Annotated in this window: 59 protein-coding genes and 1 riboswitch (2 of these 60 running past the window's edge); of the genes, 30 read left to right on the top strand and 29 right to left on the bottom strand. The window is 62.8% G+C overall.

The genetic code is table 11. The features are described 5' to 3' along the window. Nucleotides 1-186, top strand: the 3' end of a protein-coding gene (gene sepH, locus R4P65_RS26665) for a septation protein SepH (protein WP_230814515.1). 720 nt of this gene lie to the left of the window's left edge; 186 of the gene's 906 nt are visible here — the last part of the coding sequence; its start codon lies beyond the left edge, outside the window; the stop codon is at nt 184-186. Between the two features lie 52 nt (nt 187-238). Then, nucleotides 239-1,024, top strand: a complete 786-nt coding sequence (locus tag R4P65_RS26660; protein ID WP_317828743.1) for a DUF6928 family protein — start codon at nt 239-241, stop codon at nt 1,022-1,024. 22 nt (nt 1,025-1,046) lie between these two features. Here the strand turns inward: R4P65_RS26660 and R4P65_RS26655 are convergent, their stop codons facing one another. Genes R4P65_RS26655 through R4P65_RS26645 form a run of 3 tightly spaced genes read right to left on the bottom strand, consistent with a single transcriptional unit; the run spans nt 1,047 to nt 2,746 of the window. Further along, complete coding sequence (locus tag R4P65_RS26655; protein WP_230814517.1) at nt 1,047-1,307, bottom strand: DUF2537 domain-containing protein; 261 nt, start codon at nt 1,305-1,307, stop codon at nt 1,047-1,049. Further along, nucleotides 1,304-2,110 (bottom strand): RNA methyltransferase, encoded by an 807-nt coding sequence (locus R4P65_RS26650; protein ID WP_317828742.1) that lies wholly within the window; start codon nt 2,108-2,110, stop codon nt 1,304-1,306. Before R4P65_RS26650 ends, R4P65_RS26655 begins: the two co-directional genes overlap by 4 nt. 48 nt (nt 2,111-2,158) lie before the next feature. Continuing rightward, the gene (locus R4P65_RS26645) at nt 2,159-2,746 is read right to left on the bottom strand and encodes a TetR/AcrR family transcriptional regulator (RefSeq protein WP_317828741.1); all 588 of its coding nucleotides are present in this window, start codon (nt 2,744-2,746) and stop codon (nt 2,159-2,161) included. Between the two features lie 73 nt (nt 2,747-2,819). Between R4P65_RS26645 and R4P65_RS26640 the strand changes: the two genes are divergently transcribed. Continuing rightward, a complete protein-coding gene (locus R4P65_RS26640) occupies nt 2,820-3,368 on the top strand; it encodes a hypothetical protein (protein ID WP_317828740.1) in 549 nt (182 codons plus the stop codon). Here R4P65_RS26640 and R4P65_RS26635 read toward each other — a convergent pair. The 3 genes from R4P65_RS26635 to R4P65_RS26625 all read right to left on the bottom strand — a co-directional run bounded on the left by R4P65_RS26635 (nt 3,352) and on the right by R4P65_RS26625 (nt 6,716). Further along, nucleotides 3,352-4,659 carry an MFS transporter gene (locus R4P65_RS26635; RefSeq protein WP_230814745.1) on the bottom strand — a complete coding sequence of 436 codons (1,308 nt, stop codon included), beginning with the start codon at nt 4,657-4,659 and terminating at the stop codon, nt 3,352-3,354. The genes R4P65_RS26640 and R4P65_RS26635 overlap by 17 nt on opposite strands. Before the next feature lie 105 nt (nt 4,660-4,764). Continuing rightward, a complete protein-coding gene (locus tag R4P65_RS26630; RefSeq protein ID WP_230814521.1) occupies nt 4,765-5,196 on the bottom strand; it encodes a MarR family winged helix-turn-helix transcriptional regulator in 432 nt (143 codons plus the stop codon). A 65-nt stretch (nt 5,197-5,261) separates the two neighbouring features. Next, the gene (locus R4P65_RS26625; protein WP_003940242.1) at nt 5,262-6,716 is read right to left on the bottom strand and encodes an NCS2 family permease; all 1,455 of its coding nucleotides are present in this window, start codon (nt 6,714-6,716) and stop codon (nt 5,262-5,264) included. 102 nt (nt 6,717-6,818) lie between these two features. On the opposite strand from R4P65_RS26625, the gene R4P65_RS26620 reads away from it, so the two are divergent. Next, nucleotides 6,819-7,076: a DUF2530 domain-containing protein gene (locus R4P65_RS26620; RefSeq protein WP_151531711.1), complete on the top strand. Its 258-nt coding sequence runs from the start codon at nt 6,819-6,821 to the stop codon at nt 7,074-7,076. 478 nt (nt 7,077-7,554) lie between these two features. Next, nucleotides 7,555-8,052, top strand: a complete 498-nt coding sequence (locus R4P65_RS26615; RefSeq protein ID WP_317828739.1) for an ABC transporter substrate-binding protein — start codon at nt 7,555-7,557, stop codon at nt 8,050-8,052. Here the strand turns inward: R4P65_RS26615 and R4P65_RS26610 are convergent. From R4P65_RS26610 to R4P65_RS26600, 3 genes are all read right to left on the bottom strand, one after another. Then, nucleotides 8,021-8,572: a phosphatase PAP2 family protein gene (locus R4P65_RS26610; protein ID WP_317828738.1), complete on the bottom strand. Its 552-nt coding sequence runs from the start codon at nt 8,570-8,572 to the stop codon at nt 8,021-8,023. The genes R4P65_RS26615 and R4P65_RS26610 overlap by 32 nt on opposite strands. 6 nt (nt 8,573-8,578) lie before the next feature. After that, on the bottom strand, nt 8,579-11,251 hold the full coding sequence (locus R4P65_RS26605) for a sacsin N-terminal ATP-binding-like domain-containing protein (protein WP_317828737.1): 2,673 nt from the start codon (nt 11,249-11,251) through the stop codon (nt 8,579-8,581). A 68-nt stretch (nt 11,252-11,319) separates the two neighbouring features. Further along, nucleotides 11,320-12,141, bottom strand: coding sequence for a DUF3027 domain-containing protein (locus tag R4P65_RS26600; protein ID WP_317828792.1), 822 nt, complete (start codon nt 12,139-12,141; stop codon nt 11,320-11,322). 38 nt (nt 12,142-12,179) lie between these two features. On the opposite strand from R4P65_RS26600, the gene R4P65_RS26595 reads away from it, so the two are divergent. From R4P65_RS26595 to R4P65_RS26585, 3 genes are all read left to right on the top strand, one after another. Further along, nucleotides 12,180-13,010, top strand: a complete 831-nt coding sequence (locus R4P65_RS26595) for a glutaminyl-peptide cyclotransferase (protein WP_317828736.1) — start codon at nt 12,180-12,182, stop codon at nt 13,008-13,010. A gap of 69 nt (nt 13,011-13,079) precedes the next feature. Beyond that, nucleotides 13,080-14,774 carry an MFS transporter gene (locus tag R4P65_RS26590; protein ID WP_317828735.1) on the top strand — a complete coding sequence of 565 codons (1,695 nt, stop codon included), beginning with the start codon at nt 13,080-13,082 and terminating at the stop codon, nt 14,772-14,774. A gap of 26 nt (nt 14,775-14,800) precedes the next feature. Then, complete coding sequence (locus R4P65_RS26585; RefSeq protein ID WP_223304425.1) at nt 14,801-15,268, top strand: DUF2771 domain-containing protein; 468 nt, start codon at nt 14,801-14,803, stop codon at nt 15,266-15,268. A gap of 87 nt (nt 15,269-15,355) precedes the next feature. Here the strand turns inward: R4P65_RS26585 and R4P65_RS26580 are convergent, their stop codons facing one another. Then, the gene (locus R4P65_RS26580; protein ID WP_007733502.1) at nt 15,356-15,769 is read right to left on the bottom strand and encodes a cold-shock protein; all 414 of its coding nucleotides are present in this window, start codon (nt 15,767-15,769) and stop codon (nt 15,356-15,358) included. Nucleotides 15,770-15,984: 215 nt separating this feature from the next. Here R4P65_RS26580 and R4P65_RS26575 point away from each other — a divergent pair, with 215 nt between their 5' ends. The 3 genes from R4P65_RS26575 (at nt 15,985) to R4P65_RS26565 (ending at nt 17,672) form a co-directional block, all read left to right on the top strand. Beyond that, on the top strand, nt 15,985-16,212 hold the full coding sequence (locus R4P65_RS26575; protein ID WP_003940194.1) for a hypothetical protein: 228 nt from the start codon (nt 15,985-15,987) through the stop codon (nt 16,210-16,212). A gap of 33 nt (nt 16,213-16,245) precedes the next feature. Next, entirely contained in the window at nt 16,246-16,635 is a 390-nt protein-coding gene (locus tag R4P65_RS26570) for a YccF domain-containing protein (RefSeq protein ID WP_003939919.1), read from the top strand. Between the two features lie 244 nt (nt 16,636-16,879). Then, a riboswitch (cyclic di-AMP (ydaO/yuaA leader) is annotated at nt 16,880-17,100 on the top strand. A gap of 8 nt (nt 17,101-17,108) precedes the next feature. Beyond that, entirely contained in the window at nt 17,109-17,672 is a 564-nt protein-coding gene (locus tag R4P65_RS26565; RefSeq protein WP_230814530.1) for a transglycosylase family protein, read from the top strand. Nucleotides 17,673-17,754: 82 nt separating this feature from the next. On the opposite strand, the gene R4P65_RS26560 is transcribed toward R4P65_RS26565, so the two are convergent. Further along, nucleotides 17,755-17,943, bottom strand: coding sequence for a hypothetical protein (locus R4P65_RS26560; RefSeq protein ID WP_019744939.1), 189 nt, complete (start codon nt 17,941-17,943; stop codon nt 17,755-17,757). A gap of 60 nt (nt 17,944-18,003) precedes the next feature. Between R4P65_RS26560 and R4P65_RS26555 the strand changes: the two genes are divergently transcribed. Continuing rightward, nucleotides 18,004-20,328: a helicase-associated domain-containing protein gene (locus R4P65_RS26555; RefSeq protein WP_317828734.1), complete on the top strand. Its 2,325-nt coding sequence runs from the start codon at nt 18,004-18,006 to the stop codon at nt 20,326-20,328. 87 nt (nt 20,329-20,415) lie between these two features. Next, nucleotides 20,416-20,541: a hypothetical protein gene (locus R4P65_RS26550; protein WP_007733507.1), complete on the top strand. Its 126-nt coding sequence runs from the start codon at nt 20,416-20,418 to the stop codon at nt 20,539-20,541. 425 nt (nt 20,542-20,966) lie between these two features. Here the strand turns inward: R4P65_RS26550 and R4P65_RS26545 are convergent, their stop codons facing one another. Both R4P65_RS26545 and R4P65_RS26540 read right to left on the bottom strand, forming a co-directional pair. Further along, a complete protein-coding gene (locus tag R4P65_RS26545; protein WP_230814532.1) occupies nt 20,967-21,617 on the bottom strand; it encodes a TetR/AcrR family transcriptional regulator in 651 nt (216 codons plus the stop codon). A 54-nt stretch (nt 21,618-21,671) separates the two neighbouring features. Continuing rightward, on the bottom strand, nt 21,672-21,986 hold the full coding sequence (locus R4P65_RS26540; protein ID WP_317828733.1) for a hypothetical protein: 315 nt from the start codon (nt 21,984-21,986) through the stop codon (nt 21,672-21,674). A gap of 215 nt (nt 21,987-22,201) precedes the next feature. Here R4P65_RS26540 and R4P65_RS26535 point away from each other — a divergent pair, with 215 nt between their 5' ends. From R4P65_RS26535 to R4P65_RS26515, 5 genes are all read left to right on the top strand, one after another. Continuing rightward, entirely contained in the window at nt 22,202-23,395 is a 1,194-nt protein-coding gene (locus R4P65_RS26535) for an LLM class flavin-dependent oxidoreductase (protein ID WP_054781685.1), read from the top strand. Next, nucleotides 23,392-24,471 carry an alcohol dehydrogenase catalytic domain-containing protein gene (locus R4P65_RS26530; protein ID WP_317828732.1) on the top strand — a complete coding sequence of 360 codons (1,080 nt, stop codon included), beginning with the start codon at nt 23,392-23,394 and terminating at the stop codon, nt 24,469-24,471. Before R4P65_RS26535 ends, R4P65_RS26530 begins: the two co-directional genes overlap by 4 nt. Before the next feature lie 179 nt (nt 24,472-24,650). Next, on the top strand, nt 24,651-26,309 hold the full coding sequence (locus tag R4P65_RS26525) for a DNA repair helicase XPB (protein WP_019744947.1): 1,659 nt from the start codon (nt 24,651-24,653) through the stop codon (nt 26,307-26,309). Between the two features lie 102 nt (nt 26,310-26,411). Further along, nucleotides 26,412-28,490 carry a peptidase gene (locus tag R4P65_RS26520; protein ID WP_317828731.1) on the top strand — a complete coding sequence of 693 codons (2,079 nt, stop codon included), beginning with the start codon at nt 26,412-26,414 and terminating at the stop codon, nt 28,488-28,490. Between the two features lie 75 nt (nt 28,491-28,565). Continuing rightward, complete coding sequence (locus R4P65_RS26515; RefSeq protein ID WP_317828730.1) at nt 28,566-29,228, top strand: DUF3239 domain-containing protein; 663 nt, start codon at nt 28,566-28,568, stop codon at nt 29,226-29,228. Between the two features lie 9 nt (nt 29,229-29,237). On the opposite strand, the gene R4P65_RS26510 is transcribed toward R4P65_RS26515, so the two are convergent. The 6 genes from R4P65_RS26510 to R4P65_RS26485 are packed head-to-tail and all read right to left on the bottom strand — an operon-like array spanning nt 29,238 to nt 35,607. Next, nucleotides 29,238-30,224 carry an LLM class F420-dependent oxidoreductase gene (locus R4P65_RS26510; protein ID WP_317828729.1) on the bottom strand — a complete coding sequence of 329 codons (987 nt, stop codon included), beginning with the start codon at nt 30,222-30,224 and terminating at the stop codon, nt 29,238-29,240. A gap of 13 nt (nt 30,225-30,237) precedes the next feature. Continuing rightward, nucleotides 30,238-31,470 (bottom strand): MFS transporter, encoded by a 1,233-nt coding sequence (locus R4P65_RS26505; RefSeq protein ID WP_317828728.1) that lies wholly within the window; start codon nt 31,468-31,470, stop codon nt 30,238-30,240. After that, entirely contained in the window at nt 31,467-32,813 is a 1,347-nt protein-coding gene (locus R4P65_RS26500) for an LLM class flavin-dependent oxidoreductase (RefSeq protein WP_317828727.1), read from the bottom strand. The genes R4P65_RS26505 and R4P65_RS26500 overlap by 4 nt, the downstream gene beginning before the upstream one ends. A 31-nt stretch (nt 32,814-32,844) precedes the next feature. Next, nucleotides 32,845-33,717: an ABC transporter permease gene (locus R4P65_RS26495; protein WP_317828726.1), complete on the bottom strand. Its 873-nt coding sequence runs from the start codon at nt 33,715-33,717 to the stop codon at nt 32,845-32,847. Continuing rightward, nucleotides 33,710-34,531 carry an ABC transporter ATP-binding protein gene (locus tag R4P65_RS26490; RefSeq protein ID WP_003940477.1) on the bottom strand — a complete coding sequence of 274 codons (822 nt, stop codon included), beginning with the start codon at nt 34,529-34,531 and terminating at the stop codon, nt 33,710-33,712. The genes R4P65_RS26495 and R4P65_RS26490 overlap by 8 nt, the downstream gene beginning before the upstream one ends. Continuing rightward, a complete protein-coding gene (locus R4P65_RS26485) occupies nt 34,528-35,607 on the bottom strand; it encodes an ABC transporter substrate-binding protein (RefSeq protein ID WP_019744955.1) in 1,080 nt (359 codons plus the stop codon). The genes R4P65_RS26490 and R4P65_RS26485 overlap by 4 nt, the downstream gene beginning before the upstream one ends. A 277-nt stretch (nt 35,608-35,884) precedes the next feature. On the opposite strand from R4P65_RS26485, the gene R4P65_RS26480 reads away from it, so the two are divergent. Continuing rightward, on the top strand, nt 35,885-36,847 hold the full coding sequence (locus R4P65_RS26480) for a sigma-70 family RNA polymerase sigma factor (RefSeq protein WP_317828725.1): 963 nt from the start codon (nt 35,885-35,887) through the stop codon (nt 36,845-36,847). Here the strand turns inward: R4P65_RS26480 and R4P65_RS26475 are convergent. Then, on the bottom strand, nt 36,823-38,544 hold the full coding sequence (locus R4P65_RS26475; protein WP_317828724.1) for an FUSC family protein: 1,722 nt from the start codon (nt 38,542-38,544) through the stop codon (nt 36,823-36,825). The two genes, R4P65_RS26480 and R4P65_RS26475, sit on opposite strands and share 25 nt — an antisense overlap. 186 nt (nt 38,545-38,730) lie before the next feature. Here R4P65_RS26475 and R4P65_RS26470 point away from each other — a divergent pair, with 186 nt between their 5' ends. Next, nucleotides 38,731-39,909, top strand: coding sequence for an acyl-CoA dehydrogenase family protein (locus R4P65_RS26470; protein WP_317828723.1), 1,179 nt, complete (start codon nt 38,731-38,733; stop codon nt 39,907-39,909). A gap of 4 nt (nt 39,910-39,913) precedes the next feature. Here R4P65_RS26470 and R4P65_RS26465 read toward each other — a convergent pair whose 3' ends face one another. After that, the gene (locus R4P65_RS26465) at nt 39,914-40,540 is read right to left on the bottom strand and encodes a TetR/AcrR family transcriptional regulator (RefSeq protein WP_317828722.1); all 627 of its coding nucleotides are present in this window, start codon (nt 40,538-40,540) and stop codon (nt 39,914-39,916) included. Further along, on the bottom strand, nt 40,537-41,193 hold the full coding sequence (locus R4P65_RS26460; RefSeq protein ID WP_317828721.1) for a TetR/AcrR family transcriptional regulator: 657 nt from the start codon (nt 41,191-41,193) through the stop codon (nt 40,537-40,539). The genes R4P65_RS26465 and R4P65_RS26460 overlap by 4 nt, the downstream gene beginning before the upstream one ends. A gap of 183 nt (nt 41,194-41,376) precedes the next feature. Here R4P65_RS26460 and R4P65_RS26455 point away from each other — a divergent pair, with 183 nt between their 5' ends. From R4P65_RS26455 to fadD11, 7 genes are read left to right on the top strand one after another with little or no spacing between them, the layout of a single operon-like run. Then, nucleotides 41,377-42,933 (top strand): NAD(P)/FAD-dependent oxidoreductase, encoded by a 1,557-nt coding sequence (locus R4P65_RS26455; RefSeq protein ID WP_317828720.1) that lies wholly within the window; start codon nt 41,377-41,379, stop codon nt 42,931-42,933. After that, a complete protein-coding gene (locus R4P65_RS26450; RefSeq protein WP_317828719.1) occupies nt 42,933-43,865 on the top strand; it encodes a metal-dependent hydrolase in 933 nt (310 codons plus the stop codon). The genes R4P65_RS26455 and R4P65_RS26450 overlap by 1 nt, the downstream gene beginning before the upstream one ends. Further along, on the top strand, nt 43,862-44,953 hold the full coding sequence (locus R4P65_RS26445; protein ID WP_317828718.1) for a PDR/VanB family oxidoreductase: 1,092 nt from the start codon (nt 43,862-43,864) through the stop codon (nt 44,951-44,953). The genes R4P65_RS26450 and R4P65_RS26445 overlap by 4 nt, the downstream gene beginning before the upstream one ends. Next, the gene (locus R4P65_RS26440) at nt 44,950-45,450 is read left to right on the top strand and encodes an SRPBCC family protein (protein ID WP_317828717.1); all 501 of its coding nucleotides are present in this window, start codon (nt 44,950-44,952) and stop codon (nt 45,448-45,450) included. The genes R4P65_RS26445 and R4P65_RS26440 overlap by 4 nt, the downstream gene beginning before the upstream one ends. After that, nucleotides 45,447-46,880 (top strand): aldehyde dehydrogenase family protein, encoded by a 1,434-nt coding sequence (locus R4P65_RS26435; RefSeq protein WP_317828716.1) that lies wholly within the window; start codon nt 45,447-45,449, stop codon nt 46,878-46,880. The genes R4P65_RS26440 and R4P65_RS26435 overlap by 4 nt, the downstream gene beginning before the upstream one ends. A gap of 4 nt (nt 46,881-46,884) precedes the next feature. Then, nucleotides 46,885-47,847 carry an SDR family oxidoreductase gene (locus R4P65_RS26430; RefSeq protein ID WP_317828715.1) on the top strand — a complete coding sequence of 321 codons (963 nt, stop codon included), beginning with the start codon at nt 46,885-46,887 and terminating at the stop codon, nt 47,845-47,847. After that, nucleotides 47,844-49,646 carry a fatty acid--CoA ligase FadD11 gene (gene fadD11 / locus R4P65_RS26425; RefSeq protein ID WP_317828714.1) on the top strand — a complete coding sequence of 601 codons (1,803 nt, stop codon included), beginning with the start codon at nt 47,844-47,846 and terminating at the stop codon, nt 49,644-49,646. Before R4P65_RS26430 ends, fadD11 begins: the two co-directional genes overlap by 4 nt. Here fadD11 and R4P65_RS26420 read toward each other — a convergent pair. The 5 genes from R4P65_RS26420 to R4P65_RS26400 form a co-directional block, all read right to left on the bottom strand. Further along, nucleotides 49,622-50,707: a sulfate/molybdate ABC transporter ATP-binding protein gene (locus R4P65_RS26420; protein ID WP_317828713.1), complete on the bottom strand. Its 1,086-nt coding sequence runs from the start codon at nt 50,705-50,707 to the stop codon at nt 49,622-49,624. The two genes, fadD11 and R4P65_RS26420, sit on opposite strands and share 25 nt — an antisense overlap. Continuing rightward, nucleotides 50,704-51,513: an ABC transporter permease gene (locus R4P65_RS26415; protein WP_230814555.1), complete on the bottom strand. Its 810-nt coding sequence runs from the start codon at nt 51,511-51,513 to the stop codon at nt 50,704-50,706. The genes R4P65_RS26420 and R4P65_RS26415 overlap by 4 nt, the downstream gene beginning before the upstream one ends. Continuing rightward, entirely contained in the window at nt 51,510-52,319 is an 810-nt protein-coding gene (modA, locus tag R4P65_RS26410) for a molybdate ABC transporter substrate-binding protein (RefSeq protein ID WP_317828712.1), read from the bottom strand. The genes R4P65_RS26415 and modA overlap by 4 nt, the downstream gene beginning before the upstream one ends. Before the next feature lie 28 nt (nt 52,320-52,347). Continuing rightward, entirely contained in the window at nt 52,348-52,743 is a 396-nt protein-coding gene (locus tag R4P65_RS26405; RefSeq protein WP_003940157.1) for a molybdopterin-binding protein, read from the bottom strand. 125 nt (nt 52,744-52,868) lie between these two features. Continuing rightward, nucleotides 52,869-53,447 (bottom strand): carboxymuconolactone decarboxylase family protein, encoded by a 579-nt coding sequence (locus tag R4P65_RS26400; protein ID WP_230814557.1) that lies wholly within the window; start codon nt 53,445-53,447, stop codon nt 52,869-52,871. A 135-nt stretch (nt 53,448-53,582) separates the two neighbouring features. Here R4P65_RS26400 and R4P65_RS26395 point away from each other — a divergent pair, with 135 nt between their 5' ends. Then, the gene (locus R4P65_RS26395) at nt 53,583-54,773 is read left to right on the top strand and encodes a pyridoxal phosphate-dependent aminotransferase (protein WP_317828711.1); all 1,191 of its coding nucleotides are present in this window, start codon (nt 53,583-53,585) and stop codon (nt 54,771-54,773) included. Then, nucleotides 54,770-55,780 (top strand): AraC family transcriptional regulator, encoded by a 1,011-nt coding sequence (locus R4P65_RS26390; protein WP_317828710.1) that lies wholly within the window; start codon nt 54,770-54,772, stop codon nt 55,778-55,780. The genes R4P65_RS26395 and R4P65_RS26390 overlap by 4 nt, the downstream gene beginning before the upstream one ends. Here the strand turns inward: R4P65_RS26390 and R4P65_RS26385 are convergent. Together R4P65_RS26385 and R4P65_RS26380 are read right to left on the bottom strand one after the other, a co-directional pair. Continuing rightward, the gene (locus R4P65_RS26385; protein WP_317828708.1) at nt 55,777-56,202 is read right to left on the bottom strand and encodes a VOC family protein; all 426 of its coding nucleotides are present in this window, start codon (nt 56,200-56,202) and stop codon (nt 55,777-55,779) included. The genes R4P65_RS26390 and R4P65_RS26385 overlap by 4 nt on opposite strands. A gap of 57 nt (nt 56,203-56,259) precedes the next feature. Next, nucleotides 56,260-56,700, bottom strand: coding sequence for an Lrp/AsnC family transcriptional regulator (locus R4P65_RS26380; RefSeq protein WP_020970517.1), 441 nt, complete (start codon nt 56,698-56,700; stop codon nt 56,260-56,262). Nucleotides 56,701-56,779: 79 nt separating this feature from the next. On the opposite strand from R4P65_RS26380, the gene R4P65_RS26375 reads away from it, so the two are divergent. Then, nucleotides 56,780-56,883 carry the 5' end (the start) of an AzlC family ABC transporter permease gene (locus tag R4P65_RS26375; RefSeq protein ID WP_317828707.1) on the top strand. It continues 634 nt past the right edge of the window, so 104 of the gene's 738 nt are visible here — the first part of the coding sequence; it begins with the start codon at nt 56,780-56,782; its stop codon lies beyond the right edge, outside the window.

Raw genomic sequence — 56,883 nt, 5'->3', positions numbered from 1 at the left:
ATCGTGGCGCCCGAGCCGATTGCCGTCGAACCGGAAACCGTCGTCGCCGAAGAGGTTCCCGAACCCGCACCGGATGTGACGCCGAAAACCGCGCCGCAACAGACGCAGACCAAGGACAAGCGCGGAAGGCCTGCTCTGCCCTCGTGGGACGACGTTCTTCTCGGGGTCCGCAGCAGCGGTCGCTGAGCCGAAGGAAAGTATTCTTCTTTCGAGCGAGGCTGAGGAGAGAGGGCTGCCGGTGGCTGCACGGGTGTCGACGATCTGGTTTCTGGGCGGCGCAGACGCTCGCACCGAATTGAGCAAGTACCCTCAGCCGGATCAGACAGAGGCGCTGAAAATCGCCATGTCGCTGTACCCGGACAAGGAGTTCGAATCCCTCGGGCCCCAGCCGCTGTCGATGGCCGCGACGGTGAGCCCCGGCTACGTCTTCATCGGCGCGTACAACCAGGTGAGCGTCGTGTGCAGCGCCGAACTCAGCACCTTCGTCCCCTCGAAACTGCCTGAGTCCTGGCACCTTTCGGCCGGGGGTGGTTCGACGCTGCTGATCAGCTCCGTCCCCGAAACCGCGCAGGGCTCGTTTGCACTGTGGGAGGACGGCGAGCTACGGCGCTCGTTCAGTGCCATCCCGATCGACATCGTCGAAAATGTGGGGATCCCACAGACCTGGGAACGGGAATTCTGGGCCGGCGATCATCCTCTACGCTATCCGCCTGGGATCCTGCCCGATCCACAGTCACTGCCGTTCCACCCGCAACAGTTCGCGGAGTCCGCCAACCTCGAGTGGCTGGGATTCCGATACACCGGCGCTCCGCGAGAACACGAACTGGACACGACGCAGATTCTCCTGTGGGGCTTCAAGATTCACCGCCCCGGCGAGGCGCCCAAACCTGCGCCACCAGCTTCCGTGTCGGTACCCGAGCAGGCACCGACCGAGGTAACCATGCAAGAGAACATGCCGCCGATCCACGAATCACCGGCAGCCAAGCCGCGCAGACGCCTCGCCCGGTACTTCGGGTTCAAGTAGTGGCGAGCTGCCTCTCAGACGTTCACGCGGCTATCGCTGCGATCCACCCGAGCGGCACGCCGACAACTGCCCCGAAGACCACCCATCGCCAGACGGGAATCGCTCGCCAGCGCCACACGGTCGGCGCAAGTCCGCCTACCGCAATGAGATTGACGACAATCGCCAGGAGCACGTTTACGTTGCCCAGCGCGATGCAGAACGCCGCTACGGCACTGGTCGAGAGCATCGCGGCGAATACCGACACCGCGATTCCGGTGAACCAGGGAGTGCGGTCCTGAGTCACTGACCGGTCCTCACACGTTCGTAGAAGGCCATCGCCGCTGCGGTCGCGACGTTGAGCGAATCGGTGCCTGGTGCCATCGGTATCTTGGCGCGAATGTCGGTGGCGCGCATCGCATGTTCGGTCAGTCCTGGCCCCTCGGCGCCCAGGAGTAGCGCCACCTTCTCCCCGGTCATCGCTTCGGCCAGAGTGACAGCCTCCGGGTTCGGGGTCAAGGAGATGAGCTGAAAACCGTTGCCACGCAGCTCCTCCAGGTCGTGCGGCCATTTCGCCACATGCGCGAAGGGCACTCGCAGCACGTGCCCCATCGACACGCGGACCGAGCGCCGATACAGCGGGTCGGCACAGCCCTTCCCGAACAGAACGGCGTCGACGCCGAGCCCCGCAGCGTTACGGAACATCGAGCCGAGGTTCTCGTGATCGTTGACGCCTTCGAGGATCGCTACCGTCTTCGCGTCCTTCAACACGTCCGAGACCGCGAGCGGTGCCGGACGTGCCGCTGCAGCGAGGACGCCACGGTTCAGGTGGAATCCGACGACCTCGGCCATCACTTCGGCGCTCGTACGGTAGAACGGCACGTCCACCCCATCGAGGTCGTCGGCCAACTCCACGAGCCGTCGTTCGACGCCGAGGAGACTGATCGGCTCGAACCGCGAGGTCAGCAGCCGCTGGGTGACGAACACTCCCTCGGCGATCACCAACCCCTTGCCCTCCGGCAGGTCAGGGCGTCGATCCGAGGAGTTGAGATCGCGAAAGTCATCCAGCCGGGGGTCGGCGGGATCTGAGATGTCGATGACGTGAACCACGGGTCTATCGTGCCGTACGCACCGCGAGCTCCCGTCAGTACTCCCGATCTAGCGCAGCATTGTGGCGAAATGCGCGTCGAGCACCCGGCTGATCACGTCCTGATTGGTTCGGTCGGGATTGTCGACGCCGTGCGACGCGAGCCCGTCAGCCACCGCATGCAATCTCATCGCCTCGATCTCGACCGAGGCGCCCGGCCGTAGAAATCCCGCTTGGTCCACTGCTTCGACGAACGAAAAGAAGTGTTCGAACAAAGTCCGATCCGTCTCGTCACGCACCGCCGTCAACGCCGGATCGGTCTGAGCGGCAGCAGCAAAGGCCTCCCAGACCTGCATTTCTTCACGCCGGTCTTCGTCGAGGGGAACGAACTGATCGGTGAACTGACGGATCGCGCGGCGGATGTCGGGGTCAAAGTCGATGCCGGCAATCCTCTTCTCCACCCGGACAGTCACGAGCGTCATCGCGAACAGCAAGAGTTCGGACTGCGTGGCGAAGAAGTGACGTAGCGAGCCCGTCGACATCTTTGCCTCGTCCGCGACGGCCCGGACGCTGGCGCTCGCGACACCGTCTCGTCGAATCACACGCCAGACGGCCTCGGCTATCTCTTCCCGCCGCTCGTCCGGACTGCTTCGTTTCACCACTTCACAAAACTAACACAACTGTGCTAGTTTCCCATCACTAATACAGTCGTACTAGAAATGAGCTGATGTCATGATCGTCCACTTGATCATCGCGTGCGAAATCATGTTCTGGGTGTTCATCGCCGCCGGTCTCACCGCCCGATATCTGCTGCGCCGCAAGACACTGGGTGCCGCGCTGCTCATCTGCGCTCCCCTGGTGGATGTCGTGCTGCTCGTCGCCACAGCCCTGGACCTTCGTGGAGGTGGCGAGGCGAACTTCGCCCACGGGCTTGCCGCGGCCTACATCGGATTCTCCGTTGCGTTCGGACACAGCCTCATCTCCTGGGCCGACGCCAGGTTCGCCTACCGATTTGCCGGTGGCCCAACGCCCGTGGCACCGCCCAAGTACGGGAGTGCGCGGGCCCTGCGCGAATGGCGCGAGTTCGGCAAAGCCGCGATCGCCTGGGCGATCGCGTGCGGGCTTCTCGCCGCCGCCATCTTCCTCGTCGACGACCCCGCCCGTACGGGGGCCCTCGACGGATGGATCAGCAAGCTGACTGTGGTGCTGGGAATCTGGGGAGCAATCGCATTGAGCTACACGGTATTTCCCAAGCGTGAGAAGGTCATGGCGCGCGGCTAGCCTCGACTGCCTGTTCGGTCGCATCGCACACGATCACCGGGCGCAGGACGAACACCGGCAGCCTGCCACCGTCTTCCGGTCGCGCGAGCCGAAGTTTCAGCCCTTCGCTACGTAGCAGGTACACCCCGGCCACAGTGCCCGAGACGAGCGAGATCACTCCGCCCACGATCAGGGGTGCACGTGGGTCCACGGAGTCGGCGAGCCAACCCAGCAGCGGACTTCCCAGCGGTGTGCCACCGAGGAAACTGAGCATGTAGATGCCCATCACCCGCCCGCGCATCTCGGAGGGGACCGACATCTGCAGGATGTTCATCGCGGACGTCGTGAACGTCAACGTCAGTGCGCCCGTGGGAATCAACATCAGCGCCACCAACGCGTAGGTAGGCATCAATCCCACCGCGACCTCGAACACGCCGAAAGCCACGGCGGCACCGAGGAACGTTCGCAGTCGCGGCGCTTCCTTGCGCCTTGCGGCATACGCAGCGCCGGCAAGAGTTCCGACGGCGAGCGTCGTCGACAGGAGTCCGTAGCCGTCTGCCTCGAGACCGAACGTGTTACGCGCCATCACCGCCAGGCTGATCGCGAAGTTCAGTCCGAACGTCGAGACCATGAAGACGGACACCATGATCACCCGAAGGTCCTTGCGGCCCCACACATATCGGAACCCGTCGCGCACCTGCCCCTTGGTACGCGGAGCCGGTTCGGACGGGATCAACTCCTTCTTGTTCATGAGGTAGAGCGCGATAAGCACCCCACCGAACGTCGCGACGTTGAGCAGGAACACCCACCCGGTACCGATCAGGTTGATCAGAACACCCGAGATGGCCGGACCGACGATGCGGGCCGTGTTGAATGTCATGGAGTTGAGCGCGATGGCGTTGGAAAGGTGCTCCTTGCCTACCATTTCGATAGTGAACGACTGACGCACCGGTGCGTCGAGCGCCGAGACACAGCCGAGTGCAAAGGCAATCAAGAAGACGTGCCACAACGCGACCAGTCCGCCGACGTCCAACACACCCAGTACGAGCGCGCACACCGCACTCGCCCACTGCGTGAAGATCAGGATCCGACGCTTGTCGTACCGATCGGCCAGCACACCGCCCCACACAGAGAGGAACAGCGTCGGGCCGAACTGCAAGGCCATGACGATGCCCACCGCCAACGCGTTGCCGTCCGAGAGCGTCAGTACCAGCCAGTCCTGGGCGATGCGTTGCATCCACGTGCCGACCAGAGAAACGATCTGTCCGGAAGCCCAAAGGCGGTAGTTACGGTTGTGGAGCGCGGCAAACATGCCGGAATCGGGATCTCGGGGCACCACACCATCTTGCCCCTCGAGTAATTCGTTTGGGCAACGACCTCTATGTAGCGGAGCTACGCGACCTATGGCATTGCGGAGCTACTCCGTCTTGTTGACCATCTCTGTGATGATCTCGACAGCCCCGCGCAGCGTCGCGAGTTCTTCGCCACCCAACCCCGCCAGCTGCTCGTTCATCCACACTTCACGCGCATGGGTCTCGTCCGCCAGCAACGCCTGCCCGGCGTCGGAGAGGTTGACGATGATCTGACGACCGTCCGTGGGATGCGGCGAACGCTCGACCAAACCGAGCTCGGCGAGAGAAGCAACAACCCGCGTCATCGACGGCGGCTGAACCTTCTCACGTGCTGCGAGTACGCCAGGAGTCATCGGGCCGTACTGATCCAGGCTCGCCAAAGCGGACAGTTGCGTCAGCGATACCTGAGCGTCGACTCTGCGGCCGCGCAGATGCCTGGTGAGACGCACTACAGCCAGGGAAAGATCGCTGGCCAGCGCACGAGTTTCGGTGGTCACGCGTCAGACAATACGTCACGAGCTGGCCGGTAGCTCACGTAATCGAATACCGGTCAACCCCGATTTCACGTAAGGGCGTCGGTAATGGGTCCGACAGTGAAGTAGGCCACAAAAAGTGCCGCCACGATCCACAGCAACGGGTGGATTTTCTTGATACCACCGCTGGCAGCGTGCAGGACCACCCACGAAATGAAGCCGACGCCGATGCCGTTGGCGATCGAGTAGGTGAACGGCATGACGATCATGGTCAGGAACGCCGGGAGTGCCACCGAGAACTTGGTGAAATCGATGTCTCGGACCTGTCCGATCATCAGCGCACCGACGACGACGAGGGCAGGCGCAGCTGCCTCGATCGGCACAACGGAGTACAGCGGCGTCAGGAACATCGCGACGAGGAAGAGCAGTCCGGTGACCACGTTTGCCAGACCCGTGCGGGCGCCTTCGGCGATACCCGACGCGGATTCCACGAACACGGTGTTCGACGACGCCGAAGCGCCACCGCCGACGATCGCGCCCGCGCCTTCGACGACAAGCGCGCGACCGACGTTGGGGAGGTTTCCGTCCTTGTCGGTCAGGCCGGCTTCCTTACCGAGACCCGTCATCGTGCCCATGGCGTCGAAGAAGTTCGCGAGTACGAGGGTGAAGACAAGCAGGCTGGCGGCCAGAACACCGATGCGGGTGAATGCGCCGAAGATGCTGACGTCGCCGACCAGGCTCAGATCAGGCATACCGCCGAGCATCTCCGGGATCGCGGGGATGCTGAGGTTCCAGCCCTTGGGGTTGGTTCCGAGCGAGGGTCCGACGTCAGCGACTGCCTCGATGATCGCGGCGAGGATCGTCGTGACGACGATGCCGATCAGCAGTCCACCACGAACCTTGCGCACGACCAGAACACCCATGAGCAGGACACCGAAGATGAACACCACGGTCGGCCACGAAGCGATGGAGCCGTTGATTCCGAGTCCGACGGGAACCGTCGTACCGGCGGCGTCGGGGATACGGCGGACGAACCCGGCGTCGACGAGCCCGATGAAGGCGATGAACATGCCGATACCGGCCGCGATCGCGGACTTCAATGCCGAGGGAATCGCATTGAACACCGCAGTTCGGAAACCGGTGAGTGCCAACAGAACGATGATCACACCGTCGATGACCACCAGGCCCATCGCCTCGGGCCAGGTGACCTGAGGTGCGATGGTGACGGCGAGCAGGCTGTTGATGCCGAGACCCGCGGCAATGGCAAACGGATAGTTGGCAACGACACCGAAGACGATGCTCATCAGGCCGGCAACCAGAGCGGTGACCGCAGCCACCTGGTTGACCGGAAGGATGTTGCCGAGAACGTCGGTCTTCGCTGCGGCGTCGTCAGCCGAGAAACTGCCGAGGATCAGGGGGTTGAGGACCACGATGTAAGCCATCGCCACGAAGGTGACGACACCGCCGCGAATCTCGGTCGAGATCGTCGACCCTCGTTCGCTGATCTTGAAATAGGTGTCGAGGATCTTGCCGGGTGCCGCCATGTTTGTTCTTTCCCCATCGCTGTAGGTCGCCGTGTGCCGGCGCACATGAAGCCGGTCGCACTAGGGAGAGTAGGCCACCGGGGTACGGGTAGCGTTAATTTTGTGACCGAGACTCGCAACACAACCAGCCTGATCGGCAAATTGTCCGCACCCGCGCCGGCACTGATCGTCGGCACCGCGTTGTGGGTGGTCGCCACGATCGTGGTCGCGGTGAGCGGCGATCGTTGGTCGGATGCACTCCCGATCTGTTACGCGGGCATCGGAGTCGGTTTCCTCGGTTTCGCTCTGTTCTCGATCCAACGGCGCGCAGCCGTACGCGGCGACAAGGGCGCGCAACAGGGCGCCGGTCTGGTCGACTGAGCGGGTCGATTCACCCCTCCAGTATGGTAAGCCTACCCTGCATTTTTGTGCGGATCCCGGCTTGCCGCCGCTGAAAGGAAACACGCCACCGTGAGGATCTCCCTCCGAAATCGTTGGAAAAGCCTCGACCGTAGTAAAAGCCGAGGACTGACGTCCGTTGCCCTGGTCGCACTGGTCGGCACAGCACTCGTCTCCTGCGGATCGGGCGACGACGACGCGACAAATAGTTCGTCGACTTCCGGAGGCGGCGTCTTCCCCGTCACGATCGATCACGCCTTCGGCAGCACCACGATCGATTCCGAACCACAGCGGATCGTCACCGTCGGCTACAACGATGAGCACGCTCGGGCTCTACTCGAGCATCGACAAAGACCTGAACAGCACACTTTCCGCGATCGCCCCCACCGTTGCGAAGGATCCGGCCTACGGCGACTAAGCAACCCCGTGGCAGATCACGACCAAGACCGCGGCAAAGGCAGTGGGCCGCGAAGCCGACGGCGAGAAGTTGGTCGCCGACATCGACAAGCAGTTCGCCGACGCGAGAAGCGCTCACCCCGAATTCGCGGATCAGACCGCGGTGATCATCAGCGTCGACACGACTCCGGAGTTCTACGCCTTCTCCTCCGAGGATGCCCGCGGACGGATCCTCGGCAGCCTCGGATTCAAACCTGCTCTCGCGGTCGAGGCGTTGATGAACGGCGAGTTCTACGCTCCGATCTCCACCGAACGACTCGATCTCCTCGATGTGGACCGTCTCGTGGTCATCGGCAATCCCGATGCCGCCCAGGCGGTCCGGAACAATCTCGGCTTCCAGCAACTCGACGTGGCCAAGAACAACCGTGTCGTTTACGTCAACGACGATCAGGCCCCGCAGGTCGGCGCTGCCCTGACCGCAAGCTCAGCGCTGAGCTTGCCTTGGGCTACAAGCGAACTACTCGCCGAACTTACGAAGCAACCGGCGTCCGGCGCGCCTTGATCTGCGCAGTTCCCCAGATCCACACTCCGGCCCACATCATCCCGAACGCCCAACCTGCCAGAACGTCGGTCATCCAATGGGCAGCCAGGTAGACGCGGGAGAATCCGACGGCGATCATGTACAGGCCGAGGCTCGCGAACATTACCAACTTCGCGAGCCTCGGCAGGACAAGCCGAAGAATCACGGCGGCAACCGAAGTCGCGAGGATCGCGCTCATCATCGCGTGGCCCGACGGGAACGAATACGAATCGATTTCGATCAAACGCTCCGGAACGGGTGGACGGGTTCGGGTGAAGATGCGCTTCAATCCGCTCATCACGAGTAGTCCGGTCAACATCGACCCGGCGATCAACAGAGCTTCGGTGCGCAGCCCTCGAACCAGAAGCACGATCGTCAGCAGCGTCGCGATCAGCCACGACGCGAGTGTTCCGCCACTGTCGGTGATGACGTCGACCACGTCCACGAGCCACGCCGTCCGCTGACTCACTGCGCTGTCGAGCACCCACTGATCAAAAGACATCTGTCCTCACATTCCTTGCGGCAGTGTCCACGTGCGCATCACGTGATGAACGCCGTCCGAGTCCACCCACCACGGCACGGTCACTGTCGCCTCCACTGCTCCTGTCAGTTCCACCGACAGTTCGTGATGGATCACTACCTCGCCGCCGGGAACCTCACGGCCGAGGGCTGCGAAGCCGAGAACTGCCTGTGGTTCGTTCGCCCAAGTCGTGACGACGCCGGCACTGCTCACTCGTCCGTGAACGGATGCAGACGCCGTTGCGATGTCGAGGAGATCCGCCAGTGCGTCGGCCGTCTCGAAGCTGCCGAGCACCACTCGTTGCGCAGGCAGTGCCGCTCCCAGCCATGGCTGGTCGAGAACAAGAGCGTCGCCGGGATCCACCAGGTCACCGGAAAGACCGCGTACGAATGGCGGTAGGCGCAGTTCCTCGAGGTCGAGAACCCGTCGCTGCGCTGCCTCACCCAGTAGTCGGTGCGTCCGCGCAACGACGGCGGAGGCCGGCATCCGTAGTGGGTCGGCAAGCCGATCGAGCAGCAGCTGAGCCAGTTCCGGATCGTCGACGGTATCCGATGCCAGCAGTCCGGAAAAGAATCCGGCGTCGGGGTGTTCGGCAGCGTCGAGCAATCCTTCGAAAGTGCGATCGCCCGGAGCTCGCAGCAGCCCCAGAACCTCACCGCCCAGTTCCGCATTCGAACGCAACCACCACGCCGTGTATCCGCGGCGGTCGACGAGCAGCGCCCGCGTCGCCGGCGACTCGACCAGCAGCGACAACGCCTGAGCCCAGCGGTCTTCGTCCACGAGATCGAGATCGCGCACGGCTTCGATGTATTCGGGATCCTCGTCGAGGGTGTCCCACCATGCGTCTTCGGCGTCGAGATCGTGATCCGGGCCGGACGGCAATTCCTCGCGGACCACAGTGAAGCCCCACCCGACACCGACTACCCGAAGTGCCTGCTCCCCCACCTGCTGCACGAAATCAGCGTCGACTGTGCCGAAGGGAGAATCCTCGACCAGGACACCCGCGAGGGGAGCCCCCGGAAGCAGAAGCTGGTCGGCGGAACGCAATTCTCCCTCCGAAGCAGGAAGCAGCACTTCACCGATCCATGACGGCAGCGCCCCCGGCGCCACGTGGGCCGCCAATCCGAGCACCACCTGCGCCAAGCCCGTCACTACCGAATCATCCTGATCCGCAGCATCTTCGATCAATGCGCGCAGTGCCGGATCGGACAGCAGGTCGGTGGCACTCGCGGTCTGTGCTCCCAATCGAGACAGCAACGGGTGAGCCGCGACAGGATGAACCAACCTCGTCCACTGCACCGACGGTGCGTCTTCACCCAGTTCGACGCCGACGACGACGGTCCGTGGACCGGTCACGATCCGTCCGTCGGATAGTGGAACCGGCAGCGTTCCAAGTTCTTCCACCGCAAGAGTGTCGATCACCAAGGGCTCGAGGGCCGCATAGAGTCGATTCCACCAACTCGGTTCACGTTCGAGTCCACTGAGCAGTTCCGCGATGCGCGCGAGCCCGATGCGGTGCGTCGACACCGCCGCAAGTGCTCGCTCGTGCTTGGGGCCGGAGAGTTCGGGGACAACCAGTCCGCCGATGATGTCGGTGAGCAAATCGGCGAGTTCGTCACTGAGCCCGGGAACCACGGATGCTCGCTGCGGCGCCCGGTCGGGTTCACCGACCACCGGAAGCCACTCGTTCTCCTGTAACTCCTTCAGAAGCGCTTCGCGCAGAAGCGAATCCGTTTCGCTTCGGGCGAAGGCAGGAATCGGGACGAGCGCCGTGCGCTGCCGGGACGGCAGTGCGGCAAGGAACTTCGCGTATCCCTCGGCGAGCGGAGCGATCGGCGCAGCGGGCATGATGCGTCGGCGATCGGGTTGCATCGCTATGTCGGCGATGACGATCGCCGGGATCGACAGCTCCTCGTCGGATCGCGTCGGGGCACGCAGGACGTCGTCGGACACCGGCTCGACGATCCCGTCGTGGACCGGTACCAACCATCGTGCGTTCGGCGCCGAGTACTGCCACCACGTACGATCTCCGATCGCTATCTCCACGAGACCGGATTCCAGCACTCGTTCCGATCGCTGAAAAGTCTTCTCGCCCAGACGAATAGATCCGAGGGCCGGGAGTTCGAGCAGCAAGTCGACGGCCTCGCGCGTCATCTGCCCAAGCAGCGCCGCGGCATCGACATCCGGCCGCAGTGTCAGCACCACTTCTGAATCGGCACCGTCGCTGGGCAATTCGACCGAGGGCCACACCAAACGGAGTACGGGGACACCGGTTTCCGGCACGGGAAGTTCGTGAGACTCGATCTCGCGCAGGGTTTGCGAGGCAGAGAACCGAATCGATCCCGTCGACGAGCGCAGTTCCACCTCGTCACTGACCGAGAGAACTGCCGAGAATCCGACGCCGAACCGACCCGTGACGCCTTCGTCGGCATCGACCTTGTTCGACGCTCGCAGCGCCGTGAGCGCGTGCACGCCGGATTCGTCCAGCGGACGGCCCGTGTTCGCCACGGTCAGCGTCTGACCGTCCAGGTCCACCCACAAAGAGCCTGCGATGCCCTCACGTGCAGCCGCATCGGCAGCGTTCTGTGCCAACTCGGTGAGCAGACGGTCGCGGTACCCGGCCTTCGCGAGATCGGATTCAGCAGCCGCGTCTTCACGCAATCGCGTCGGAGATTCCGACCACGCGCGCAGCGTCGCCGCCCTGAGTGCGTCCGTGCCGAACGGATCTTCTACTCGGTGGATACCGAATCCTCAACTGCAACAACGCTCGACGGGCGAGCTGGCGCCGCAATCAGCTCGACTGCTCCGTCGTCGAATGCGTCGAACTGCGGCGAACCCGCACCGAGCGGCAAGCTGGTGTCCGAGTGCGCGCCACAACCGTAGGACACGCTGACCACACGACCGTCTGCGGAGAGTTCGTTGCCGCACACGCCGAACGCTGCGTGCAGCGAACCGGCGAGCGGAAGGAAGAACCCACACAGCCCACACGTCGACGGCGCGGCCTTCGCCATTTCCGACTCCGGGCCGAAGTCACCGTCGAACCAACGCTGTGCGGCATCGAGTCGGCCCTCGAGGCTCATGACCTGTTTGCGGCCGAGCCCGATTTCGAGAGCTACCTCGTCGACTTCCGGGTCACCGGTGGCGACGTAGCCGGGAACGAGGCGAGGATCCTCGGCCGGCGGAGCCAACAGGTCACCGACGGAGAGATCGCCGGGACGAATCCGCTGATCCCATGGCAGCCATTCCGGCGCAACCAACGCGTCGGGACCTGGCAACAGCGCCAACTCACTGACCGTGGCGTGGGTGTCCTCCGGTCCGGCAGCGACGACAACCGCCCACTGCCAACCGCGGTATCCCGGAATGTCTGCTGCAAATCGATGGGTGGCGGCAAATTCGTCCTCCGACGTCACGCCGAGGTATGCCCCCACACCGCCTTCATGCAGGTCGACGACTGCCGTTCGGGCAAGCTCGACCGCATCGGCCAGTACTGGGCGCGGCACTGCACGCTCTGGAGAAGTAGCAACACTCACTCCTCCAGTTTGCCGCACCACCGCAAGTCCGCAACGCACTGGGCTGCCATGCTGGGCAGATGAGTAGGTCACACGCCAATTCCGTGCGCAGTTTCGCAGCGGTCGCCGTGATCGCGTCGGCGCTGACGGGGTGCTCCGATTCCCCCTGCGCTCCCGACAACCTCACGACCGAAACCGGCTCCGTCGAGATCGTTCGAGTGTCCGCGCATGACCCCGACGCGTTCACACAAGGCCTCGAGATCGACGGAAATCGTCTCTACGAAAGTACCGGGCGCGTCGGCCGGTCCTGGGTCCGCTCGACTGGGATCTCGGACGAGCAGGCTCCCGCTTCGGGACCGGAAGTCGCACGTGCCGATCTCGACCCGCCGTTGTTCGGTGAGGGCATCACGGTCGCCGGAGACACACTGTGGCAACTCACCTGGAAAGACGGCGTTGCCATCGCCCGTGACAAGGACACCTTGATCGAACGCGGGCGGTTCCCACTCGACACCGAGGGATGGGGAGTCTGTTCGCTCGGGGATCGGCTGGTCTCCAGCGACGGTTCGGCCACGTTGACCTTTCGCGATCCCGAAACCTTCGCGTCGATCTCCACGATCGACGTCACCAGGTCTTCGGAGTCCGTCGGCAAACTGAACGAACTGGAATGCGCCGAAGACGGCTCCGTCTACGCCAATGTCTGGACCACGGACACCGTCGTCCGGATCGACCCGTCGGACGGCAGCGTCATGAACGTGTACGACGCGTCGCTGCTCCGCGAAGAACTCGTCACGGACGGATCGACCAGTACCGTCGACGTTCTGAACGGCATCGCGCAGATTCCCGGTACCGATCGATTCCTGCTCACCGGTAAGTATTGGCCGCAGATGTTCGAAGTCCGTTTCGTTAACTGAGTCCGACATGACACAGGACTCGCAGGGGTGTGCGTGGTAGCCGCGCCGACACTAGGACAGAATTGAGTGGTGACCGGACCGCGTGAACCCTACGACCCCGAAACTCGGCGAATCCACGACGAGCCGGAGGGGCAACAGGTGCACCCCGGTTACGACAATTACCCACCCGCGGCCCGCCAGGACAACTACCCGCCTTCGGCCCGTCCCGCGGCCCGTCGCACGCCTTTGCCTCCGCTGCATCCGATCCCGGAATCACGGGGAGACTCGGATTCCGCTTCCGGCTCGAAGGCACCGGGTGCGGACGCTCCCAAAGCTCCCCCGATGCCTCGCAAGCTCACCGTCACCCGCGTCGCAGCGATGCGCAGCCGTGAACTGACGAACAAGGGCATCGCGACCTTCCAGCGCGCAGCGAAGGCCGACGGCGCGGACAAGTCCGGTCTGACCGCACTCACCTACGCGGTGATGACGAACAATGCCACCGACGCGGCCATCGCCGTCGCCCTCGCCAACACGCTGTTCTTCTCTGCCGCGACGGGTGAGGACAAGACCAAGGTCGCGCTATATCTCCTGATCACGATCGCGCCGTTCGCCGTGATCGCGCCGCTCATCGGTCCGATGCTCGACCGCTTGCAGCGTGGCCGCCGAATCGCGCTCGCGTCGTCGTTCGGAGTCCGGACGCTCCTCGCGGTGATCCTGGTCTTCAACTTCGACAGCTGGATTTTGTATCCGGCCGCGCTCGGCATGATGGTGCTCAGTAAATCGTTCTCGGTACTCAAGAGTGCAGTGACTCCACGCGTGCTACCACCGGAAATAGACTTGGTACGAGTCAATTCGCGCCTGACAGTCTTCGGGTTGATCGGTGGAACGATCGGGGCCGGCGCTGTCGCGGGTGCGCTCGCCCTCGCTTTCGGCTCCACCGGCGCCTTGTGGTTCGCGGTTGCCGTCACCGTCTTCGGCGCATATCTGAGCATGCGAATCCCGTCGTGGGTCGAGGTCACCGAGGGCGAGGTTCCCGCGACCATCACTTACCACCCGGACGAGGCACATCACGCCGGCAGCGCCCCACCACAGCCGAACGCGAAACCGGCCAAGGTCCGTCAGCCTCTCGGACGGGCAGTGATCATCGGACTCTGGGGCAACGGAACCATCCGAGTGCTCACCGGCTTTCTGACGCTCTACATCGCGTTCGTCGCCAAATCACGTACCGATCACGAGCCACTCCAGCAGGCCATGATGCTCGGCTTGGTCGGCGCAGCCGCCGGTCTGGGTAACTTCGCCGGCAATGCCGCGGGCGCTCGACTCAAGCTCGGCCGGCCCGCGTTGATCGTGCTTCGGTGCACGGCCTCGGTATGGATCATCGCCGTGATCGCCGCTCTGACGGACAACCTGATGACCGCCGCCCTGGCCACGCTCATCGCTTCCGCCGCCAGCGCCCTCGCCAAGGTCTCGCTCGACGCATCACTGCAGCACGACCTGCCCGAGGAATCGATCGCGTCCGGATTCGGCAGATCCGAGACGGTTCTGCAGTTGAGCTGGGTACTCGGCGGCGCATTGGGGGTTCTGCTTCCGACCGAATACTGGATCGGGTTCACTGTTGTATCGGTGTTCCTGACGATCGGGCTACTACAGACCTTCCTGAGCTACCGAGGAAACAGCCTCCTGCCCGGCCTCGGCGGGAAGCGACCCGATCTGGCCGAACAAGAAGTGACCGAAGTGATTTACACCGGTAAATCCAACCGAGGACAAGGAAGTACTCCGCAGTGATGATGCGCTCGAGAACAAAGAAGATCGTGGCAGCGATCAGTGTCCTGATGGTGGTGGCACTGGTTGCTTACGTCTCCGTTCTTTTCGTGATCATCAAGAACATCAACGACGACCCCGACAAGCTGCCGGTCATCACTGCATACGCACACGGCAAGACGATCGAGACCAACCCTGCCGGGTTCTGCACCATCGATCTGTCCCAGTGCGCCCAGGTGGGCGACATCTACGCACTCGACGTTCCCGCGGGCTATCCGTTGCAGCTGTCGTTGTCGACGGACGTCTCCGATGCGCAGTGGGCCCTGCTGGCGGTCTACGAGGATGCCGACGGCAACCAGACCGGCGAACCCCGAGTCTTCGAGCCCGGCGAGGCCCTGGCAGTGACGGTCGAATCTTCGAGCGATCCCGTCAAACAACTCGTCGGCGTCGAAATCCACCTCGCCGTCGGTGAGGGAAGCGAGCAGGGACTGCTGATCTGGTCGATCAAGACCGCCTGATCCCCGGACCATGAAAATGCCCTGTACACCGATTGGTGTGCAGGGCATTTTGTCAGCAGCTGTGTACGGCAGCTCGTGTCGAAGCGATCAGGTGTCGAGCTCGCGCGCGACAGCCCGGACGACCTCGGAGATCCGCTGAGCGGTCTTGCGGTCCGGGTACTTGCCGTTGCGCAGATCCGGCTGGACCTTCGCCTCGAGCAACGTGATCATGTCCTCGACCATGCCGTGCAGCTGGTCAGGGGTGTGCTTACGCTCGACGGGCTCACGACGCGTCGCCGTAGCGCCGCGCAATGACGGCGCCGGCTCGAGCACCTTCAGGCTCAGCGCCTGCGGACCGCGGCGACCTGCAGCCATGCCGAACTCGACGCGCTGGCCGGCCTTCAAGCCCTCGACGCCCTCGGGGAGAGCGGAAGCACGGACGTAGACGTCCTCGCCCTCTTCCTGCGACAGAAAGCCGAAACCCTTTTCGACGTCGTACCACTTCACCTTGCCGGTCGGCACCGCGTTCACCTGCTCATCACTCGACTGGGGCATCTGCCCCAATGTGCTCGGGAGGCTCTCGAAAGAGCCTCATGGCCTTGCTCGCATCGCTTCCGGTGGAAGAATGCAAAAGAACGCGCCCCACACTTGCTTCAGCGGGGCGCGCAGTCTGTTAACAGTCTACCTGTGACGAACCCGGGTCGGCACCCAGGTTTACAGGCACTATCCTCGTAGGTGTGGACCCTCAACCGAACCCGCGCACTTCCGGCACCGGAAACGGTCTGTTCCGTACGGCGATGGCACTGTTCATCGTCGGATTCCTGGCGATCGTGGCCATCTTCGCGGTCCACATCTTCAGCGACACTCCGCCCGGCCTGGCCTTGTATCTCGTCGCACTCGCATGCCCGATCGGCTTCCTGCTCGCGATCGTCTACACGCTGAGATCCGGTCGACGCGTGCGCTGATCTCTCCCGCCTCCAACCGAAAGGTCACTGACCATGAGAATCCTCCTGAACGTGATCTGGCTGGTGTTCGGCGGCTTCTGGCTGGCATTGGGTTACTTCGCCGCAGGCATCATCTGCTGCATCCTCATCATCACGATTCCCTTCGGAATCGCAGCGTTCCGCATCGGCATCTACGCACTGTGGCCGTTCGGTAAGACCGTCGTCGACAAGCCGACCGCCGGTGTCGGTTCGATGATCGGCAACGTCATCTGGGTGATCATCGCCGGCATCTGGTTGGCGATCGGACACATCGTCACCGCCGTCGCGATGGCAATCACGATCATCGGAATTCCGCTCGCGGTCGCGAACCTGAAGATGATTCCGATCTCGCTGATGCCGCTCGGCAAGGAGATTGTCGACGTGGACCGCGTCAATTACGCATAGCCGTCGAATCCATCCCTGTAACGATGTGACCTTGATCACATTACGGATGGATAACAGAACGGACACAACCGGACATTCACTGAAGCACCCCCACCTACCTGGGAAGAGTCTCCTGCGCTTTGTGTGACGCGTTGTACGTCTTTCGCCACGCCGCGTTATCAAATGGTGACACGAGCGACTCGAGCCGTTACCGTCGTTTTCGGCCGGGAAACTCGGCCACCTCCGGCCCGCCGCGCCAAGCCTTGTCCCGCGGGTACCGGACTTCCGACAGAGCATTCCAGGGACGAGGACGGGGGACCCAAAGTCCTCTGTGAGAACAGAAAAGTTCTCCAGTGGACACCGGTTCGATCGCAAGACCGAATCTTGGGGTGAAGCCAGACCCTTTCCAGCCAGGAAAGGCGAGGCCGGGCGACCTCTCAGCCCGAACCCGACAGCTGACCTCGCAGGCGCGTGTGGAGAGGATTTCGACCATCATGAGCGGACGCCATCGCAAGCCCACCACCACCGGCCGCACTGTCGCCAAGGTCGCCGTCACCGGCGCCATCATGGGCGTAGCAGGAATTGCAGCCACCGGAACCGCAAACGCTGCCCCCGACTCCGACTGGGATCGTCTCGCCCAGTGTGAGGCCGGCGGAAACTGGGCCATCAACACCGGCAACGGTTACCAGGGCGGATTGCAGTTCTCCCCCAGCACGTGGAACGCACACGGCGGCGGACAGTATGCAGCCACCGCAAACCAGGCCTCTCGCGAGCAGCAGATCGTTGTTGCCGAGCGTGTTCTTGCAAACCAGGGTTGGGGCGCATGGCCCTCCTGCTCCTCCAGCCTCGGACTGAGCAGCGGCGCCACCGAGCGTTCCGCTCCAGCCACCACGGCTCCTCAGGCAGCTCCGGCTCCGGCTCAGCAGGTCGCTCAGACCGTTGCGCACCCGGTTGCCGACGCCATCGATCAGGCAATCGCGTTCGCCAAGGCCAACGGCATCCCGGTCGACCCGCAGATCCTCGCAGCCGCAGACACCGCGAAGACGTTCCTCAAGTAACACCGGCAAGACTGTCCGCTCGGACGCTCGAACTAGAGAAGGCCCGCACCGAATCGGTGCGGGCCTTCTTCTTGTCGAGTTGTTATCGGTTGATGACTGTGTGCGGGTGTACGTAAGGGAGTGACTCCACCGGAACCGGAAAAGTGGTGTCCTCGCCGAAGGGTGAAAGTCCACCTGCACGGGTCGATGACAATTCGGTCACTGCGTGATCTCCGTCTGCAGTTTCCGGCCATCCTGGATCTACATAGTGTTGCTTCGAATTGTTGGCCACGAAGTCATTTTGACAGGACGCCGTTACGCCGTACAGACCAGGTCTCTAATCTGATACCTGATGACCGAAACACGTGGCACCCCGGCGGGCAGTTCCGCAGCCGAAAGTCTGACCGATTGGCTCTCGGCGCGCAGTGACGCCGAGTTGACGGAGTTGCTGCGTCTGCGCCCCGATCTGGCCGTGCCACCGCCGAGCACGATGGTGGTTCTCAGCGGTCGGGCGCAGCAACGCGCGTCGGTCAGCCGAGCGGCCGACGAGCTCGACACCCTCGATTTCGGTCTTCTCGAATTGTTGGCACTCGGTGGCGCTGAGGAAACTCCGATGACTCGGGCGGAACTCAACAGTGCAATCGCCGACCGCGCACTTACCGGCAAGGGCAAGGTCACCAAGAAGGCCGTCGACAAGTCGCTGTCGAAGATGCGCGAGTCCGCCCTCATCTGGGGTGTCGATCCCATCAGCGTCGTCCCGGCAGTCATCGGGATGATTCCCTGGCGTGTGGGTCGTGCCCTCGAACCTGCCGAGGCGATGTCCGAGACCGAGATCTCGGCGGCCCTCGACGCTCTGGACACCCGAGAACGGGATCTCCTCGAGACTCTTGCCAACTCCAGCCCGATCGGCCGCACCCGCGACGCTGCCCCTGGAACGCCGCCCGAGCGCCCGGTTCAGCGACTGCTGGCAGCCGGCCTGTTGCGGTGGCTCGACGAGCAAACCGTCGAACTCCCGGCGACGGTTCGTCAGGCCATCCGCGGCGAGCCGGTTTTCGATCCGACGACACTGACCGCACCGGTCATCGGGGGCGACAAACTCAAACCGGCGGACGTGAACGCCGCAGCAGCCGGCGAGGCGCTCGAGTTGGTACGCCAATGCGAGAACGTGATCGCAGTTCTGGGAGTAGCACCGGCCCCCGCCCTGCGAGCCGGTGGACTCGGCGTTCGAGAACTACGACGTGTAGCCAAAACTGCCGATCTCGACGAAGCGCGTGTGAGCCTGCTTGTCGAATTACTCTCCGCAGCCGGACTCATCGCGAGCGGAACGCCCGACCCGGCGCCGATCTCGGACAACGCGGACGAATACTGGACGCCCACACTCGCCGTCGACGGCTGGCTGAACGCGTCCACAGCGCGACGGTGGGAGGTCCTGGCGTCCGCCTGGGTCGATGTACCGCGTGTTCCGTGGATGATCGGGCTGCGCGATTCCACCGACAAGCCGATCGCGGCACTGTCCGAGGAGGGCCGGGCACCGGCGGCACCGCGAGATCGTCAGGCCATTCTGGGGCTGCTAGCCGAACTCGACAGTGGTCAGACTGCGTCGGCCGTCGAGGTCAGTCGGCTGTTGGCGTGGCGACGTCCGCGGTGGAGCGGACGCCTACGGACCTTCGCGATCGAGCGGACTCTGGACGAGGCCGCCGCACTCGGACTGGTAGCCCGCGGCGCTTTGTCGTCACCGGGACGAGCATTGCTACACGGCGGGGACGCCGAAGCCGAAATGCAGTCCGCGCTACCCGACCCGATCGACTACATCCTGGTCCAGGCAGATCTGACTTTGGTTGCGCCCGGCCCGCTCGTACCGGATCTGCTCGAGCAGGTGAGCCTGGTCGCGGACATCGAGTCGGCAGGATCGGCCTCCATGTACCGCATCAGCGAGGACAGTGTGCGTCGTGCTCTCGACGCCGGTCTGACGGCCACCGAACTGCATGCCATGTTCGCCTCGAAATCGAAGACACCTGTCCCCCAATCGCTTTCGTATCTGATTGACGATGTTGCGCGTCGGCACGGACGACTGCGCGCCGGGGTCGCAGCGTCGTTCATCCGGTGCGAGGACGCATCACTGTTGGCGGAGGTACTCGCATCGGCGGTGGCCGAGTCCCTGGCATTGCGCGCGTTGGCTCCCACGGTCGCGATCTCCCAAGCCCCGCTACGCGAGGTCCTGGCCGAATTGCGCGCAGCCGGATTTGCGCCGGCCGGCGAAGACTCCTCGGGAACGCTGGTCGATCTTCGCCCACGCGGGGCTCGCGTACCGAACCGTCGCAGCCGACCGGCGTCGAGAATGCCTGCGAGCCCGTCGGCGGATCAGCTGGCGTCGTTGGTACGCACGATGCGTGCGGGCGACCGCGCTTCCGCCCCCGGCCGTGGCGGCGTTCGAACGGACGGTTCGCGCGAGAACAACGCTGCCACCATCGCCTTGCTGGCCACGGCGGCACGAGACAATTCCAGCGTCAACATCGGCTACGTCGACGCTCAGGGGGTCGCGACGCATCGCATCGTCGACCCCGTCAGCGTGGGCGGCGGACAGCTGGACGCCTTCGACCCGGCAAGCGGCGCGGTTCGCCGTTTCACGTTGCACCGCATTACTTCCGTCAGCCCCGTCGACTCCGGAAAAAAGTAGCAAAAAAGAAGCAACTGGCATTTTTCTGTAAATGAAGTATGGTCGAGGTCAGTTTGTGATTGCCACTTCGAAAAATGAGGAGCGACAATGGCTGACAAGGCGCCGGGTAAGAACATGAAGAAACCCGCCCAGTCGATCAAGGAACGCCGCGCGGAAAAGCGGGCGAAAACTGCGGAGTCTTCCGAGTTCATCCGTAAGCGGAAGCGGAGCTGACAGCAAAGTCCAGAGGAAGACGAGCTGACTGCGAAGCTGACCAATGCCTACCTCCACCGACACCCTCGTGCACCTGCACGAAACATTCAACCTGTTCAAGTCGCGCAATCGAGGAACTGACGCACGCTCGCGCGGCTACGCAGCGGGCATGACTCTCGCTTCACTCTGCGTCCTCGACGAACACGCTCGGCAATCCGGAATACTTCTATCGGATTTACCGCAGAAAGAGAATCAACCATCGTGAAAAGAACAATCCACACCCTGGACCGTATTCAAACGAGACTCGAATCGGAGCTTGATTCCACTCCGGGTGATTCCGAAAAGAATATCGGTTATCGGTCCGGAATTTCCGAAGCTATTACTCATGTAATGGAAATGCGGAAGTCAGTGGTCGCACAGAAATAGGAGGCGCATCGATTAGGCGCTCACCCCAATAACTGCCGCACACCACCCACCAGAAAGACGACCTGGTCCTCGTAGAAGTCGGCAAGCCGCTCCGGCGCGAGCGGCTTGCCACTTCCGCTCCAATCGTCCGCCCGGCTCAGCGCCTGGAGGAAGCCCATCAAGGCAATCGCCCAGCGAGTCTCGAGCCTTTCCGGATCGGTAGCAGGAAAGGTACGACGGACCTGTTCGAGAAGATGATCACGCAGGTGCAGCTCGGTCGCTTCGAGGGCTGGATGGCCCGGTCGCGACATCTGCGGCTGCGAGATCTGCGTGACGATTCTGATCCATCGCATTCCCCGCGTGCGATGGCGAAGGAGCATTGTCTTGTAGGGCGCAGTGACGGCCCGTACCAGCGCCTCGACCGTCGGCGGCGTCTTGTCGGCGGCGAGGGCGTCCACGTTCGCGCTGATCTGATCTCGCACCGACGTTCCCATGTCCAACAGCACCGCGGCGACCAGATCGTCCTTGGTTCCGAAATGGTAGTGGACTGATGACGGCCCGAGACCGGCCGCGGCGTTGACCGAGCGCAGCGAAACTGCATCCAATCCCTCTGTCGCGAAAAGCCGTTCAGCAGTTTTGAGCAAACGCAGACGCGTCGCGTCGCCTTGACGGTTCTGCCGGGAGTCGGTCATACGAACGAGCTTCGCACGGGCTCGACAAACGGCTCCACAATGGTGAACGCAGAGTCAGAGTGATTCACGGTGTGCTCGCACCCTGTTGTCGCGATCGACCCAGCCGTGGGCGCGTGCGTAGTCCACCATCGCCGAGAACTTCTGCCTCCACTCGGTGTTTCCGATCCGGGCCGCGACGGCTTGCTCCAGGTGAGCGATGTCGAGCCAGATGTGATCGTCCTCGAGTTCCCCCCACGGTTCCAATACCCGACTCAGAGTCTCGGATCGATCGTCGCCGCCAACGACGACGACCGAGAGACTGGTGAAGTCGTCGACATTATTCAGTTCGACGGTCGAGGAGGTGGGGGTGATTATGACGTCCAGTTGCATGACCTCTTCAACACTCCTTCTCAAAATCCTGGTTCAGTTGATCGACTTGTAACAACGATAACCGACGTCACTGCGCCAGATGGCGTTGAACTACAAGTGATTACAAACGTCCCACTGTGCGGGAGGCTCAACTTATTGGATCAGTTGATCCATGTTAGACATCTCAACCAGAGCGAGTGATCCAAATCACTCCCCTGTCGACAGGAGATGTCATCGTGTGGTCCGCATCGTCCATCCGCTTCGGAGCCTTCCTCGCCCCATACCATCCGCTCGACGCCGATCCCGCCCTGCAACTCAGACGCGATATCGACCTCATGACACACCTGGACCACCTCGGATTCGAGGAAGCGTGGATGGGTGAGCATCATTCGACCGGTGCCGAGATCGTGCCTGCTCCGGACATGTTCATCGCGGCCGCCGCAGAGCGGACCGAGCGTATCCAGTTCGGCACAGGTGTGACGTCCCTGCCCTATCACCACCCACTGATCACGGCCGACCGCATCACTCAGCTCGATCTGCAGACCCGCGGACGGCTCATCTTCGGCACCGGCCCAGGCAAGATCCCCCTCGATGCACACATGATGGGCATCAACCCGTCGGACCAGCGTCGTCGCCAGGGCGAAGCGCTCGAGGCCATTCTCGCGCTGCTCCGCGGCGAGGTCGTCAACATGGAAACCGACTGGTTCACGTTGCGTGACGCACGCGCACAGCTGCCCACCTATCGTGCGGACGGCATCGAGACCGTGACAGCGTCGACGATTTCACCCAACGGTTCGGTGCTCGCCGGAAAGAACGGGCTCTCCCTGCTCTCACTCGCGGCGAGTTCACCCAGCGGATTCGACGCACTGGACCGCAACTGGGATGTGTACGAGAAGGTCTCGGCCGAGCACGGCCACCGCGCCGACCGGGCGACGTGGCGTGTGGTCAATCCGATGTTCATCGCCGAGACCCGAGCCGAGGCCGAGCGCGCCGTGAGCCGACGGATCGGATCGATGGCCTCCTACGTGAATCGACAGACCGGCCAGAACCCGGCCTGGGCAGATACACCTGCCGGAATCATCGACCAGTGGCGCAACGACACACTCGGCGAGTTCGGTCAGGCGATCATCGGTACGCCCGAAGATGCGATCGCTCAGATCGAGCGTCTGATCGAGAAGACAGGAGGGTTCGGCACGTTCCTGATCCTTCACGTGGACATGGCGAGCTGGGAGGACACCAAACGCAGCTACGAATTGTTCGCCTCCGAGGTGGTCCCGCACTTCCGGAAGCGGAATGTCGGACGTCAGGCGAGCATGCAGTTCGCCGAGGACAACCGCGAATACCTGATCGGCGGGCTGGTCGGAGCGATCACCAAAGCCCATACCGACTACTACGGCCAACCAGCCGAGACGGGAGCCGTGCGCGCATGAGGGCCGTCCGATTCCAACAGGGAGAATTCGCCGTCGCCGAGATGGCCGACGCGCCGCCGTTGGCACCCCATCAGATCCGCGTCGACGTCGTCGCCTGCGGAATCTGCGGCAGCGACCTGAGCATGTCGAAGGACCCGTGCCGATTCGTCGAGGTCGCACACAACGGTGGCTACCCGCTCGCCACCTTCGATCCAGACGCACCCGTGGTGCTGGGTCACGAATACGCGGGTATCGTCTCCGAGACCGGTTCTGCAGTAGACGATTTCATGATCAGTGATCGGGTGGCCGGCATCGGCTTGGCCACCGACACGGCTACCGGAATACCGACGATCATCGGTTACTCGAACGAATACCACGGCGCGTTCGGCGATCACATCGTTGTCGACGCATTCTGGGTTCGCAAGGTTCCCGACCATCTGTCACTCGAGCACGCCACACTGGCCGAACCTCTACACGTCGGCGAGATGCATCTCCAACAGTCCGGCCTCACCTCGGCCGATTCAGCGCTCGTCGTCGGTTGCGGGACGATCGGACTGGGTGCCATCGTCGCTGCGAAAGCGAGAGGGGCACAGATCGTCATCGCGTCCGAGCCCTCCCCCAAACGCCGCGAGCTCGCCAAGAAGATGGGTGCGGACATCGTCGTCGACCCCTTCACACAGGATCCGATCGAACTGTGGAATCAGATGGTCGCCGAAGGCAACCCGCTCGTGGGCCAGGCCGCGAACGGCATCCTGATCGCCTACGAATGCAGCGGCCGGGCGGGGGTCATCGGCGAACTGATGCGCACCCTGCCGTTCAACTCGCGGATTCAGGTCCTGGCTGCGCCGTTCGGCGACGAGACCATCGTTCCCGTCATCGGTCAGTTCCGAAGGATCTCGATCAACTTCGGTCATGGCCCCTACGAGAACGCGTACGACATCACCCTTGCTCGGTTGGCCGCCGGCGAGATCGACGCCGAAGCGATCATTACCGGCCGTGTCGGGCTCGACGGAGTCTCGGATGCTTTTGCGGCTCTTCGCGCACCCGACGAGCACGTGAAGATCCTCGTCCTGCCCGCCGCAGGTCGTCCGGAATAGCGGATGGTCCTGCCCTGTTGACGTAGGGGTGCCCGAACTCGGGCACCTCTACTTCTGGCTGTGCGAGCGTCGCATGTTGGCGTTGCGCTCCGATACCAGGACAATGGCAGGGTTGGCGTCAGCCGACAACGCGGTGCAACGCTCTGTGGCTGCTGCGTTTGTTTCACTAGGAGGCTTCCGTGACCGACGGACCGTTGATCGTCCAATCCGACAAGACGCTGCTGTTGGAGGTCGACCACGAGCGCGCCGGCGATGCCAGGCAGGCAATCGCCCCCTTCGCGGAACTCGAACGCGCCCCCGAGCACGTCCACACGTATCGCATCACTCCCCTGGCCTTGTGGAATGCCCGCGCCGCCGGACACGACGCCGAGCAGGTTGTCGACGCTCTGGTTTCGTTCTCACGATTCGCAGTTCCGCAACCGCTGCTGGTCGACATCGTCGACACGATGGCCAGGTACGGACGCTTGCAGCTGGTCAAGAGCCCGGTGCACGGCCTCATCCTGGTCAGCCTCGACCGGGCAGTCCTCACCGAGGTGATGCGACACAAGAAGATCTCACCGATGCTCGGTGAGAAGGTCGACGACGACACCGTGATCGTCCACCCGAGCGAACGCGGCCGCCTCAAGCAGATGCTGCTCAAGGTGGGCTGGCCGGCCGAGGACCTCGCCGGCTATGTGGACGGCGAAGCGCACCCGATCGATCTCGCTTTCGAAGAGGGCCACTGGGAACTGCGCGACTACCAGCAGATGGCAGCGGATTCGTTCTGGGCCGGCGGCTCAGGCGTCGTCGTGCTGCCATGTGGCGCCGGTAAGACGATGGTGGGCGCAGCAGCCATGGCAAAGGCCAAGGCCACCACACTCATCCTCGTCACCAATACCGTCGCCGGTCGTCAGTGGAAGCGTGAGCTCATCGCCCGCACGTCGTTGACCGAGGAAGAAATCGGCGAATACTCCGGCGAGCGTAAGGAGATTCGGCCGGTCACGATCGCGACCTACCAGGTGATCACGCGTCGCACGAAGGGCGAGTACAAGCACCTCGAACTTTTCGACTCCCGCGACTGGGGACTGGTGATCTACGACGAGGTCCACTTGCTGCCCGCGCCCGTCTTCCGGATGACGGCAGACCTGCAGTCGCGCCGCCGTCTCGGCCTGACCGCAACGCTGGTTCGTGAGGACGGCCGCGAAGGCGACGTCTTCTCGCTCATCGGCCCCAAGCGCTACGACGCTCCGTGGAAGGACATCGAAGCGCAGGGCTGGATCGCGCCGGCCGACTGCGTCGAGGTGCGAGTGACGATGACGGACGCCGAGCGCATGTCCTATGCCGTCGCCGAACCGGAGGAGCGCTACAAACTGTGCTCGACGGCGCACACCAAAATTGCTGTCGTGAAGTCGATTCTGGCGAAGCACCCGGATTCACCGACCTTGGTGATCGGTGCGTATCTCGATCAGCTCGACGAACTCGGCGAAGCCCTGAACGCGCCGGTGATCAAGGGATCCACCAAGAACAAGGAACGTGAGATCCTGTTCGATCAGTTTCGTAACGGTGAGATCCAGACGCTGGTGGTGAGTAAGGTCGCGAACTTCTCGATCGACCTTCCGGAGGCGTCTGTCGCCGTGCAGGTTTCGGGAACCTTCGGATCGAGACAGGAAGAAGCTCAGCGGCTCGGACGACTGTTGCGACCCAAGCACGACGGTGGTCAGGCCCACTTCTATTCGGTGGTTTCCCGCGACACTCTCGATGCGGAATATGCGGCACATCGTCAGCGATTCCTCGCCGAACAGGGCTACGCCTACCGGATCACCGACGCCGACGACCTGCTCGGACCTGCCATCGGCTGAGCATTTCTGCAACACGTTTCAGAAGCAAATGGACATACGTCCAGTTATCTGTAGAGTGTCCCCTGTCACAGTCGTGTCCATCGGCCGGGGGTCACCAGCACCATGCGCTCAGTTCCACGTCTACGGGGTCGGCTCGCCGGAACCATCTCGCTGCTGACTGCCGCCGTCGTCGTCGCCACGACCGGCGTCAGCGCCGCGGCACCGAGTCCTGCTCCTACTGCGCAGAACTCGGTGTATGCACTTGCGAACGGTTGCTTCGCGCTGCGCACCGAGTCTGGTGATTTCGTCCGTCGTGACGGGTCGGCGTACCTCACCGACGTAACGAAAGCCGCAGACGCCGAACCGTTCCGGCTACATGCGGCCCAGTTGGGTCGTTTCATGCTGTACGGCCCGGACGGGTCGATGCTCTCGCACGACGGCGCGGACTCGGTACTCGCCACTTCCGAAGCAACTCCCTCCACCGACTGGACCGTGATGTCCACCGGTGAATCGTTCGTTCTGACCGCGACCTCGAACGGCCGTCAACTGATCTCGCGCGACTTGACGCTCACGATGTCCGATCCCGGTGACGTTCCCGAATCTGCGTTCACGCTGATCCCGCGCGACGGCTGCGCCGATTTCCCCGAAGCGGAGGTGGGCGCAAACGGCGTTCCAGGAGAAATCGGACCGAACGGTGAAGTCACCGGATTCATCGACACACACGTGCACATGAACGCTTCCGAGTTCATGGGCGGAAACCTGCACTGCGGCCGACCTTTCGATCCTCAGGGCGTCACCGCAGCGCTCGTCGACTGCCCGGACCATCAACCTGACGGGATACCGGCGCTCCTCGAAAACGTTCTGTCGTACGGCAATCCCTTCGAAACTCACGACACCACCGGCTGGCCGAGTTTCGCCGACTGGCCGGCGCACGATTCACTGACCCACGAGCAGACGTACTACAAGTGGGTCGAGCGGGCTTGGCGCGGGGGGCTGCGAATCTTCACCAATCTCTTTGTCGCCAATCGTGTCCTGTGCGAGCTGTATCCGAGCAAGCGAAATCCCTGTGACGAGATGGAGACCGTCCGAATCCAGGCGCAGCAGACACGCGAACTCCAGGACTACATCGACGCCCAGTACGGTGGTCCCGGCCGGGGTTGGTTCCGCATCGTGAGCTCGCCGGAACAGGCCAGGCAGGTGGCGGCCGATGGAAAGCTGGCCGTCACCCTCGGGGTGGAGGTGTCCGAACCCTTCGGTTGCTCTGTGCGCAACGGTATTCCGCAGTGCACCGAGGACGACATCGACCGCGGTCTGGACGAGTTGTACGACCTCGGTGTCCGGCAGATGATCGTCACGCACAAGTTCGACAACGCCCTCGGCGGTGCCCGTTTCGACGGCGGAGTCACCGGAGTGGCCGTCAACATCGGCAACTACCTGGGCACCGGGGAGTTCTGGCAGTCGGAACCATGCACCGGCGTTGCCGAGGACAACGTGCTGCCCACGAAGGTCGACGGGGCACAAATTCTTCTCGCAGTACTTCCACCCGGAGTGACGCTTCCGGTGTACCCCGCTGGTCCGCAATGCAATTCACACGGCCTGACCGACCTGGGTGCATACACGATCAGCGGTTTGATGGACCGAGGGATGATCGTCGACATCGATCACATGAGCGTCAAGACCGCCGAAGCAGCCCTCGATATTCTCGAAGCCGCGAACTATTCCGGTGTTGTTTCCAGTCACAGCTGGAGCGACCCGAGCCTGTACAAGCGGATCTACGCGCTGGGAGGATTCGTCGCCCTGTACGCCGGGCAACTCGACGCCTCGGACGACAAGCCCGAAGAGCGCGGATTCATCGACCAGTGGCGCGACGCGCGGGCAATGCGAAGCGAGAACTACTACTTCGGTTTCGGCTACGGCGCCGACACCAACGGCTTCGGGCCGCAGGCCGCACCGCGCGGTGACGCCGCCGAAAATCCGCTGCAGTATCCGTACACCGCCTTCGACGGCACCATCATGGACCAGCAGCGCGCAGGCACCAGGGTTTTCGACGTGAACACCGATGGCGTTGCCCAGTACGGGATGATTCCCGACTGGATCGCGGACATGCGTATTGCTGCGGGCGCCGACGGCGACACGATCATCGAGGACATGAGCCGCGGCGCCGAGGCCTACCTGCAGATGTGGGAGCGAGCACGAAACTAGCTACGCTGGTGGACGGCTCCCGGAAGATCGGGGGCCGGTCCTAGATCGTCCGGCACCACCCGAAGGATTTTTTTCGTGGCTGACTTCCAGTTCACCGTCGACAAGGCCCACGCCAAGTCGGTCAACGACACACTGGCCGACGTACGCCGCCTGCAGATTTCCGCAGTGATCTTTGCGATCGTCCTCGCCGCGGTCGGAGCCTGGCTGATCAGCATGGGCGAGGTGTGGTCCATCATCATCGGCGCGGTCCTCGCCATCGGTGCGGCCAGTTCACTGTGGGTCGCCGTGTGGGCACCTCGCAAGGTGGGGAGCGTCGAATCTCTGTATGCGGACAACCCACTGGTTCCCTCGATCGTCACCGAGGTTCACCCTCGAGCGGCGACCCTGACGGCACTGATCGACATCGCGAAGCCGGCGGCCGGAGCACCGAAGTACGCGCTCGTCAGCCGCAATGTTCGACTCAATCCGAAGTGGCGAGTCGGCGACCGCATTCCGTCGGTGGCACTGCGTTCGGATCGTTCCACCCGAAGCAAGGCTGACACTTGGCAGATGGTCAGCCCCATGCCGATCGAGTGGGGGACCAAGGACTCGGCAGTGCTGGCACGCGCGATCGCAGCTGTCAGTGCGAGCGAGTGGAACTTCCTGCAGAGCCGGATCCCCGACTCCGAAGAAGTTCGCACCCACCCCGATCGCCGGGTTCTGATCAACCCGGCCGATCTTCCTGACTCCCTGCGCTAGCCCAAACGGTTACGCGAGCGCGGGCAGCACTTCCTTCTCGAACATCTCGATTCCCGACGTGTCGTACGCGGCCTCGGGGAAGTAGAAGATTCCGTACTCGAGTCCCTGCGCCTTGAGCGCCGACAGGTTCTCGATGATCTGCTCGGGTGTACCTACGGCAGGCATTCCGCGGAACGCATCGAGCGACGCATCGGCGGCAGCTTCGCCGACCAACGGCGTCAGTCGGGCCTTCAGTGTCTCCAACCGCTGAGCCACCTCGGATTCCGTCGCGCCGATGGCCACGTTGTAGTTGGCCGAACGGACGATGGCGTCGAAATCGGTACCGACGGTGTCGCAGTGCTTCTTCAGGATCTCGGACTTGGGCGCGAAGCCGGCCGGGGTGCCGTCGAAGTTCGTGTACTGCGCGTACTTGGCCGCGATCTTGAGTGTGACCTTCTCGCCGCCACCGGCAACCCAGATGGGAATTCCGCCCTCTTGCAAAGGAAGTGGACGGCACAGCGCTCCGTCGACCTGGTAGTACTTGCCGTCGAGCGTCGCGCTGCCGGTCGACCACGCCTGCTGCATGATCTGGATTCCTTCGTCGAGGCGGCCCAGACGCTCACCGGCAGAGGGGAAACCGTAGCCGTACGCGCGCCACTCCTGCTCGTACCAACCGCCGCCGATGCCCATCTCGACGCGTCCACCCGTGATCAGGTCGGTGGTCGCAGCGACCTTGGCGAGGTACGCCGGGTTTCGGTAGCTCATGGCGGTACACATCTGGCCGAGTCGGATACGCGAGGTCGACGCACCGAGTGCGGCCATCAACGTCCACGCCTCGTGAGTCGCTTCTTCCGTCGGCTGGGGAACGGTGTGAAAGTGGTCGTAGACCCACACCGACTCCCACGGCCCTGCTTCCGCGCGCAGCGTGAAGTCTCGCATCACCTCCCACTGCTTCGCGGGGTCGATGCCGACCAGGTCCAGACGCCAGCCTTGAGGTACGAACAGTCCGAATCGCATGTAGCGAGCCTACCTACAGTTTCCCGACGCGCGAGAGGGGTGACACCCGCGGAGAATAGACCGGAATGAAGCGGAACATCATCGCCGCGCCGGCAAACGAAGTCGCGCCCAGTGCGGCAAATGCCCACCCGAGCGGGAACACCGCGGCGAGAAGACCGATCGCGAGCGGCCCACCGAGCATGCCCGTGTCGTGCGTCAAACGCCATGCAGCGAGGAACTCGGCGCGCTCTTCGGGCGGGGCGATATCAGCACCGAGAGTCATGATCACGCCGTTGCCCAGTCCGTTGCCGATCCCCATCACGACAGCAACCACCGTCAATTCCACTGCGCCCGTCGAAAACGGCAACATCAGGTACGACACACCGATCACCGTCAGCGAAGGCACCGCGACCAACCTACGTCCGTATCGGTCCATGATGTGTCCGGCCGGATACGAGCACAGCAGGTCCACGGCCGCACCGATACCGAAGATCACACTCACCTGGGCTGCATCCAACCCGAGGTGCAATGCCCACAATGGAAGAACGGCCTCACGCGAAGCGCGGGCGGCGCCCATCAGAAGGGAGCCTGTCCCGAGCGTCGACAGAGCGGCACGATGACGGCGAAGGATCTCCGGGAGGGTGACGTGCCCGTGATCGCTGTTGCCCGCCTGCACCTTTCGTGGCGGGTCGGGAACGCGGGCCATCAGCGCCCCGGCGAGCACGACGCCCACCAACTGGACGAGGAATCCTCCGCGCGCTCCCACCAGGAGAATCACGCCGGCACCGATGAGCGGTCCCAGGAAGAAACCCAACCGCCACATCGCGGCGAACGACGACATTGCTCGGGCCCGAAGACCGAGTGGCACGGTCTCGGCGAGGTAGCTCTGCCGCGCAAGGCCCCACACCGCATTCGCCAGTCCGGTCAACAGTGCGCCGATACCGAGCATCCACGGAGTCTGTGCAAGCAGACAGATCACCACTCCTGTTGCACCCAACGAACTTCCGCCGATGATCGATCTACGCTCACCGAAACGCGACACTATCCGGCCGGCAGGGAGGTCACCGAGTACGGCACCCAAGCCACCGAGCGCAACGATCAGGCCGGCGACGGCGACCGATGCACCCAGGTCGCGCGCGGTGACGGCCACGATGGGGGCAGCCGCACCCTGACCGATCCCGAAGATGGCCGCCGGCACGAAAACCGTTGTGACCAGTGGCTTGAGTCCGGCAATCGCCGGCTGTTCCTTGGGCAGTGTTTCCGTCACGCGCTCACTTCTGCCGCGTCAGCGGCCCGCGAGAACCGGTTCGCCGGACGATCGAGGCCGTAGTGGCCCCGCAGGGTCGATTCGGCGTACTCGGTTCGGAAGAGCCCACGCGCCTGCAGAATCGGCACGACCCGGTCGACGAACACCTCGAGCCCTCCGGGCAGATAGGGCGGCATGATGTTGAAGCCGTCCGCTGCGCCCTTGTCGAACCATGCGGTCAACTCGTCCGCGACCTGCTCCGGTGTCCCGGCAAATGTCCGATGCCCACGGCCACCGCCGAGTTTGCCGATCAATTCACGGACGGTGAGGTTTTCGCTCGCTGCAAGATCTTTGACGAGCTGGTATCGACTCTTGTTCCCTTGGATGCGATCGATGTCCGGCAACGGTGGCAGCGGGGCATCCAGAGAATGCTCGGTGAGATCGACACCCACCATGTTCGAGAGCTGGCGCAGCGAATACTCGGGAGAGATCAGGTCCGTGAACGACTGCTCCAGAGCCTTCGCTTCTTCTTCCGTATCCGCGATGAAGGGCACGATGCCCGGCAGCACCTTGATCTCGTCGGGACTACGCCCGTACTTGATCAGCCGCGCTTTGAGGTCGGTGTAGAAATCCTGCCCCTGCTCGAGTCTTCTTTGAGCGGTGAACACGGCTTCGGCATACCTCGCCGCGAAATCCTTACCGCTCTCGGAGGAACCGGCCTGTACAAGCAGCGGACGTCCCTGTGGAGACCTCGGCGAATTGAGCGGGCCAGCCACCGTGAATCGTTGACCGTCATGGTCGATGCGATGGACACGATCAGGATCGGCGAAGATTCCGGTCTCTTCGTCCAGGACAACTGCCCCCTCTTCCCAGCTGTCCCAGAGTCCGAGCGTCACGTCGAGAAACTCCTCGGCGCGCTCGTAACGACCGCTGTGCGTCGGTACCGCATCGAGGCCGAAGTTCGCGGCCTCGTCGGCGCCGGCCGACGTCACGATGTTCCACCCGCCTCGTCCGCCACTGATGTGATCGAGGGAAGCGAACTTCCTTGCGAGAGTGTACGGATCGCTGTAACTGGTCGACGCGGTTGCAATCAACCCCACCTTCTCGGTGGCCGCAGCGATCGCCGACAGCAAGGTGACGGGTTCGAAGATCGCCTGAGTGTTGTATTTGACCCGCGGACCGACTGCTAGACCGTCGGCGAAGAACACCGAGTCCAGCTTTCCACGCTCGGCGATTCTCCCCAGTTCCTGGAAGTGCTTGACGTCCAGAAGGTTGGCCGCATTTGTGCGAGGGTGGCGCCACGCCGCCTCATGATGGCCGACGCCCATCAGGAAGGCGTTCAGATGAAATTGTCGTTCGGACATGAGTTCGCAGAATCTTTCCGTGAAAGTGTGGTCAGGTGGTGACGCGCCAGCGCGAGAGCCGACGTTCGATCAGGACCAGAATCGCGTTGATTGTCAGACCCAACAACGAGATCGCGACGATGCCCGCATACATGTTCGGGATCTGGAAGTTGAGTTGGGAAGCGGTGATCAGATACCCGAGACCGGCTTTGGCCCCGACCATTTCGGCGGCGATCAGCACGAGAATCGACGACGCGGCGGCCATGCGGATACCCGTGAAGATCGTGGGAACTGCGGCGGGCAGAACCACCTTCTGGAACAGCCGAATCGAGGAGAACCCCAGCGAGGCAGCGGACTTGATCAGCAGGGGGTCCACTGTTCGCACACCGGAGATCGTGTTGAGCAGAATCGGGAAGGTGCAGGCGTAGATCACCAGAGCGATCTTCGATTCCTCACCGATTCCGAGAATCAGCACGAAGACGGGAAGCAGAGCCAAGGCTGCTGTGTTGCGGAACAATTCGAGAATCGGGTTGAGGAAGTCGGAGACCGGGCGGTACCAGGCGATCGCGATTCCCAACGGAATCGCGATCGCAATGGCCACGAAGAAGCCGGTCAGCGCACGCGTCAGACTGGCCGAAACATGCTCTTGCAATTGTCCGTTCTCGGCGAGAGTGAAGAATGCGGACACAACTTCGGCGAAGGGCGGCAGGAAGACCTTGTCCACCAGCCCGAGCCGAGGTGCCGCTTCCCAGATCCCGAGGAAGATCGCGATCGCAATCGACGGCTTGGCAATCCGCCAGGCGGTGGAACCGATGTAGCGCGCCGCCTTGCCGCCGGCCTGGCTCCGCTGCGCAATGTCAGGTGTTCTGTCGGCCAACGGTTTCGGGGTGGCGACCACCTCCGGCGTCGCCAATGCGCTAGACATGTGCAACCTCCTTGGCAGGATCGAGTTCGCCGGCCCGAGCGCGCTCGACTTCACCGTGCAGCAGCGTCCAGATCCGGTGCCGGAACACACGGAACTCCTCGCCTGATCGCACGTCGTCGCCGGACCGGTCGATGTCGATGTCGACGATCGTCTTGACGCGCCCCGGGCGCGAAGTCAGTACTGCAACACGTTGCCCGAGGTAGATGGCCTCGTCGATTCCGTGGGTGATGAACAGGATGGTCTTGCCGGTGGCCTTCCAGATGCGCAGAAGCTCGTCCTGCAGCGACTCTCGCGTCTGTGCGTCCAGCGCAGCAAATGGTTCGTCCATCAGCAACACTTCGGGATCGAATGCCAAGCTGCGGGCGATCGCGACTCGCTGCTTCATTCCACCGGACAACTCGTGCGGATAGCGATCCGCGAAACCTTGCAGACCGACCAGTTCGAGGTAATGCTCGGCGAGTTCGCGTCGCTCGCTCTTCTTCACGCCCTTCGCTTCGAGTCCGAACTCGATATTGTGACGTGCAGTTCGCCATGGAAGTAGCGCGTATTGCTGGAAGACGATTCCCCGATCCAAGCCTGGGCCCGTGATCTGCTTGCCGTCCAGAAGGATTCGACCGGAAGTGGGCGAACTAAGTCCTCCGAGGAGGTCCAGCAGAGTCGACTTGCCGCAACCACTCGGCCCGACGAGGACCAGGAACTCCCCCGGCGCCACGTCGATGTTGATGTCCTCGACCGCGGTGAAAACTTCGTCGGTCCCACGAATGTCGAACTGTTTGGTGACGTGCTCGAGCCGTAGTTTCGGTTCTGTGCTCATTTTGCTGCCTCCAGTGCCTGTCCGTCAGCGCCGCTGTCGGGTGAATACGTTCCGTTGGCGTACGGGTTGAATTCGTTGGTGTAGATGTCCGACGGCTTCAACTTTCCTTCTTCGAGTTCGCCGTTACGGGTGAGCCAGTCGATCCACGTGCTGATCTCGGTATCGGTGATCGTTCCGCCGGGACCGGCGACTCCTGGGCTCTTCCAGTAACTGATGAGCTTGGTGTCCTCGTTGCGTCCGCGGCTGTTGATGATCGACGTCAGCTTCGCGATCACTTCTTCTCGTGGGTGCGTCTGCGTCCAGCGGATGGCCCTCGCTGTTCCCTGTACGAAATCGGCGACCGCCTCCTTGTTCTGCGCGATGTAGTCGTCACGGAACACCAACGTGCCGTAGGTGAACGAGCCGAACAGCGATTCGTCGGTGAACAGCTCGCGAAGACCACCGCGTTCGAGCGCTGAGTCACGGAAGACCGAGCCGAGGGTGGCGACATCGATCTGTCCCTGGCGCAGCGCCTGTTCCGTGTTGACCGGCGGAACGACGATCAATTCAACCTGCTTGATCTCGTCAGGCGTAAGTCCCTGCCGCGCAAGCCATTCACGGACGACGAACTCGTGGTGCGCACCGAGGGTGTTCATCCCGACCTTCTTGCCGATCAAGTCCTTCGCCGACTTGATCGGACTGTCGTCGAGTACGTAGTACCCGTTGAAGCTCTCCTTGTCGGAGCCGTAGTACCCGATGACCGAGGTGATCGGTGAACCGGCGGAAGCCAACTTCACCACCGCACCGTTGAACGCTCCGCCGAACTCGGTTTGACCAGTCGCTGCGTTCTGGATGCTCTGAGGGCCGCTGGTCGTGTCACCGATCCAGTTGAGCTCCACGTCGTTGAAGTAGCCGAGGTCAGCGGCCAGTTCGGGGTAGATGACCTGTCCGGTGCTGCCCTCGTACCGCAGGACGGTCTTGCCGTCGGCGGTCTTGACGACTTCGTCGGAGGAGCCCGAGCAGGCAACGGCAAGGCTGGACAGAGTGACAAAGGCGACGGCCGCGGCTACCGAGCGCGCGAAACGAGGGCGAATCATGAAGTTGCTTCCTGTAGAAGATGATTGGTTCAGTTCTCGGCTACACCTGTCCGGAGCGCCGTGTGCGGCGCTCGGCACAGGCAGGTGTGGGGAATGTCAGTTCAACGACAACAGTTGAGCGACATGAGCGGGAAAGACCGAAACACGTGGGACTCCAATGAATGTGACGACGGAATCGAGCCGTTAGCAGTGCCGAAACCATACGTCGGCACCCACTACCTGGGTCAACGGTTACATTCATGCCGGATTTAATGTGTGAGGTCCGTATCATGAGGGCATGCTTTCGCCGACGACTGCGCAGGACTTCGAGCAACACCGTGGCCACCTGACGTCGGTGGCCTACCGTCTCACCGGAAGTTTCAGCGACGCTCAGGATGCGGTGCAGGAAGCGTGGATACGGCTTCAAGTTGCCGAAACCACGCGAGGCGAAGAGCTGCAGATCCGCGAACTGCGCGGATGGCTCACCACTGTTGTCGGACGGATCTGCCTCGATCATCTCAAATCGGCCGCGGTCAGAAGAGAAAGCTATGTCGGACAGTGGCTTCCGGAGCCGATCGTCACGCCCGTCGACGCCACCGCGGGCACACCCTCAGCGACACCCGATCCGCTGGAGTACGTCGTGACGCAGGAGCAGAATCGTTTCGCTGCCCTCGTCGTCCTGGACACCCTTACTCCCGCTCAACGCGTTGCCTTCGTCCTGCATGACGGCTTCGACGTGCCCTTCGCCGAGGTTGCGCGAATCCTCGACATCGAAGTTGCCACTGCCCGTCAGTTGGCCTCGCGGGCCCGTAAAGCCGCAGCCTCGGCGCCGGTCCCGGTCAGTAGCGAGGAGCATGCTGCCGCCGTCGAGCGATTGGTGACGGCTATCGCGAGTGGAGATCTGAACGCCGTGATCGATGCACTCGATCCCGATGCCGTCCTGATCGGTGACGCAGGCGGAACTACCCGCACGGCAGTCAACGTCGTCCGCGGCAGTGATCGTGTGGCGCGGTTCTATCTGGGGTTGGCCCGCAAGTACGGACCGGCGGCGCTGTTCTCGATGACACCGGTTCTCGTCAACGGACGGCTCGGCGGTGTATTCGCCGGCTCACCAGGGGATGACCAGTACCCGCAGTTCGCCGCTCGCGTTGCCGGCTTCACTGTCCGCGACGGAGTTGTGTGCGCAGCCTACGATATTGCGAATCCAGCCAAGTTCAGCGCTGTGCCGATGCTCGATCACACCGAACCCGAACGCAAGTAACGAGACTCCCATTCCTCGAGGTGTGATCTGGACACCTGCGTTCCGAACCACAGTCGGTGCAGTACATCCGATCCCAGATGATGCAATTCGGTGTGCGTCCTCCACTGCTGCGACGCCCACTCGGGTTCGTTGTGGGCGGCGTCGATCCCGGCCATCGCGCTACCTCGCAGTTCGAAGTCCAGGTCCCGTCGAAGCTCCGAAAGCTCCGACCAATTCGCCTGTGGTGCATAGTGCCTCGCGCGAATTTCGGTCAGTAGCTTGAACAGGACGCTACTCGCCCGTTCGTCGACCCAGATCAGAGTGCGTCGATGCGCACCGCGCCCCACCGTCCACAGGACCACCAACGCCACGACGACGCCAATTGCCGTCTCGAGCATGCGGCTGAGGATCAGATGTTGGACGGTCCCGTGCGCACCACCGGCCGCGCCGAGGAGAATCGCGAGGGCGGTGATGAAGATGACGGCTATCCCGTAATTCCGCACCAGGAACAGCTCGATCCCGGCCATCAGGACGGCAAGTACCGCCACCAACCACAGACCGGTCGGACTCCAGGCGTAGATGGCACCCAACAGAATCAACCCGAGGACGGTTCCGCCGATGCGGTGGATTCCGCGATAGGTGCCCAGTATTCGATCCGGTCCTTGATGAAGGACCATCGCCGCGGCGATCACCGCCCAGTCCGGGCGATCGATGCCGAGCAGGACGGTGAGGGTTCCCGCGGCCATGCAGGCAATGGACAGCCGAAGTGCCGTGACCGACGCTCGGCTGGACGGATTGCAGGCGCGGAGGAACCGATATCGGATATTCGGGTCGGGCAGAGGCGGGTGAGCCCCGACCTCGTCGACGTCGAACGCGGGGTCCGCCATGAGCTCCGGATCGTGGTCGTCGGAGATCGCTCTGGCCATCGAGATCTGCGCTCGTTCGAGTTCACGGGTCAACGGGTGGTCTTTCCCGACGATTGCGCCGCGGTAAAGGCACTGCCACGCGTCGTGCAGCCGAAGTGCTGCAGCGTGGCGTTTGTCTCGCGTGAGTTCGGGTGGGGCGTACGCCGCCTGGGCGTCCGTGTAGTCCGAAACGGCCGAGACGGCTGCCTGTACAGTGCTGCGTTCGACAGTTCTCGGTGCCCACAGGATTCCCGTCATCGAGACGACCACCGCGCTGATCCCACCGATTGCCGTCCACATCGCGACCTCGACCGGCGGCTGGCCGGGAGTGGCGATCACGGAGCTGATCTCGGTGGTGAGCAACAGAAAGAAAGCGCCCGGTGGGCCCAATCGAAGCGCGTCGACGGTGAAGGCGCAGGTCGACACCATGACGGCCATGATCAGCACGACAAAGACGAGCAGCACCGTCGGCGCTCCCTCGGCGATGGCTCGGTGGACGGGCTCGCCCACTGATGCCCCGATGAAGGACAGGATCGTCAGCGCCGTCGCGGCGATACCGACTGCCTTCCACCTGCTCCGGTAGGGACGGCCCTCACCGTAGATCGATGCAAATGCACCGAGGCCGACCAGGAGCGACGCTGACCCGAATCCGAGAAGTGTGGCGATGGCCGCCGGAATCGCCAGCGCGAGGGCGACGCGAACCGCTCCGGGGTACCGGTTTCCCACCGGCGGCAATCCGAACAGGACGCTGCGCGCCGGCCGCGGAGCCGGGAGGTTGGACTCGTGACCCGCTGATGTTTCTTCGGGGTCCACTGCCCATCCTTCGCGCCGGCCTGTTCGTGTCTGTGTCGTCCCATTCTTGCGGGCGGCCGACGTGGAATTCGAGGCGGGTCCGGAGGTCGATTCGACCACCCTTTATTGACACTCTGTCAACAGTGTGGATGATAGGTGGAGTCGGATCCGCTCGCGGGTCGCATTTCATCGATCGGGAGAATCACGATGACGCAAGGATCTACCGCAACCCGAACCACCGAACGCCGGTCCCCGTGGATGGACGACGAATTGGAGGCCGTGGCCGACCTGGCAAGGAACTTCTTCGCCAAACACGTCACACCGCATCAGAAACGCTTCGCGTCCCAGGGTTTTCCCGACAAATCCGCATATCGAGAACTCGGGACGCTCGGGCTCGCCGGCATGTCGATCCCCACCGAGTACGGCGGTGGCGGAGGAACGTTTGCGCACGACGCCGTGCTGTTCCACGAGCAGGTCATGGCGGGTGATCATTCGCTCCAACTCGGCGTGCACTCGGGAATCGTGCCGCACTACCTCAATGCCTACGCCGATCACGAGCACAAACTGCGCTGGCTACCGAAGCTGGTGAGTGGCGAGTGGGTGGGCGCAATCGCCATGACCGAGCCCGGCACCGGATCCGACTTGCAGAACATCACCACCCGCGCCGTCCGCGACGGTGACGACTATCTGATCAGCGGCGCAAAGACATTCATCTCCAACGGTCGCAATTGTGATCTGGTGATCATTGCCGCCAAGACCGATCCCAGCCTCGGAGCGCGTGGAGTGTCGCTCATCGTGGCCGAGGTCGATTACAACACACCGGGTTTCGAGCGGGGGCGAATACTCGAGAAGGTCGGACAGAAGGGCCAGGACACCACCGAGCTGTTCTTCGACCGCTTGCGGGTGCCTGCAACAAACCTGCTCGGGGACCGCGAAGGCACAGGGTTTGCCCAGCTGATGCAGCAGCTACTGCCTGAACGATTGATCTGTGGGGTTGCAGCCACTGCGGCAATGGAGCGTGCAGTCGCCCTCACCGTCGAGTACACCAAATCCCGAAACATGTTCGGGCAAACGCTCTTCGATCTGCAGAACACCCGCTTCGAACTTGCCGAGTGCGCGTCCATCGCTCGTATCTCACGAACGTTCATCGACGACTGCATCGTCAAATACCTTGCCGGGCAGCTCGATGCGACTACCGCCGCGATGGCCAAGTACTGGCTCACCGATCAGCAGTGCGCCGTGATCGACCGCTGCGTGCAACTACACGGCGGGTACGGCTACATCCTCGAATATCCCATCGCCCAGATGTACGCCGACGCTCGCATTCAGCGAATCTACGCCGGATCGAACGAAGTCATGAAGGACCTCGTGGCGAGATCACTCTGAGCAATCAGGAATCCGCATCGCACGCCGGCAGAACGTCACGCACGATGGCGAGCAAACTGCGTACCAGCAGAAGGTGCACCTGTTCGCGGTCGAGCGCTCCCGTCACCAACCACTGCTTACTGGCAGCCTTCGCCAATCCTCCGTACGCCACGATCATCGAATGAACAGCAGCCTCGCTGCCTTCACTCGGTCGAATCTCGAGCGCATCCATCATGCGTCGCGCAGCAACGTCGTCAGCGTCCTGCAGGATCCGATCCATCTCGGGATCACGGCGGAGGTCGTCGGACATGACTGTCGAGATCCACATGTCGCGATGACGCCAGGCGACGTCGAGCCACCGATCGATCACGGCGCCGATCCGCTTCTCCTGGCTCGCCGATCGCTGAATACGGTCCACCGCCACTTCGGGAATGAAGACGAATCGCCGCACGACGTCGAGGTACAACTCCCGCTTGGAGCCGAAGTAATGATTGAGCAGCGGACGACCGACCCCGGCCGCCTTGGCCAACTCGGTCATCGAGACGTCGGCAAAAGACTTCTCCTCGAAAACCTTTGCCGCGCTGACAATGATCTGCTCACGCCGGTCTTCAGGACCGAGACGCTTTCCGCCTGTGGCCGACGCGGACGTCATTCTTTTCTCGCGGGCGTGCTGTTGACCGTCGCCTGCGCTTCGACCATGAGCGAAATGTGTTCCACCAAACGCTTTCGAGAGATCTTGGAGGACGGGGTGTGCGCCTGATAGATGAACGCGAGGGCACCGAACAGCCCCACCGAATTGAGTTCGGAGTTCGCGGAGTCGGTTGCCTCGCCGCCGTACATCAGCTCGAGCGACGCGGAGATCGGATTGGTGAACTCCGCCATCAATTCTCGCCCTCGCTCCCACAGCGCAGGTTCCGCCTGGGATTCGACGAACATGATGCGTCCACGGCGCGGATCCTTGAATACATAGGTGGTGAAGGCCTTCACCACGTGACGGATCAGGGCCGACGGTTCGGAAGGCGCCGCCTCGAGAGCGTCCAGAATAGTGTCGCGTGCCCCGAGAACGACCTCGTCGAGCACGGCGACCAGCAGTTCGTCACGATTGGCGAAGCTCTCGTAGAAGTACCGTTCGGTCAGCGCAGCCTCGCGGCAGGTCGCACGCATGGTCGCGGCGGCCGCACCCTCGGTGCCCATGATCTGCAACCCGGCTTCGATCAGCTGTGCCCGGCGCGCGGCGCGGCGATCTTCTGGTTCCTGCCCACGCCACCTGCGCGAGCCGGTGCGCCGAGCCTCGGTATCCGTCATGTCCCCATGTTCTCACTGACCGGCAGTGCTCTCGACCTCAGGTTATCGCGCCGACTCCCGCGAGCGAACTGACATCGCACGATGTCAATCAATTCAATTCTGACATCAATCGCTGTTGACATCACTTGATGTCAGCCTTACTCTTCGTTCAGTTGTTCACGCAGCAATCAGGAGGCGTCACACATGGTCGACATCGACCCAACCTCGGGGCCATCGGCCGGTGACGAGGAAACTCGAACTCGCCGAACACGAGTCGTCGTCATCGGAGCCGGTTTCGGCGGCATCGGAACGGCTGTCCGCTTGAAGCAGTCCGGGATCGACGACTTCGTCGTTCTGGAACGTGCCGCGGAGCCCGGGGGGACCTGGCAGGTCAATACCTACCCCGGTGCACAGTGCGACATCCCGTCGATTCTGTACTCGTTCTCGTTTGCGCCCAATCCGAACTGGACGCGGCTGTATCCGCTACAGCCCGAGATCTACGACTATCTCCGGGATTGCGTCCATCGCTTCGGACTGGCCGGTCATTTCCACTGCAACCAGGACGTGACAGAAGCTTCGTGGGACGAGCAAGCCCAGATCTGGCGGGTACACACTGCGGAAACCGTCTGGGAGGCACAGTTCCTGGTCGCGGCCACCGGCCCGTTCAGTGCCCCCGCCACACCCGACCTTCCCGGGCTCGAATCGTTTCGTGGTCAGATGTTCCACACCGCGGACTGGAACCACGACCACGATCTTCGCGGTGAGCGGATAGCCGTGGTCGGCACCGGCGCCTCTGCGGTGCAGATCATCCCCAGACTGCAACCGCTCGCGGACACGTTGACCGTGTTCCAGCGGACACCGACGTGGATCCTGCCGCATCCGGATCAGCCGATGACAGGCTGGCCAAGCGCTCTCTTCGAGCGGGTGCCGCTCACCCAACGACTGGCACGCAAGGGACTCGACCTGCTTCAAGAAGCCCTGGTACCCGGATTCGTGTACAAGCCGTCACTGCTCAAAGGTTTGGCTGCACTCGGCCGAGCACACCTCCGACGGCAGGTGCGGGACCCGGAGCTTCGCGCAAAGCTGCTCCCCCACTACGCATTCGGATGCAAGCGTCCGACGTTCTCGAACACCTACTATCCCGCGCTGGCGTCACCCAATGTGGAGGTGGTGACGGACGGAATCGTCGAGGTGCAGGAGCGCGGAGTTCTCACCGCGGACGGAACCTTCCGGGAAATCGACACCATAGTCATGGGAACCGGCTTTCGGATGGGAGACAACCCGTCGTTCGACATCATCCGAGGCCAGGACGGCCGCAGCCTCGCGCAGACATGGAACGGCAGTGCCGAGGCCTTCCTCGGCACCACCATCAGCGGTTTTCCGAACTTCTTCATGATCCTCGGCCCCAATTCCGTGGTCTACACCTCGCAGGTCGTCACGATCGAAGCGCAGGTCGAGTACATCGTGAGCTGCATTCTTCAAATGGACGAGCGCGGCATCGGCAGCATCGACGTCCGCGCAGACGTGCAACATGAGTTCGTGCGCGCAACAGACCGCCGACTCGCCACCAGCGTGTGGAACGCCGGCGGGTGCAGTAGTTACTACCTCGTCGACGGCGGCCGCAATTACACCTTCTATCCCGGATTCAACCGATCCTTCCGCGCCAGGACCAAACGAGCCGACCTCGCTCACTACGCGCAGGTACAACCCGTCTCGTCCGCAGCGCTCACCACTGCTCGAGAAACCGTGAGGAGCCGATAATGCTCGGCATCAACGCCTTCCGAGGCACACCCGTCGTCGCACCGTCCGGCGCTCGCCGCTACACCGACGAAGCACATGCGATCGCCGCCCGTGACGTCGATTTCGACTGGGACGGCGTACCACTGCATTACGTGCCGAACGAACCGATGGTCACCCACGTCATCAACTTCATGCATCTCGTGTTACCCGAGGGAGAGCGGGCCATGTCCGCAACGCTCGCCGAAGCACTCCCGCTCATCGAGGACACCCGCCTGCACGAAGAGGTGGTGGGATTCGTCGGCCAGGAAGCAACACACGCGTCGTCGCACAAAGGCGCCCGCGAGCATCTTGCGGACCTCGGCATGGACATGAAACCGATGTCACGCCGGATGGACTGGCTCGTGGACAAGATATTGGGCGACAAAGGATTGACCGGAAAAGCCAAGCACGCCTGGCTCTGTGAACGTCTCGGCTTGTTTGCCGCCATGGAGCACTACACGGCAGTGGTCGGGGAATGGCTGCTCACCGATCCCGCCCTCGAAGATGCCGGCATGCACCCGATGATGCTCGACATGGTCAAGTGGCACGGTGCCGAGGAGGTCGAACACCGCAACGTAGCCTTCGACGCCTACATGTACGTGGACGGCAGCTACGCCAGACGCGTTCGCACGGCGCTGCTGGCCAGCTTCACGTTGTTCGTGCTGTTCATCGCCTCGATGAATTACCTGTTCCGACAGGACCCGTCCACGACGAAGGGCCGACTGTGGCCTCTCCAACTGATCAGCGCCACTCGCCGCGGCCTGGTACCCAACATGAAGTTCCTGATCACCGAGATTCCTCCGTATCTGCGGCCGAGCTTCCATCCTTCCCAGATCGGGGACATGGACGTCGCCATGCGTTACCTCGCTCGCTCGCCTGCCGCCAATCGTTCCTCCGAAGTGAGTGAAAGATGAGCAAGACGACTGCCGACAGCCCCCACGACGCACACGACTTCACACCGACCCGGTCGTTGAGGTTTGCCGCACAGGCGACGGGCGCATACCGCCGAATCTTTGCAGCAAGTCCGGCAGCGCACATACTTTCGCGCCCCAGCCCGGTCCGCTACAGCGGGTTCGACATGACTCTGGACGTGAAGTCCGTCCGGTCAGAGTGCGACGACGTCCTGAGTGTCACCTTGACCCCGAGGGAAGGAATCACCCTTCCGTCGTGGATTCCCGGCGCCCACCTCGACATCTTTCTCCCCTCGGGAAGGCAACGACAGTATTCGTTGTGCGGCGACCCCGACGACTTGTCCTCGTATCGGATCGCCGTCCGGAGGATCGACGAGGGTGGGGGCGGCTCGCGCGAGATACACGAGTCGCTGAAACCCGGCATGGTTGTCGACGTACGAGGGCCACGCAATGCATTTCCGTTTGTCGCTGCTCCGTCGTACCTCTTTGTTGCGGGCGGAATCGGGATCACTCCGCTCCTTCCCATGGTGCAACGTTGTCACCGCCGCGGAATCCCGTGGCGTTTGGATTATCTCGGACGAACTCGGACGGCCATGCCATTTCTCGACGAGATCGAGGAATACTCCAGCGGCCGGGTAACCATCCGACCGGACGACGAGTTGGGCCCGACGGATATCGAAACACTGGTCGCTGCTGCGGATCCCGGTGCCGCGGTGTACACGTGCGGACCGGCGCCGCTGATGAACATGGTGCGCGCGGCGACCTTCGCCGGCAATCCGACCGGATCGGTGCACAGCGAGAGGTTCTCCCCACTCCCGGTAGTCGACGGCAAGGAGTTCACGGTGCATCTGGCGCGCACCGGTCTCACCGTCGATGTGGGCGAGTCCGAAAGTGCTTTGGCTGCGATACGTCGTGCACTTCCCGGAGTAGCGTATTCCTGCCAACAGGGCTTCTGCGGTACGTGCAAGGTTCGGGTGCTCTCGGGGAGCGTCGATCATCGAGACACCTTGCTCACCGAATCCGAACGTGCCGATTCGATGTTGACCTGTCGATCACGTTCCACCGGTGGGTCTTTGGTGGTGGACCTGTGAAGGGAAAATTCTCTCTTGCGGCGGCCGACGCAGCCTTCATCCGATCCGCTCCGCTGGTGATCACTCACCGGATCGAATCCGAAGCGACATGTGAGAGCTTGTGGCAGACATTGACCTCGAACGGTTCGATCGCGTCGTGGGCGCGCGGGATCACCGGAGCCGACTGGACCTCGGCCAGACCATTCGGCATCGGGACCACGCGAACTGTGCGGGCCGGCGCTTTTGCTGCACTGGACGAGAGATTCTTTCGCTGGGACGAGGGGAACCGGATGTCGTTCTATGTGGAGTCGGCGTCACTTCCGGGATTCAAGCGTTTCGCCGAAGACCTTGTGCTGGAACCGACTTCGACTGGAAGCCGTCTCACCTGGACGTTCGCTGTGCAGGCGCAGCCGTGGTTCGCCCCGATTCTGTCCCTTGCCAGACCGATCCTCGGCCGCGTGACCCGCAACTGGGCCGACGGCGCCGTCCACCACACACTTCAGGGGACTCCGCGATGACAACAAACGAGATCGACACGGCCGCGCATGCGACCGACCACACGGTGACACAGGCAGTGCGCGAAGCGCGAGTCGCCGCCGCGTGGTGGGCGGAACTGACTTTCGAGCAACGCGCCCGCCGACTTGATCGGTGGCGAGGAATCATCGCTCGTCGAGCATCCGAACTCGCCGACGTCGTGCACCGGGACATGGGCAAGCCGCACCCCGACGCGATGCTCGAAATCGCCATGGCACTCGAACATCTCGCGTGGGCGTCGAAGAACGCTCGAAAGGTGTTGGGCAAGCGCACCGTCGGTTCCAGTCTGTTGACGATCAATCAGGCTGCCTCGGTGGAGTATCGGCCTCTCGGAGTGGTCGGTGTGATCGGTCCGTGGAACTATCCGGTCTTCACCCCGCTCGGTTCGCTCTCGTTTTCGCTGGCTGCAGGCAATGCCGTGGTCTACAAGCCGAGTGAGTTCGCGCCGGCAGTCGGGCAATGGTTGGTCCGAGCGTTTGCCGAGGTCGTCCCTGAACATCCTGTGCTGCAAGTTGTCACAGGCGACGGTTCGGTCGGCGCGGCGCTGTGCCTGGCCGGTGTCGACAAGATCGGGTTCACGGGATCGACCGCGACGGGCAAGAAAGTCATGGCAGCGTGCGCCGAGACCCTCACACCGGTGTTGATGGAATGTGGCGGTAAGGACGCACTCATCCTTGATGCCGACGGAAATGTTGGCGCCGCCGCGGATGCTGCGGTGTGGGGCGCATTGTCCAACTCCGGTCAAACCTGTCTGGGCGTCGAGCGTGTGTACGTGCACGAACAGGTCTACGACCAGTTTGTCGACAAGACAATCACTTTGGCCGCCCGCGTTCATGCGGGTCCTAATGCCGACGACAAGATCGGTCCGATCACCATGCCCTCTCAAGTCTCCGTCATCCGGCGCCACATCGACGACGCGGTGTCGCGAGGTGGACGTGTCGTTCTCGGAGGGCTCGGCTCGATCTCCGGTCAGTACGTGCAACCGACCATCATGGTCGACGTCCCCGAAGACAGCCTCGCCGCCACGGAGGAAACTTTCGGCCCGACGATGACGATCACCAAGGTCGCCTCGATGGACGAGGCGGTGGAGTTGGTCAATGCGTCGCCATACGCATTGGGAGCAAGCGTCTTCGGCAAGGATGGAGCGGCTGTTGCCGATCGGCTCCGATCCGGAGGAGCGTCGGTGAACTCTTACGTGATGTATGCCGCGGTTCCCAACCTGCCGCTGGGTGGGGTCGGAGCATCTGGTTTCGGGCGCGTTCACGGCCCAGATGGTCTGAAGGAGTTCACCTACGCTCGTTCGATGACCCGGCAACGATTCCGTTCGCCCTTACCACTGACGACATTTCGAAGGACCGCCCGAATCGACTGGCTGGTCAAGGTTCTCATCCGCGCTCTACACGGAAGGCACTGAAGCAATGACGGGACGCTTGTCCGCAATTGCGGGAACAGTCCGCGATCTGGGCATTCCACTGCCCGGACGCCGAATTGACTACGACGTCGCCGGAAAGGTCGTACTCATCACCGGCGGAGGCGACGGTATCGGTTCCGCGTTGGCGCGCACTCTCCACCGGCGTGGGGCCACCGTGGCGCTGGTCGACGTCAACGAGAGTTCATTGGCAACGGCCGAGCGCTCATTCGGGTCACAGCGAGTCGTGACGGTGACGGCCGATGTCCGAGATCGGAACGGCATGAAAGCAGCCGTGCAAACGATCATCGAGCAGCTGGGCAGAATCGACGTCGTGGTGGCCAACGCCGGAATCACCCCTCCCCCGGCAACATTGCGCCAGATCGATCCCGACGCCTTCGATCGCGTGCTCGACGTCAATCTCACCGGCGTCTTCAACACCGTGCATCCGACCATCGACGAGGTGATCCGCAACAGTGGGCACATCGTCGTCGTGTCCTCGGCAGCGTCGTTCGCCCCCGGTTTGGGCGGCGCTTCGTACATGATCAGCAAGGCTGGGGTCGAAGCGCTCGGCCGGGCGCTGCGTCTCGAGGTTGCCGGCTACGGCGCCACTGCCGGCATCGCGTACTTCGGGATGGTGGACACACAACTTGCGCGCGCAACTCTCGACGACGACGAGATCGGGCGCAAACTTGACGCTCGACTACCCGGTCCCCTCCGTCATCGAATCTCCCCGGACCGTGCCGCGACAGTGATCGCCGACGCGATCGCTCGCCGCGCCGCCCGGACCCTTGCCCCCGCTGCCTGGGAACCCTGGGCGTGGGGACGCGGTTTCATCAATGTCCTTGCCGACGGCTATCTGGCCAGGGACAAACAGGCACACGACCTGATCCGCGAACTCGAAGACAGAACCACCGCTGCGGCCCCGACGAATGCATCAGCCCTGACAAAGGCATCCAGGAGAACATCATGACCACGTTGTGTGCAGCCTTTCAGCGAGTGTCAGCAGTAGCGCCTGACGCGGTGGCCCTACGTGATATCGCCGATGCGCGAACACTGACGTGGCGCGAGTACGCCGAACAGGTCCGCGAGGTTGCCGCAGGATTGGCCGGAATCGGCGTGGGACAAGGCGATACGGTTGCCTTGATGATGAGCAACCGCATCGAGTTCTACCCGATCGACGTCGGTGCCCAACATCTCGGCGCGACGTCCTTCTCCATCTACAACACGTCGGCACCCGAAGCCATCCGTTACATCCTTGCCAATTCCGGTGCACGGGTTCTCGTCTGCGAAGACCGGTACGTGGATACGGTCCGCCGCTCGGGTGCCACACTCGAGACGATCGTGGTCGTCGACGCGCAATCGCATGTCCACCGGCCCGGCACCGTGACCCTGGAGCAGATGAAGGCGTCTGCCGCCACTGATTTCGATTTCGAGGGTACCTGGCGTTCGGTGAAACCGAACGACGTCGCCACGTTGATCTACACCTCCGGCACGACCGGCAACCCCAAGGGCGTCGAGACGACTCATGCATGCCTGTTGTTCGAAACCAACGCCGTAAGCGCTGTACTCCCCGTCGAATTCGGTGACCGCATCACCTCGTACATGCCGTCGGCGCACATCGCCGATCGGCTCACCTGCCTGTACATGCAGATGGTGTTCGGCACCCAGATCACTGTCGTGCCGGATCCGAGCCAGGTAGCGGCCGCGCTTCCGGACTGTCGCCCCACGATCTGGGGCAGCGTCCCCCGTGTGTGGGAGAAACTGAAGGTTGCCGTCGAATCGGCCGTCGCCAACGAACCGGACGACGCGCGGCGAACGGCATTGCAGTGGGCCCTCGATGTCGGTCGCACCCGTCTCGCGCACTTGCGAGCCGGTGAATCCGTTCCCGCCGACCTGGAGGCGGACTACGCCCGAGCAGATGCGATGGTCCTGTCCGCTATGCGTGCGAAACTCGGTTTTGCCGAACTGAAGTGGGCCATCTCTGGCGCCGCACCGATTCCGCCGGACACATTGGCATTCTTTGCAGCCCTGGGAGTTCCGATCTCGGAGATCTGGGGAATGTCCGAGCTGACATGCATCGCGAGTACCGCGCCGGCCGAGCCGACCAAGCTCGGAACGGTCGGAAAGTTGCTTCCAGGCATGGAAATGCGCATCGAGGCGGACGGCGAGCTACTGGTTCGAGGCCCGTTGGTCATGAAGGGGTACCGCGGCGAACCGGCAAAAACGGCCGAAGCGATCAGTGCAGACGGGTGGCTCTCGACCGGAGATGTCGTCACCGCCGACGCGGACGGCTACCTCACGGTGATCGATCGCAAGAAGGAGCTGATCATCAATGCGTCGGGAAAGAACATGTCACCAGCCGCCATCGAGACGGCAGTGAAGACGTCGTCGTCGTTGATCGGTGAGGTCGTGACGATCGGAGACGGCCGAAAGTTCAACACAGCGTTGATCACTCTCAGCGCCGACGCCTCGGTCGGAGCGGCACGCTCACTGGGACTTGCGGCCGAGGCCGCGGTACTCGCCAAGGACGCTCGGATCGTCGACATCGTTGCAACTGCTGTCGCCGAGGGAAACTCGCGTCTGTCGAGGGCCGAGCAGATCAAGCGGTTTCACGTGCTCACCACGTTCTGGGAGCCAGGCGGCGACGAGCTGACGCCGACGATGAAGCTCAGGCGCAAGCCGATAGCCGAGAAGTACGCGTCCGAAATTGCAGCCCTCTATGCGGATTCGGTCGTAGAGGACGTCTACGAGCCTGCACCTTGCGCATAGATCAGCGTCTCGGTGGCCTTGACCACAAACGTAGCGGCCGATCCCGGAACCAGATCGAGTTCGGCCGCTGCGCTCGCCGTGATGTCGGCAGACAAGCCCGGCTGGCCGGCTTCGTCCTCGGCTCGCACTCGGACGACATCGCCTCGGTTTTCGATCTCCGCGATCGTGACCGCAAACGCGTTTCGTGGGCTGCCGTGCGGCGGATCCAGGTAGACCGACACTGCTCGCGGCTCGAAGACCGCCACGGCGGCACTGCCGGCCGGTAGGTCGGTCTCCGTCTGGCCCGCGATATCCACCCCGACCGGACTTCTGAGCACTCCGCCTCCGGCCATCGTGCCGCTGCGCAAATTGATCCCGGCGATCCGTGCTGCGAATGCACTACGCGGGCGGGTCAGAACTGTTCGTACGTCACCACGTTCGACGACCCGGCCACCGTCCATGACGACAACCGTGTCGGCCAGCGCCAGTGCGTCCAGAGCGTCGTGCGTGACCAGTACGGCCGTGCGATCGCCGGTCCTGAGCACTCGGCGCAGTAACGACCGCAGCGCGGGGGCGGAGGCGACATCGAGCGCGGACATCGGTTCGTCGAGCAGAAGCAGTTCGGGTTCAGCAGCCAATGCCCTCGCCACTGCAACCCGTTGCGCTTGGCCGCCGGAGAGCTGTGAAGGCCTGCGGTCAGCCAAATCGCCGGCGTCGACTGCGTCCAGCCAATGGCGCGCGGACTCGGCGGAATCGCGACGCGACCGCCCTGCACTGCGCGGCGCGAACGCCACGTTCGCAGCCGCACTGAGATGGGGAAAGAGAAGTGCCTCTTGCGCGAGTAGGGCAGTGCCGCGCCGATGGGGTGCCAACGCGACTCCCCTACGGGTATCGGTGAGAACGCGGGAATTGAGTTCGATCAACCCGCGCCGCGGATGATGCAGTCCGGCAACCGCCGCCAGTACCGTCGACTTGCCGGCGCCGTTCGGCCCGAGGATGGCGGTCACCTCGCCCGCCGCGACGTCGAACGTCGCAACGACGTCGCGCTCCGGGATCTCGATGTCGACGTGGAGGCCACTCACAACGAACCCGCCGATCCGCGTCCACGCACCGCAACCACGATGACCACCGCGACTACGACCAACACCAGCGAAAGCGCTACCGCTGCATACGGATCGGTCTCACGCTGGAGATAGATCTCCAGCGGCAGGGTACGCGTCACCCCTTGCAGACTTCCCGCGAAGGTCAGCGTCGCACCGAATTCCCCCAGTGCGCGAGCGAAAGCCAGAACTGCCCCTGACACCAGACCGGGAAGCACCAGCGGCAGAGTCACCCGGCGAAGCACAGTGGTCGGGCGGGCTCCGAGCGTCGAGGCAACGGCCTCGTATCTTGTACCCGCAGTGCGTAGTGCACCTTCGAGGCTGACAACGAGGAACGGTAGCGCAACAAACGTCTGCGCCAGGACCACCGCGGTTGTCGAGAATGCTATCTGGATGCCGAGCACTTCCAACTGCTCACCGATCAGCCCTTTGCGCCCGAACGTGTACAGCAACGCGATACCGCCCACCACTGGCGGCAGAACCAGCGGGAGCAGAATCAAGGATCGAAGAACGGACAGTCCCCGAAAATGACTGCGCGCCAAAACCGCGGCCATCGGTACCCCGAACAGGATGCACAGCAGCGTGCTCATTGCCGCTGTCTTCAAACTCAGTTTCAACGCGGCAACCGACGATTCGGAAGTCACGAGTTCCCAGAACTGCGACCACTGCACGGTGGCCAGCATCGCAGCCAAGGGCGCGATGACAAACGCCCCGCCGATCAGCGCCGGAAGGTAAATCCATACCGGCAACCCGAGCGGAGCCCGGGCTGCCGGTCTTAGGTGTATCACGGGGCAGCGAATCCCGCGTTACTCAGAACTGCCAAGCCCTTGGGCCCCTTCACGAGACCGACGAACTTAGTTGCCGTTTCCGAATTCTTCGAATCCTTCAGCACCGCAATCTGGTACAGGTTGACCACCGTGGTGGCTTCCGGGAACGCGACCGTCTGCACCTTGTCACCCGCGGACTTAGCGTCGGTGACGTAAACGATGCCGGCATCGGCCTGCCCGGACGTCACCTTGTTGAGAACGTCGGTCACCGACGATTCCTCACTGACGGGCGAGAGGGTCTCACCTGTGGCCGTCTCGACCTTCTTCGTAGCCGCGCCACACGGGACCTGCGGAGCGCAGATCACCAGTTGCGTCCCCTCCTTTGCCAGATCGGCGAAGGACGCGATGCCCTTCGGATTGCCAGGCGGTACAACGATCGTCAAGGTATTGCTCGCGAAATCCGAGGGCGACCCCGCGACGACACCGGCATCGGTGGCCTTGGTCATGTTGGCGGCGTCAGCCGAGGCGAACACGTCAGCCGGTGCGCCCTGGGTGATCTGGGCGACCAGATCCGAGGACCCGGCAAAGCTGAATGTGACCGATGAACCGGGGTTCTCGGACTCGAACTCCTTACCGAGTTCGGTGAAGCTGTTCTTGAGTGACGCCGCCGCGAAGACGGTGATGCTTCCCGTGGCACTATCACTGGAAGTGGTCGTGGTCGGAGCGGCCGACGACGTCTCCGACGCCGAATTGTCGGAGGAACTACAACCGGTCACCAGAGCAAGCGAAAAGGCACCTGCTGCAACAAGTCCGACTACACGCTTCACGAATTTCCTCCAGTATGTTTTTGCAGAGTTACGGCGTTTCCACGATGACCGTGGTGGCCTTCACGATTGCGACTCCGATACTCCCGACCTCGAGTCCGAGCTCCCGAACCGCGTCGGTGCTCATCAACGAGACGACAGTGAAGGGCCCACACTGCATTTCGACCTGGGCCATCACCTTGTCGGTGACGACCTTGGTGACGAGGCCGGCGAACCGGTTGCGGGCCGAACTCGCACCCGTGAGCGGATCGGCCGGTGCGGGTCCGGCGTTGGACCGGGCGAAGCCCGCCAACTCGGCACCGTCGATGACCTTGCGGCCGGAGTCGTCCGTCGTCGCGGTGAGAAGCCCACCGTCGACCCACCGTCGAACGGTGTCGTCACTGACACCGAGCAGACCGGCAGCTTCGCGGATTCGAATGTTGGGCACCAGGTGATCGTAGGTCGCAAGTGCGGACCTAACAAGCCGAAACACTCCGCAGATGCGTGAGCTAGTCAATCATGATCACGTATCTGCGGAGCATTGTCGATAGTTGCCGTAGACGAGTCAGCGCATCATTCTTCGGCCCAGGGCACGCGGCAGGAGTCTGTGCTGAACCCTTGCTCGATGATCCCCAACGCCGAATACATCCGTGCGCGCATGTTTTCGAGCCCGATCTGATAGGTCAGTTCCACGACGCCCGCTCGCCCGAACCTGCGCTCGAGATCCGCGACCTGCTCGTCCGTCACCCCGTTCTCCCCGTGGGGGTCACCGGTCATGGCATCGGCGTAGGCGATCGCGGCCCGCTCGTCCTCGCTGTACTTCGGTGAATCCCGGTAATTCGCGATCCCTTTCAGCTTGTCGATGTCCAAACCGTCCAGGCGCGAGAGCATCGTCCCGAAGTCGACACACCACGAGCAGCCGACCGTCCAGGCGACGCGATAGACGGCCAGTTCACGAATGTTCGACGGCAGCACCTTCGACGCCTTCTGCACGGCCATCTCGTGACGGGCAGCGGCGACGAACAATTTCCGATGGTTGGCCAGGACGGCAAAGGGCTCGGGGACTTCGTCGTACTGCCTGGCGGCGAATTTGTATGCCACTTTGATCAACGGACTGGCTTCTGACGGTGTCACTGCGGGAATGCGAGTCATGGCAAGCCTCCGTATGTTCTGGGGCACCGGATTCGATGCTCTCTACAGAGTTGGACGATGGCGGCGATTCAAACGTGACAAGCACCGCGTCCGAGCGGATGTGAGGATGCGGTGTCAGCCGACTAAGCTGCAAAGATGCCTTCGACGCCCCGCAACCGCACCGTCTCGCGTCTGCAGCCGTTCGCATCCACGATCTTCGCCGAGATGACAGCGTTGGCCACACTTCACGACGCGGTCAACCTCGGTCAGGGCTTTCCGGATACCGACGGTCCTGCGGCCATGCTCGATGTAGCGCGTCGAGCCATCGCCGAAGGCGTCAATCAATACCCGCCCGGTCCGGGCATGCCCGTCTTGCGTCGGGCCATCGCGGAGGATCGGCGCATCCGCTACGGACTCGACAGTGATCCCGACTCCGAAGTTCTGGTCACCGTCGGCGCCACCGAGGCGATCAGTGCTGCGATTCTCGGACTGGTCGAACCCGGCGAAGAAGTAGTGCTGATCGAGCCTTACTACGACTCCTACGCTGCATCCGTCGCATTGGCAGGCGCTGTGCGTCGCACAGTTCCGCTGGTTGCCGCGGGAGACGGATTCGCGGTCGATCTCGATGCATTGCGCGGCGCGATCACCACCAAGACGAAGATGCTGATCGTCAACAGTCCTCACAACCCCACCGGCACCGTATTCACCGATCACGAACTTCGAGCGATCGCCGAACTCGCGTGCGAACGCGACCTGATCGTGTTGAGTGACGAGGTCTACGAGCACTTGGTCTTCGACGGCCTCACCCACACACCGATGGCGTCGCTCCCGGGCATGCGTGAGCGCACCGTCACCGTGTCCAGTGCCGCAAAGACTTTCAATGTCACCGGCTGGAAGACCGGCTGGGCGATCGGCCCCCGAGAACTCATCGACGGAGTCCGCGCTGCCAAGCAGTTCATGTCATTTGTTGCCGGTGCACCATTCCAACCGGCCGTTGCCTACGCGCTGACCAACGAACAGCCGTGGGTCGTCGAACTTCGACAGAGCTTGCAGGGCAAACGGGACGTACTCGGAAAAGCTCTGACCGAGGCCGGTTTCACGGTGCATTCCGGCGGCGGCACGTACTTCCTCCTTGCCGACATCAGACCGTTGGGCGAAACAGATGCGGGAGATTTCTGCCGCGCACTGCCCGAGCGTATCGGCGTCGCAGCCGTTCCGGTCGACGTGTTCGCGGACAACCGCGACGATTGGAAGCACCTGGTGCGCTTCGCCTTCTGCAAGCAGGACCACATTCTGTCCGAAGCTGCACGCCGTCTCCACCTGCTCCAAGGAGCAGCGCACCCATGACAGCGCGGACCATCCCGACCGCATTCGTCCACCGCTATCTCGCGTTCTCGCCGGACAACGACGTCGACTTGTCAGGTGCACTGCGAGCTGCTGGGATCGACCTCGAGACATTGTCCGACCCGCGCGCCCGGCTGACCCCGACTCAGGTCACCAGGTTCATTCAATCCACCTGGCAGATCACCGACGACGAATTGTTCGGCCTCGGATCCGCCCCGGTCCCCCGTGGCACTTTCCGATTGATCTGCCTGACATTGATCCATTGCCCTGACCTCGGATCAGCCTTCGCTCGAATGTCCGACGTGATCCGTGCGCTACCGGCTCTGGCACCACTGTCGATCGAGAAGGGTGAGGAAAGCACTCGGGTGAGTTTCGCTGTCCGAGCTCGCGAAGGCGTCGCCGAACCTGATGTCGCAGAACGTGTCACGACCGATTTTGTCCTGATCTTGCTGCACCGATTTTCCGCGTGGTTGATCGGAAAGCGCGTCCGACTTCGGGCAGTCGAATTTCCGTACTCGGCACCGGATGCGCGGTTGGCGCAGGACTACGACTACATCTTCGGAGCGCCCGTCACCTTCGGCGCGCAGCGAGCGGCACTGGAGTTCGACAACTCGGCAATGCGTGCACCGATCATCCAAACCGAGGAGACATTGGAGGAGTACCTCCGAGAATCTCCGATTCAGCTCATGTCAGAACGCGATTACGACAGCACCGCGTCGGCGCAGGTGCGACGGGTCCTGGAACTCGGGGTGAAAGGCCGAACCTCCACGGCCGAGGAGATCGCCGAGATGCTCTCGATCAGTGTTCCCCATCTGCGTCGACTGCTGCGGCGTGACGGAACATCGCTGAATCAACTACGGGAGGAAGTGCTCCGCGACGTAGCCATCGCTGGTTTGCGGCGCGGAGAATCCGTCGAAGTACTCTCGGCGCGATTGGGATTCTCCGAGCCCAGCGCGTTCCGTCGGGCCTTCAAACGATGGACCGGCGACACTCCGAGTTCGTACCGCTAGCCGACGCAGAACTCGTTTCCTTCGGGATCGGTCATCGTGATCCACACGCTCGGCCCCTGCGCTCCTCGGTGCAGGATCGTCGCCCCCGCCTTCTCGAGTTGCGCTGCAACGTCCTCGCGCTTGTCGCCCACGCGTATGTCGAAATGGAGTCGGTTCTTCACCGTCTTCGATTCCGGAACCAGTTGGAACAGAACGCGGGGACGTTCGGGATGCTCCGGATCGCTGATGGCCGCACCTTCGCGCCAGACGAGGACTCCCTCGAAGGTCGTGGTGTCGGATTCCTTGGCGTGACCAGCGGCGACGAGGCCCCTGATGAAGTCTTCGTCGCTAGGCTCCGCTGCCCACCCGAGTGCTGCGGCCCACCACTTCGCTTGTTCGTGCGGATGTGCCGAATCTACTGTGACTTGAAATTCGTATCCCATGTTCCGACGTTAACGCCGACCACCGACACCTGGAGCAGGTTCAGCCGAGTCCGGGCGTCAGTCGACACTCTTGATGGTCTTCATGGTGATCAGCGACGTCACCCGCGAGACAGCCGGAAGCCCGCTGAGCTTGGTGACCATGAAGTTCTCGTACGTCGCGAGATCTTTCACCGCGACCCGAATGAAGTAGTCGGGAATTCCGAACAATCGCCGACATTCGATCACTTCGTCGAAGGCTGCGACCTGGGATTCGAAGTCCTCGATGGTCGCCTGATCGTTGACTCCGATCTCGGCGGTGACGATCACCTGAAATCCTCGACCGAGCGCCTCCTGACTGACGATCGCGCGGTACCCGGTGATGATTCCATCGGCTTCGAGCTTTTTCACGCGGCGCAGGCAAGGGGACGGTGTCAGACCCACCAGATCCGCCAATTCCGTGTTCGTCAAACTCGAGTCCTGACGGAGGTGAAATAAAATTGCGTCATCCATGGCATCCATCGCACTATTATTGCGCACTGTTCAATATGTGGGCATTCTGAGCAATCGATCACCTCGATCTTTGTTATAGATTTGCGTCGTGATCGAACCAGCATCGTCGACGGCCGCACCAGCCGTCGAACTCCCACCGCGAACCCCGGCGTGGCGGCACGCCTTCCAGCTGTCGCTACCGGTCGGATTCGG

The sequence above is a fragment of the Rhodococcus sp. IEGM 1318 genome, assembly GCF_033142465.1.
Classification (GTDB): domain Bacteria; phylum Actinomycetota; class Actinomycetes; order Mycobacteriales; family Mycobacteriaceae; genus Rhodococcus_F; species Rhodococcus_F qingshengii_B.
Note: the sequence above shows the minus strand (reverse complement) of the source record. Positions and strands in the feature narration are given on the sequence as shown.

Coding starts and splice junctions, on each gene's coding strand:
- R4P65_RS26520 (WP_317828731.1), top strand. CDS start 26,412: ATGCGCTCAGTTCCACGTCTACGGGGTCGGCTCGCCGGAACCATCTCG.
- R4P65_RS26610 (WP_317828738.1), bottom strand. CDS start 8,572: ATGTCTTTTGATCAGTGGGTGCTCGACAGCGCAGTGAGTCAGCGGACG.
- R4P65_RS26465 (WP_317828722.1), bottom strand. CDS start 40,540: ATGACGTCCGCGTCGGCCACAGGCGGAAAGCGTCTCGGTCCTGAAGAC.
- R4P65_RS26635 (WP_230814745.1), bottom strand. CDS start 4,659: ATGTTTGCCGCGCTCCACAACCGTAACTACCGCCTTTGGGCTTCCGGA.
- R4P65_RS26625 (WP_003940242.1), bottom strand. CDS start 6,716: ATGGCGGCACCCGGCAAGATCCTCGACACCTATTTCAAGATCAGCGAA.
- R4P65_RS26395 (WP_317828711.1), top strand. CDS start 53,583: ATGCCTTCGACGCCCCGCAACCGCACCGTCTCGCGTCTGCAGCCGTTC.
- R4P65_RS26445 (WP_317828718.1), top strand. CDS start 43,862: ATGAGCAAGACGACTGCCGACAGCCCCCACGACGCACACGACTTCACA.
- R4P65_RS26530 (WP_317828732.1), top strand. CDS start 23,392: ATGAGGGCCGTCCGATTCCAACAGGGAGAATTCGCCGTCGCCGAGATG.
- R4P65_RS26400 (WP_230814557.1), bottom strand. CDS start 53,447: ATGACTCGCATTCCCGCAGTGACACCGTCAGAAGCCAGTCCGTTGATC.
- R4P65_RS26435 (WP_317828716.1), top strand. CDS start 45,447: ATGACAACAAACGAGATCGACACGGCCGCGCATGCGACCGACCACACG.
- R4P65_RS26480 (WP_317828725.1), top strand. CDS start 35,885: ATGCTTTCGCCGACGACTGCGCAGGACTTCGAGCAACACCGTGGCCAC.
- R4P65_RS26540 (WP_317828733.1), bottom strand. CDS start 21,986: ATGCAACTGGACGTCATAATCACCCCCACCTCCTCGACCGTCGAACTG.
- R4P65_RS26460 (WP_317828721.1), bottom strand. CDS start 41,193: ATGACGGATACCGAGGCTCGGCGCACCGGCTCGCGCAGGTGGCGTGGG.
- R4P65_RS26640 (WP_317828740.1), top strand. CDS start 2,820: ATGATCGTCCACTTGATCATCGCGTGCGAAATCATGTTCTGGGTGTTC.
- R4P65_RS26570 (WP_003939919.1), top strand. CDS start 16,246: ATGAGAATCCTCCTGAACGTGATCTGGCTGGTGTTCGGCGGCTTCTGG.
- R4P65_RS26390 (WP_317828710.1), top strand. CDS start 54,770: ATGACAGCGCGGACCATCCCGACCGCATTCGTCCACCGCTATCTCGCG.
- R4P65_RS26455 (WP_317828720.1), top strand. CDS start 41,377: ATGGTCGACATCGACCCAACCTCGGGGCCATCGGCCGGTGACGAGGAA.
- R4P65_RS26490 (WP_003940477.1), bottom strand. CDS start 34,531: ATGAGCACAGAACCGAAACTACGGCTCGAGCACGTCACCAAACAGTTC.
- R4P65_RS26450 (WP_317828719.1), top strand. CDS start 42,933: ATGCTCGGCATCAACGCCTTCCGAGGCACACCCGTCGTCGCACCGTCC.
- R4P65_RS26565 (WP_230814530.1), top strand. CDS start 17,109: ATGAGCGGACGCCATCGCAAGCCCACCACCACCGGCCGCACTGTCGCC.
- R4P65_RS26510 (WP_317828729.1), bottom strand. CDS start 30,224: ATGCGATTCGGACTGTTCGTACCTCAAGGCTGGCGTCTGGACCTGGTC.
- fadD11 (WP_317828714.1), top strand. CDS start 47,844: ATGACCACGTTGTGTGCAGCCTTTCAGCGAGTGTCAGCAGTAGCGCCT.
- R4P65_RS26495 (WP_317828726.1), bottom strand. CDS start 33,717: ATGTCTAGCGCATTGGCGACGCCGGAGGTGGTCGCCACCCCGAAACCG.
- R4P65_RS26430 (WP_317828715.1), top strand. CDS start 46,885: ATGACGGGACGCTTGTCCGCAATTGCGGGAACAGTCCGCGATCTGGGC.
- R4P65_RS26595 (WP_317828736.1), top strand. CDS start 12,180: ATGAGTAGGTCACACGCCAATTCCGTGCGCAGTTTCGCAGCGGTCGCC.
- R4P65_RS26385 (WP_317828708.1), bottom strand. CDS start 56,202: ATGGGATACGAATTTCAAGTCACAGTAGATTCGGCACATCCGCACGAA.
- R4P65_RS26550 (WP_007733507.1), top strand. CDS start 20,416: ATGGCTGACAAGGCGCCGGGTAAGAACATGAAGAAACCCGCCCAGTCG.
- R4P65_RS26555 (WP_317828734.1), top strand. CDS start 18,004: ATGACCGAAACACGTGGCACCCCGGCGGGCAGTTCCGCAGCCGAAAGT.
- R4P65_RS26485 (WP_019744955.1), bottom strand. CDS start 35,607: ATGATTCGCCCTCGTTTCGCGCGCTCGGTAGCCGCGGCCGTCGCCTTT.
- R4P65_RS26380 (WP_020970517.1), bottom strand. CDS start 56,700: ATGGATGCCATGGATGACGCAATTTTATTTCACCTCCGTCAGGACTCG.
- R4P65_RS26545 (WP_230814532.1), bottom strand. CDS start 21,617: ATGACCGACTCCCGGCAGAACCGTCAAGGCGACGCGACGCGTCTGCGT.
- R4P65_RS26500 (WP_317828727.1), bottom strand. CDS start 32,813: ATGTCCGAACGACAATTTCATCTGAACGCCTTCCTGATGGGCGTCGGC.
- R4P65_RS26470 (WP_317828723.1), top strand. CDS start 38,731: ATGACGCAAGGATCTACCGCAACCCGAACCACCGAACGCCGGTCCCCG.